At 72.8% G+C, this 55,225-nt stretch carries 57 protein-coding genes (2 of these 57 only partly in view); 27 read left to right on the forward strand and 30 right to left on the reverse strand.

Going from position 1 to position 55,225, the window contains the following annotated elements:
- The 5 genes from A4V12_RS16195 to A4V12_RS16215 all read right to left on the reverse strand — a co-directional run.
- On the reverse strand, positions 1–43 hold the beginning of the coding sequence (locus A4V12_RS16195; RefSeq protein ID WP_064070120.1) for a DUF4229 domain-containing protein. It extends 212 nt beyond the left edge of the window; 43 of the gene's 255 nt are visible here — the first part of the coding sequence; the start codon lies at positions 41–43; its stop codon lies beyond the left edge, outside the window.
- Positions 44–165: 122 nt separating this feature from the next.
- The gene (locus A4V12_RS16200; protein WP_064070040.1) at positions 166–693 is read right to left on the reverse strand and encodes a GNAT family N-acetyltransferase; all 528 of its coding nucleotides are present in this window, start codon (positions 691–693) and stop codon (positions 166–168) included.
- Positions 694–883: 190 nt separating this feature from the next.
- Positions 884–2,047 (reverse strand): aminofutalosine synthase MqnE, encoded by a 1,164-nt coding sequence (mqnE, locus tag A4V12_RS16205; protein WP_064070041.1) that lies wholly within the window; start codon positions 2,045–2,047, stop codon positions 884–886.
- A gap of 70 nt (positions 2,048–2,117) precedes the next feature.
- Positions 2,118–2,573, reverse strand: a complete 456-nt coding sequence (locus tag A4V12_RS16210) for an Lrp/AsnC family transcriptional regulator (protein WP_064070042.1) — start codon at positions 2,571–2,573, stop codon at positions 2,118–2,120.
- Between the two features lie 254 nt (positions 2,574–2,827).
- Complete coding sequence (locus A4V12_RS16215; RefSeq protein WP_064070043.1) at positions 2,828–3,505, reverse strand: UbiX family flavin prenyltransferase; 678 nt, start codon at positions 3,503–3,505, stop codon at positions 2,828–2,830.
- A gap of 123 nt (positions 3,506–3,628) precedes the next feature.
- On the opposite strand from A4V12_RS16215, the gene A4V12_RS16220 reads away from it, so the two are divergent.
- Positions 3,629–4,246 (forward strand): rhomboid family intramembrane serine protease, encoded by a 618-nt coding sequence (locus A4V12_RS16220; RefSeq protein ID WP_064070044.1) that lies wholly within the window; start codon positions 3,629–3,631, stop codon positions 4,244–4,246.
- Here the strand turns inward: A4V12_RS16220 and mqnP are convergent.
- The 3 genes from mqnP to A4V12_RS16235 are packed head-to-tail and all read right to left on the reverse strand — an operon-like array spanning position 4,236 to position 7,074.
- Positions 4,236–5,159, reverse strand: coding sequence for a menaquinone biosynthesis prenyltransferase MqnP (mqnP, locus tag A4V12_RS16225; protein ID WP_199831300.1), 924 nt, complete (start codon positions 5,157–5,159; stop codon positions 4,236–4,238). The genes A4V12_RS16220 and mqnP overlap by 11 nt on opposite strands.
- Positions 5,156–5,626 carry a hypothetical protein gene (locus tag A4V12_RS16230; protein ID WP_064070046.1) on the reverse strand — a complete coding sequence of 157 codons (471 nt, stop codon included), beginning with the start codon at positions 5,624–5,626 and terminating at the stop codon, positions 5,156–5,158. Before A4V12_RS16230 ends, mqnP begins: the two co-directional genes overlap by 4 nt.
- Complete coding sequence (locus A4V12_RS16235; protein ID WP_064070047.1) at positions 5,623–7,074, reverse strand: menaquinone biosynthesis decarboxylase; 1,452 nt, start codon at positions 7,072–7,074, stop codon at positions 5,623–5,625. The genes A4V12_RS16230 and A4V12_RS16235 overlap by 4 nt, the downstream gene beginning before the upstream one ends.
- Positions 7,075–7,245: 171 nt before the next feature.
- Here A4V12_RS16235 and A4V12_RS16240 point away from each other — a divergent pair, with 171 nt between their 5' ends.
- The 5 genes from A4V12_RS16240 to A4V12_RS16260 all read left to right on the forward strand — a co-directional run bounded on the left by A4V12_RS16240 (position 7,246) and on the right by A4V12_RS16260 (position 12,744).
- Positions 7,246–7,638, forward strand: coding sequence for a PLD nuclease N-terminal domain-containing protein (locus A4V12_RS16240; protein WP_064070048.1), 393 nt, complete (start codon positions 7,246–7,248; stop codon positions 7,636–7,638).
- Between the two features lie 49 nt (positions 7,639–7,687).
- Positions 7,688–8,143 (forward strand): nucleoside deaminase, encoded by a 456-nt coding sequence (locus tag A4V12_RS16245; protein ID WP_064070049.1) that lies wholly within the window; start codon positions 7,688–7,690, stop codon positions 8,141–8,143.
- The gene (locus tag A4V12_RS16250; RefSeq protein ID WP_064070050.1) at positions 8,136–9,065 is read left to right on the forward strand and encodes an isopenicillin N synthase family dioxygenase; all 930 of its coding nucleotides are present in this window, start codon (positions 8,136–8,138) and stop codon (positions 9,063–9,065) included. Before A4V12_RS16245 ends, A4V12_RS16250 begins: the two co-directional genes overlap by 8 nt.
- Positions 9,066–9,140: 75 nt before the next feature.
- Positions 9,141–11,207, forward strand: coding sequence for a hypothetical protein (locus tag A4V12_RS16255; protein WP_064070121.1), 2,067 nt, complete (start codon positions 9,141–9,143; stop codon positions 11,205–11,207).
- Position 11,208: 1 nt separating this feature from the next.
- A complete protein-coding gene (locus tag A4V12_RS16260) occupies positions 11,209–12,744 on the forward strand; it encodes a hypothetical protein (protein ID WP_064070051.1) in 1,536 nt (511 codons plus the stop codon).
- Positions 12,745–12,766: 22 nt separating this feature from the next.
- Here A4V12_RS16260 and A4V12_RS16265 read toward each other — a convergent pair whose 3' ends face one another.
- The 8 genes from A4V12_RS16265 to hemL form a co-directional block, all read right to left on the reverse strand.
- Positions 12,767–13,282, reverse strand: a complete 516-nt coding sequence (locus A4V12_RS16265) for an SRPBCC domain-containing protein (RefSeq protein WP_064070052.1) — start codon at positions 13,280–13,282, stop codon at positions 12,767–12,769.
- Between the two features lie 69 nt (positions 13,283–13,351).
- The gene (gene ccsB / locus A4V12_RS16270; RefSeq protein ID WP_064070053.1) at positions 13,352–14,425 is read right to left on the reverse strand and encodes a c-type cytochrome biogenesis protein CcsB; all 1,074 of its coding nucleotides are present in this window, start codon (positions 14,423–14,425) and stop codon (positions 13,352–13,354) included.
- Positions 14,422–16,101, reverse strand: a complete 1,680-nt coding sequence (resB, locus tag A4V12_RS16275; RefSeq protein WP_064070054.1) for a cytochrome c biogenesis protein ResB — start codon at positions 16,099–16,101, stop codon at positions 14,422–14,424. Before resB ends, ccsB begins: the two co-directional genes overlap by 4 nt.
- Positions 16,102–16,106: 5 nt before the next feature.
- A complete protein-coding gene (locus tag A4V12_RS16280; RefSeq protein ID WP_064070122.1) occupies positions 16,107–16,871 on the reverse strand; it encodes a cytochrome c biogenesis CcdA family protein in 765 nt (254 codons plus the stop codon).
- Positions 16,872–16,887: 16 nt separating this feature from the next.
- Positions 16,888–17,493 (reverse strand): TlpA family protein disulfide reductase, encoded by a 606-nt coding sequence (locus tag A4V12_RS16285; protein ID WP_064070055.1) that lies wholly within the window; start codon positions 17,491–17,493, stop codon positions 16,888–16,890.
- Between the two features lie 67 nt (positions 17,494–17,560).
- Positions 17,561–18,805 (reverse strand): hypothetical protein, encoded by a 1,245-nt coding sequence (locus A4V12_RS16290; protein ID WP_064070056.1) that lies wholly within the window; start codon positions 18,803–18,805, stop codon positions 17,561–17,563.
- 175 nt (positions 18,806–18,980) lie between these two features.
- The gene (locus tag A4V12_RS16295; RefSeq protein ID WP_064070057.1) at positions 18,981–19,676 is read right to left on the reverse strand and encodes a histidine phosphatase family protein; all 696 of its coding nucleotides are present in this window, start codon (positions 19,674–19,676) and stop codon (positions 18,981–18,983) included.
- Entirely contained in the window at positions 19,673–20,980 is a 1,308-nt protein-coding gene (hemL, locus tag A4V12_RS16300) for a glutamate-1-semialdehyde 2,1-aminomutase (protein ID WP_079137071.1), read from the reverse strand. The genes A4V12_RS16295 and hemL overlap by 4 nt, the downstream gene beginning before the upstream one ends.
- Positions 20,981–21,282: 302 nt before the next feature.
- On the opposite strand from hemL, the gene A4V12_RS16305 reads away from it, so the two are divergent.
- Positions 21,283–21,864, forward strand: a complete 582-nt coding sequence (locus A4V12_RS16305) for a hypothetical protein (protein ID WP_199831301.1) — start codon at positions 21,283–21,285, stop codon at positions 21,862–21,864.
- A gap of 284 nt (positions 21,865–22,148) precedes the next feature.
- On the opposite strand, the gene A4V12_RS16310 is transcribed toward A4V12_RS16305, so the two are convergent.
- From A4V12_RS16310 to A4V12_RS16325, 4 genes are all read right to left on the reverse strand, one after another.
- On the reverse strand, positions 22,149–22,688 hold the full coding sequence (locus tag A4V12_RS16310; RefSeq protein WP_064070060.1) for a hypothetical protein: 540 nt from the start codon (positions 22,686–22,688) through the stop codon (positions 22,149–22,151).
- A 91-nt stretch (positions 22,689–22,779) separates the two neighbouring features.
- Positions 22,780–24,765 (reverse strand): hypothetical protein, encoded by a 1,986-nt coding sequence (locus A4V12_RS16315; RefSeq protein ID WP_199831302.1) that lies wholly within the window; start codon positions 24,763–24,765, stop codon positions 22,780–22,782.
- On the reverse strand, positions 24,762–25,925 hold the full coding sequence (locus A4V12_RS16320; RefSeq protein WP_064070061.1) for a 5'-methylthioadenosine/S-adenosylhomocysteine nucleosidase: 1,164 nt from the start codon (positions 25,923–25,925) through the stop codon (positions 24,762–24,764). Before A4V12_RS16320 ends, A4V12_RS16315 begins: the two co-directional genes overlap by 4 nt.
- Complete coding sequence (locus A4V12_RS16325; protein WP_079137072.1) at positions 25,926–26,711, reverse strand: NUDIX hydrolase; 786 nt, start codon at positions 26,709–26,711, stop codon at positions 25,926–25,928.
- Between the two features lie 208 nt (positions 26,712–26,919).
- Between A4V12_RS16325 and A4V12_RS16330 the strand changes: the two genes are divergently transcribed.
- The 4 genes from A4V12_RS16330 to A4V12_RS16345 all read left to right on the forward strand — a co-directional run bounded on the left by A4V12_RS16330 (position 26,920) and on the right by A4V12_RS16345 (position 30,067).
- Positions 26,920–27,459 carry a GNAT family N-acetyltransferase gene (locus tag A4V12_RS16330; RefSeq protein WP_064070063.1) on the forward strand — a complete coding sequence of 180 codons (540 nt, stop codon included), beginning with the start codon at positions 26,920–26,922 and terminating at the stop codon, positions 27,457–27,459.
- Between the two features lie 61 nt (positions 27,460–27,520).
- Positions 27,521–28,270, forward strand: coding sequence for a phosphodiesterase (locus A4V12_RS16335; protein ID WP_064070064.1), 750 nt, complete (start codon positions 27,521–27,523; stop codon positions 28,268–28,270).
- Positions 28,271–28,423: 153 nt separating this feature from the next.
- On the forward strand, positions 28,424–29,275 hold the full coding sequence (locus tag A4V12_RS16340) for an NAD(P)H-binding protein (protein WP_064070065.1): 852 nt from the start codon (positions 28,424–28,426) through the stop codon (positions 29,273–29,275).
- 57 nt (positions 29,276–29,332) lie between these two features.
- Positions 29,333–30,067, forward strand: a complete 735-nt coding sequence (locus A4V12_RS16345) for a Mut7-C RNAse domain-containing protein (RefSeq protein ID WP_064070124.1) — start codon at positions 29,333–29,335, stop codon at positions 30,065–30,067.
- Here the strand turns inward: A4V12_RS16345 and A4V12_RS16350 are convergent.
- Complete coding sequence (locus A4V12_RS16350) at positions 30,064–30,600, reverse strand: MarR family winged helix-turn-helix transcriptional regulator (protein ID WP_079137073.1); 537 nt, start codon at positions 30,598–30,600, stop codon at positions 30,064–30,066. The two genes, A4V12_RS16345 and A4V12_RS16350, sit on opposite strands and share 4 nt — an antisense overlap.
- Positions 30,601–30,769: 169 nt before the next feature.
- Positions 30,770–31,330, reverse strand: coding sequence for a TetR family transcriptional regulator (locus A4V12_RS16355; RefSeq protein ID WP_064070066.1), 561 nt, complete (start codon positions 31,328–31,330; stop codon positions 30,770–30,772).
- A 193-nt stretch (positions 31,331–31,523) separates the two neighbouring features.
- Here A4V12_RS16355 and A4V12_RS16360 point away from each other — a divergent pair, with 193 nt between their 5' ends.
- Complete coding sequence (locus A4V12_RS16360; protein ID WP_064070067.1) at positions 31,524–32,942, forward strand: FAD-dependent oxidoreductase; 1,419 nt, start codon at positions 31,524–31,526, stop codon at positions 32,940–32,942.
- Between the two features lie 100 nt (positions 32,943–33,042).
- Here A4V12_RS16360 and A4V12_RS16365 read toward each other — a convergent pair whose 3' ends face one another.
- Complete coding sequence (locus A4V12_RS16365) at positions 33,043–33,750, reverse strand: AAA family ATPase (protein ID WP_064070068.1); 708 nt, start codon at positions 33,748–33,750, stop codon at positions 33,043–33,045.
- A 51-nt stretch (positions 33,751–33,801) separates the two neighbouring features.
- Positions 33,802–34,287, reverse strand: a complete 486-nt coding sequence (locus tag A4V12_RS16370) for a hypothetical protein (RefSeq protein ID WP_107415417.1) — start codon at positions 34,285–34,287, stop codon at positions 33,802–33,804.
- Between the two features lie 121 nt (positions 34,288–34,408).
- Between A4V12_RS16370 and A4V12_RS16375 the strand changes: the two genes are divergently transcribed.
- Positions 34,409–35,200: an SDR family NAD(P)-dependent oxidoreductase gene (locus A4V12_RS16375; RefSeq protein ID WP_064070069.1), complete on the forward strand. Its 792-nt coding sequence runs from the start codon at positions 34,409–34,411 to the stop codon at positions 35,198–35,200.
- A gap of 149 nt (positions 35,201–35,349) precedes the next feature.
- Here the strand turns inward: A4V12_RS16375 and A4V12_RS16380 are convergent, their stop codons facing one another.
- Positions 35,350–36,543, reverse strand: a complete 1,194-nt coding sequence (locus A4V12_RS16380; protein ID WP_064070070.1) for an RtcB family protein — start codon at positions 36,541–36,543, stop codon at positions 35,350–35,352.
- Between the two features lie 209 nt (positions 36,544–36,752).
- Here A4V12_RS16380 and A4V12_RS16385 point away from each other — a divergent pair, with 209 nt between their 5' ends.
- The 3 genes from A4V12_RS16385 (at position 36,753) to A4V12_RS16395 (ending at position 40,072) form a co-directional block, all read left to right on the forward strand.
- Positions 36,753–37,613 (forward strand): hypothetical protein, encoded by an 861-nt coding sequence (locus A4V12_RS16385; protein ID WP_064070071.1) that lies wholly within the window; start codon positions 36,753–36,755, stop codon positions 37,611–37,613.
- Between the two features lie 145 nt (positions 37,614–37,758).
- Complete coding sequence (locus A4V12_RS16390) at positions 37,759–38,493, forward strand: DUF3558 family protein (RefSeq protein WP_064070072.1); 735 nt, start codon at positions 37,759–37,761, stop codon at positions 38,491–38,493.
- A 106-nt stretch (positions 38,494–38,599) separates the two neighbouring features.
- Positions 38,600–40,072 carry a DUF2637 domain-containing protein gene (locus A4V12_RS16395; RefSeq protein WP_064070073.1) on the forward strand — a complete coding sequence of 491 codons (1,473 nt, stop codon included), beginning with the start codon at positions 38,600–38,602 and terminating at the stop codon, positions 40,070–40,072.
- 78 nt (positions 40,073–40,150) lie between these two features.
- Here the strand turns inward: A4V12_RS16395 and A4V12_RS16400 are convergent, their stop codons facing one another.
- Positions 40,151–40,354, reverse strand: coding sequence for a hypothetical protein (locus A4V12_RS16400; RefSeq protein WP_064070074.1), 204 nt, complete (start codon positions 40,352–40,354; stop codon positions 40,151–40,153).
- Positions 40,355–40,528: 174 nt separating this feature from the next.
- A complete protein-coding gene (gene lysS, locus A4V12_RS16405; RefSeq protein ID WP_064070075.1) occupies positions 40,529–42,271 on the reverse strand; it encodes a lysine--tRNA ligase in 1,743 nt (580 codons plus the stop codon).
- Positions 42,272–42,443: 172 nt separating this feature from the next.
- Here lysS and argS point away from each other — a divergent pair, with 172 nt between their 5' ends.
- The gene (argS, locus tag A4V12_RS16410; protein ID WP_064070076.1) at positions 42,444–44,201 is read left to right on the forward strand and encodes an arginine--tRNA ligase; all 1,758 of its coding nucleotides are present in this window, start codon (positions 42,444–42,446) and stop codon (positions 44,199–44,201) included.
- Positions 44,202–44,287: 86 nt separating this feature from the next.
- Here argS and A4V12_RS16415 read toward each other — a convergent pair whose 3' ends face one another.
- Positions 44,288–45,931, reverse strand: coding sequence for a helix-turn-helix domain-containing protein (locus A4V12_RS16415; protein ID WP_064070077.1), 1,644 nt, complete (start codon positions 45,929–45,931; stop codon positions 44,288–44,290).
- A gap of 297 nt (positions 45,932–46,228) precedes the next feature.
- On the opposite strand from A4V12_RS16415, the gene A4V12_RS16420 reads away from it, so the two are divergent.
- The 7 genes from A4V12_RS16420 (at position 46,229) to A4V12_RS16455 (ending at position 51,747) form a co-directional block, all read left to right on the forward strand.
- Entirely contained in the window at positions 46,229–46,978 is a 750-nt protein-coding gene (locus A4V12_RS16420) for a DUF4232 domain-containing protein (protein WP_064070078.1), read from the forward strand.
- A 169-nt stretch (positions 46,979–47,147) separates the two neighbouring features.
- Positions 47,148–48,089 (forward strand): NAD(P)-dependent oxidoreductase, encoded by a 942-nt coding sequence (locus tag A4V12_RS16430; RefSeq protein WP_079137075.1) that lies wholly within the window; start codon positions 47,148–47,150, stop codon positions 48,087–48,089.
- 105 nt (positions 48,090–48,194) lie between these two features.
- Positions 48,195–48,980: a hypothetical protein gene (locus A4V12_RS16435; protein WP_064070081.1), complete on the forward strand. Its 786-nt coding sequence runs from the start codon at positions 48,195–48,197 to the stop codon at positions 48,978–48,980.
- A 32-nt stretch (positions 48,981–49,012) separates the two neighbouring features.
- On the forward strand, positions 49,013–49,726 hold the full coding sequence (locus A4V12_RS16440; RefSeq protein WP_064070082.1) for a DUF4253 domain-containing protein: 714 nt from the start codon (positions 49,013–49,015) through the stop codon (positions 49,724–49,726).
- A 107-nt stretch (positions 49,727–49,833) separates the two neighbouring features.
- Positions 49,834–50,439, forward strand: a complete 606-nt coding sequence (locus A4V12_RS16445; RefSeq protein WP_064070083.1) for a hypothetical protein — start codon at positions 49,834–49,836, stop codon at positions 50,437–50,439.
- A gap of 82 nt (positions 50,440–50,521) precedes the next feature.
- Positions 50,522–51,091, forward strand: a complete 570-nt coding sequence (locus A4V12_RS16450; protein ID WP_064070084.1) for a SigE family RNA polymerase sigma factor — start codon at positions 50,522–50,524, stop codon at positions 51,089–51,091.
- Positions 51,088–51,747: a hypothetical protein gene (locus tag A4V12_RS16455; RefSeq protein WP_064070085.1), complete on the forward strand. Its 660-nt coding sequence runs from the start codon at positions 51,088–51,090 to the stop codon at positions 51,745–51,747. Before A4V12_RS16450 ends, A4V12_RS16455 begins: the two co-directional genes overlap by 4 nt.
- Positions 51,748–51,812: 65 nt before the next feature.
- On the opposite strand, the gene hemB is transcribed toward A4V12_RS16455, so the two are convergent.
- On the reverse strand, positions 51,813–52,814 hold the full coding sequence (gene hemB, locus A4V12_RS16460) for a porphobilinogen synthase (RefSeq protein ID WP_064070086.1): 1,002 nt from the start codon (positions 52,812–52,814) through the stop codon (positions 51,813–51,815).
- Positions 52,815–53,019: 205 nt separating this feature from the next.
- Here hemB and A4V12_RS16465 point away from each other — a divergent pair, with 205 nt between their 5' ends.
- Positions 53,020–53,556, forward strand: coding sequence for an SMI1/KNR4 family protein (locus A4V12_RS16465; RefSeq protein ID WP_234372196.1), 537 nt, complete (start codon positions 53,020–53,022; stop codon positions 53,554–53,556).
- Between the two features lie 112 nt (positions 53,557–53,668).
- On the opposite strand, the gene A4V12_RS16470 is transcribed toward A4V12_RS16465, so the two are convergent.
- Positions 53,669–54,112 carry an ATP-binding protein gene (locus A4V12_RS16470; protein WP_064070087.1) on the reverse strand — a complete coding sequence of 148 codons (444 nt, stop codon included), beginning with the start codon at positions 54,110–54,112 and terminating at the stop codon, positions 53,669–53,671.
- A gap of 161 nt (positions 54,113–54,273) precedes the next feature.
- On the opposite strand from A4V12_RS16470, the gene A4V12_RS16475 reads away from it, so the two are divergent.
- Both A4V12_RS16475 and A4V12_RS16480 read left to right on the forward strand, forming a co-directional pair.
- Positions 54,274–55,107, forward strand: coding sequence for a helix-turn-helix domain-containing protein (locus tag A4V12_RS16475; protein ID WP_064070088.1), 834 nt, complete (start codon positions 54,274–54,276; stop codon positions 55,105–55,107).
- Positions 55,104–55,225, forward strand: the 5' portion of a protein-coding gene (locus tag A4V12_RS16480) for a DUF397 domain-containing protein (protein WP_064070089.1). Its footprint extends 85 nt past the window's final position; 122 of the gene's 207 nt are visible here — the first part of the coding sequence; its start codon is at positions 55,104–55,106; the stop codon falls past the right edge of the window. The genes A4V12_RS16475 and A4V12_RS16480 overlap by 4 nt, the downstream gene beginning before the upstream one ends.

A 55,225-nucleotide genomic window follows, 5' to 3' on the forward strand; every position in this document is an offset into this window, starting at 1 on the left:
CCCACAGGACCAGGAAGCAGCCGGCGAAGACGCCGAGACGCATCAGGGTGTAGCGGATCGTGGCGCTCGTGCGGGCGGCAGCGGACACGGCGGGGCCTTCTTCCTTCGTATTCCTTCGTACGGCGTTCCTGCCCGTCTAGTGAAGCACGTGACGAATCGATCAATTCAGGGGGTGAGCGGCAGATACATGATGATGTCGTCCCGGTCGTCGCCGTCGGCGACGCGGATCGCGTCCGGGACCCGTCCGACCTCCTTGTACCCGCACGAGGCGTAGAACCGGTCGACGCCGGTGCCGCCGCGGCAGGTGAGCCGGATCGCGTCGATGCCGTCGAGGCCGCGCACCGCCGCCTCCGTGGCGGCCATGAGGTCGCGCCCGTACCCCTTGCCCTGGTGGCGGGGGTGCACCATCACGGTGTAGAGCCACACCCAGTGCCGCATGAGGCGGTGCGTGTTGTGGGTGATGAAGGCCGTGGCGGCGACGGCGCCGTCCTCGTCGCGGCCGACGAGGAGGCGGGTGCGGCCCTCGGCGACGGCGGTGAGGTGCTTGACCCACTCCGGGCGGATGTCGTCGGGGGTCACGGGCGGGACGAAGCCGACGGAGCCGCCCGCGTTGGAGACGTCCGTCCACAGGGTGAGGACGCCGTCACGGAGGGCGGGGTCGATCCGCGGATCCAGTTCGAAGGTCAACGGCATGCGTTCGACGATAAGGGGCTCGGCGCAGCGCCCGCGCGGCCATCCGCAGGTCGGACACCATGCCCCCGTAGACCGCGTCCCGGTCGCCGGCGCAGGGCTCGGCGGTGCAGGCGTCCTCGGGGGCGGCGGCCCCGTCACGGCCGGTCATGCGCCCCGGGTACCCGCCCGGGGCGCCGAACCCACCTCCGTGTCAGACGCGCATGGGCTGCGGCGACTCCCGGCGGTCGGCCTCGGGGCCCGGGTACTCGCGGATGATCTCGTAGCGGGTGTTGCGCTCCACGGGGCGGAAGCCCGCGTCCCGGATCAGCTCCAGCAGGTCCTCGCGGCCCAGCTTGTTGGGCGTGCCGTAGTTGTCCGCGTCGTGCGTGATCTTGTACTCGACGACCGAGCCGTCCATGTCGTCGGCGCCGTGCTGGAGGGCGAGCTGGGCGGTCTGCACACCGTGCATGACCCAGAACACCTTGACGTGCTGGATGTTGTCGAACAGCAGCCGCGAGACCGCGAAGGTCTTCAGCGCCTCGGCGCCCGTCGCCATCGTCGTCCGCGCCTGGAGCCGGTTGCGGACCTTGCCGTCCTGCATGTCCACGAAGTCGTGCTGGTAGCGGAGCGGGATGAAGACCTGGAAGCCGCCGGTCTCGTCCTGGAGCTCCCGCAGCCGCAGCACGTGGTCCACGCGGTGGCGCGGCTCCTCGATGTGGCCGTACAGCATCGTGCAGGGGGTCTTCAGACCCTTCTCGTGCGCGAGGCGGTGGATGCGGGACCAGTCCTCCCAGTGGGTCCGGTGGTCCACGATGTGCTGGCGGACCTCCCAGTCGAAGATCTCCGCGCCGCCGCCGGTCAGCGACTCCAGGCCCGCCTCGATCAGCTCGTCGAGGATCTCGGAGGCGGACAGCCCGGAGATCGTCTCGAAGTGGTGGATCTCGGTGGCGGTGAAGGCCTTGAGGGAGACGTTCGGCAGGGCCTTCTTCAGCTCGCTGAGCGACCGGGGGTAGTAGCGCCACGGCAGGTTGGGGTGGAGCCCGTTGACGATGTGCAGCTCGGTGAGGTTCTCGTTCTCCATCGCCTTGGCGAGGCGGACGGCCTCCTCGATGCGCATGGTGTACGCGTCCTTCTCGCCCGGCTTGCGCTGGAACGAGCAGTAGGCGCACGAGGCGGTGCACACGTTCGTCATGTTCAGGTGCCGGTTGACGTTGAAGTGGACGACGTCACCGTTCTTGCGCGTGCGCACCTCGTGGGCGAGGCCGCCGAGCCAGGCCAGGTCGTCCGACTCGTAGAGGGCGATGCCGTCCTCGCGGGTCAGCCGCTCCCCGGACCGGACCTTCTCTTCCAGCTCGCGCTTGAGCCCCGCGTCCATGGCAGGCCGCCTCCCATACGTGTGTCAATCGGGCTCCACCACCGTACTCCCCCGTTTTCGGGGGGCGGCGTCAGCCCTCCTCCGGCAGGTCGCCGACCCGGTTCTCCCACTTCGTCGACAGCACGATGGTCGTCCGCGTGCGGGAGACGCCCTTGGTGCCGGAGAGCCGGCGGATGGTCTTCTCCAGGCCGTCCACGTCGCTGGCCCGCACCTTGAGCATGAAGGAGTCGTCACCGGCGATGAACCAGCAGTCCTCGATCTCCGCGAGGTCCTTCAGCCGGCGGGCCACGTCCTCGTGGTCGGCGGCGTCGGAGAGGGAGATGCCGATCAGCGCGGTGACGCCGAGGCCGAGGGAGGCGGAGTCGACGGTGGCGCGGTAGCCGGTGATGACGCCCGCCGCCTCCAGTCGGTTGATCCGGTCGGTGACGGAGGGCCCGGAGAGCCCGACGAGGCGGCCGAGCTCTGCGTACGAGGCCCTGCCGTTCTCACGCAGGGCCTGGATGAGCTGCCTATCCACGGCGTCCATATACCTGAAGCCTTCCATTGTTCAGCAACACAACGCGTTAAATTGTAGAAACAAAGGCACACAGGGACGATGTCCTGTGAATCTTTCACGTGATCAAAAATGGTCCCTCAGGAGACGACCCTCATCGTGTACACGATGAGGACGGCCCGCGCCCACATGCGCGCTCTGCCGGAGCCGGCCGACCGCCCGCGTGCACGGCACCGGACGCCACCGCCGGGTCCGCCCGCCGGGCGGACCCGGTGTCCCGGGGACGCTCACCGGTCGCCACGCGAGCCCCCGCCCAGCTCCCCCTCCCAGCGGCGGTACAGCCGGTGCGGCACGCCCGCCGCGTCCAGCACCCGCCCGGCGACGAAGTCGACCAGGTCCTGGATGTGGGTCGCGCCCGCGTAGAAGGCCGGGGACGCGGGCAGCACCACCGCGCCCGCCTCGTCCAGCGCCACCAGCTGCCTGAGCGTCTGGCCGCCCAGCGGGGTCTCCCGGACCGCCACCACCAGGGGGCGCCGCTCCTTCAGCGTGACGCTCGCCGCCCGCTGGAGCAGGTCCTTCGACAGGCCGAGCGCCACCCCCGCCACGCACGCGGTGGACGCGGGCACGATCAGCATCCCCTTGACGGGGTACGACCCCGACGACGGACCGGCCGCGAGGTCGCCCGCCGCCCAGTGCCGCACGTCCGACAGGTCCACCCGGAACGTCCCGGGCTTCCCGTCCGCGCCCCGCGCCAGCCACTCGGCGAGGTCCTCGCGCCAGTGCGCGTCGCGGAACGCGATCCCGGTCTCGTCGAGCAGCGTCAGCCGCGACGCCCGGGACACCACCAGATCGACGCTCTCCCCGGCAGCGAGCAGCCCGCGCAGCACGGCGGCGGCGTACGGGGTCCCCGACGCCCCCGACACCCCGACGACCCACGGACGACGCTGCGTTTCTCCCGGCTCCACGCCGCTGAGCCTATCCGGCCGGACCCGTGGCGAACCGGCCGGTACGGAACCGAGCGGGGCGCCCCGGGCGTTTGCAGGGGGAAGAGGCGCGCGTCCGGGCGCGCGACACCACAGGGGGCCGCCATGGCGGGTACGACGAGCAGCGGGACCACCGGCCGCACCGGCGCCGGCCGGGTGAAGGCCGCCGCCGCGCTGATGGGCGCGTGGGTGGCCCTGCTGTGGCTGCTGGAGGGCGTCGACCTGCTGACCGGCCACGCCCTCGACGCGTACGGCGTCTCGCCGCGCGAGGTGGCCGAGCTGCGCGACCTCGTCCCGGCCGCGTTCCTGCACTTCGGCTTCGGCCACGTGGCGGCGAACACCGTGCCCCTGCTGGTGTTCGGCTTCCTCGCCGCGCTCGGCGGCGTCCGCCGCTTCCTGGCCGTGGCCGCGCTGATCGTGGTCGTCGACGGGCTGGGCGTCTGGCTGGTCTCCCCGGCGTACAGCGTCACCGCGGGCGCCTCCGGGCTGATCTTCGGCCTCTTCGGCTACCTGCTGGTGCGCGGCTTCGTGGACCGCAAGCCGGCCGACATCGTGGTCGGCCTGCTGATCGGCGCCGTCTGGGGCGGCACCATCCTGCTGGGCATAACGCCCACCCAGTCCGGCGTCAGCTGGCAGGGCCACCTGTTCGGCCTGCTCGCGGGCGTGGCGGCGGCCTTCGTCTTCCGCCGCCGGCCGCGCGGGGCCGCCGCCCTCACACCGTGAGGCCGCGCACCACCAGGTCGGTCAGCGCGCAGACGAACAGCGCGACGCCGATGAAGCCGTTCGTGGTGAAGAACGCCCGGTTCAGCCGCGACAGGTCGTGCGGGCGCACGATCGTGTGCTCGTAGACGAAGGCGGCGGCGACGACCACCAGACCGGCCCAGAAGAACCCGCCCGCGTCCGTGGCCACGGCGTACCAGACCAGCAGCGCGGTGGTGACGACGTGGCAGGCCCGGGCGCCGTGCAGCGCCGCGGGGACGCCGAAGCGGGCGGGGACGGACTTCACCCCGTGGGCGCGGTCCGCCCGGACGTCCTGGCAGGCGAAGATCAGGTCGAAGCCGCCGATCCACACGCCCACCGCGAGCCCCAGCACCACCGCGTCCCACGACCAGGACCCGGTGACCGCGATCCACGCGCCGACCGGGCCCATCGCCTGCGCCAGGCCCAGGATGGCGTGCGGGAAGTCCGTGAACCGCTTGCCGTACGGGTAGACCACCATCGGTACGACGGCGACCGGCGCGAGCACCAGGCACAGCGGGTTCAGCAGGGCGGCCGCGCCGAGGAACGCCACCAGCGCCACCAGCGCCCCGGTCCAGGCGGTGCGGACCGACACCGCGCCGGTGACCAGCTCGCGCCCGGCCGTGCGGGGGTTGCGCGCGTCGATCTCCCGGTCGATGATCCGGTTGCAGGCCATCGCGAAGGTGCGCAGGCCGACCATCGCGACGGTGACCAGCAGCAGCTCCAGCCAGTGGACGGTCCGGTCGTCCTGGTACATCGCGGTGAGCGAGGCGATGTACGCGAAGGGCAGCGCGAAGACGGAGTGCTCGATGAGCACCAGCCGCAGGAAGGCCTTCACCTTCCCGGCCGGTCGCGGGGCCGGGCCGGAGCCCACCACCCCGTCGGCGGTCGTCATCATGCGAGGCTCCCGAGGAACGCGTCGATGTCGGCCAGCACACCGGCGACGGGCAGCGGACCGGTCTCGACGGTCAGCGCGGACTCCGGGGCGTCGGGCGGCGTGACGTGCGCCGTGAAGGCGTAGGCGGCCGCGCCGGCCGGGCGGGCGTCCAGGCGCAGCACCGCGCCCCCGTCGACGGTGAACGGCCCGGAGGCGGCGGTGAGCCCGTCGCGCAGCCGCTCGGCGAAGCCGGCGGGCTCGCTGTCGCGCACGCCCGGCAGCTCGAACCCGTCCCCTTCGCCGCCGCTCTCGACCAGGACCGCCCACAGGTCGCCGGGGCCGGCGAACTCCTCGGGCGGGACGCCCGCCTCCCGGGCCGCGAGCCGGACGCCCTCGTCGGCGGGGTCGAGGGCGGGCCGCACCAGGGCCACGTAGTCGGTGTCGGTCCCGACGAAGAGGGCGGGGCCGCCCGGGGGAACGGTGCTCACAGGCCGTACTCCTTCCAGCGGCGGTCCACCAGGGCCGCCGTCGCGGGGTCGGACTCGACCATGTCGGGCCAGCCGCCGTCGCGGGTGTAGCCCTCCTCGGGCCACTTCCTGGTGGCGTCGATACCCGCCTTGCCGCCCCAGAACTGCTGGTAGGAGGCGTGGTCCAGGTGGTCGACCGGGCCCTCGACGACCGTGAGGTCGCGGGCGTAGTCGGTGTTGCCCAGCGCCCGCCAGGACACCTCGTGCATGTTGCGGACGTCGCAGTCGGCGTCGACGATCACGATCAGCTTGGTCAGCGACATCATGTGCGCGCCCCAGATGGCGTGCATGACCTTCTGCGCGTGCTTGGGGTACTTCTTGTCGATCGAGACGATCGCGCAGTTGTGGAAGCCGCCCGACTCCGGCAGGTGGTAGTCGACGATGTCCGGGACGATGATCTTGAGCAGGGGGAGGAAGAAGCGTTCCGTCGCACGGCCCAGCGGGCCGTCCTCCGTCGGCGGGCGGCCCACCACGATCGACTGGAGCAGCGGCCGCTTCCGCATCGTCACGCAGTCGATCGTCAGCGCGGGGAAGGGCTCCTGCGGGGTGTAGAAGCCGGTGTGGTCGCCGAACGGCCCCTCGGGCAGCATCTCGCCCGGCTCCAGCCACCCCTCCAGCACGACCTCTGCCTGGGCCGGGACCTGGAGCGGCACCGTCTTGCAGTCCACCATCTCGATCCGCTTGCCCTGGAGGAAGCCGGCGAACATGTACTCGTCGATGTCCTCCGGCAGCGGGGCCGTCGAGGCGTACGTCACGGCCGGCGGGGCGCCGAACGCGATCGCCACCGGCAGCCGCTCCCCGCGCCGGGCGGCGACCTGGTAGTGGTTGCGGCTGTCCTTGTGGATCTGCCAGTGCATGCCGATGGTGCGCCTGTCGTGGCGCTGGAGCCGGTACAGCCCGAGGTTGCGGATGCCGTTCTCGGGGTGCTTGGTGTGGGTGAGCCCCAGGTTGAAGAAGGACCCGCCGTCCTTGGGCCAGGTGAAGAGGGCCGGCAGCGCGTCCAGGTCGACGTCGTCGCCGGTCAGGACGACCTCCTGCACCGGCGCGTCCTTGACCTTCCTCGGCGGTACGTGGGTCATCGCGCCCAGCTTGCCGAACGCCTCCCGCACGCCCACGAAGCCGTGCGGCAGCTCCGGCTTCAGCAGCCCGCCGATCTTGGCGCTGATCTCGTCGTACGACTTCAGGCCGAGAGCCTTCAGCAGCCGGCGGTCCGTCCCGAAGACGTTCATGGCGAGCGGCATCGACGACCCGCGCACCTTCTCGAAGAGGAGCGCCGGACCGCCGGACTTCTGGACCCGGTCGACGATCTCCCCGACCTCCAGGTACGGGTCGACTTCGGCCTTGATGCGCTTGAGGTCGCCTTCGCGCTCCAGCGCCCTGAGCAGCGAGCGAAGATCGTCGTAAGCCATGTCGCCAAGTATGTCCGAACCGTACCCGTGGGCCCGCGCCGGGGGCGGGCGGGTCCCGCCGGGGGCCCGGGGGTCGCGCCCCGGAGCGGCCCGGCCGCCACCGGCTAGGCTGGGCTTGTCACAGGGGCGGGCGAAAACGCGCCCCGCCGAGGCTTCAGGGGGCTGTCCCACATGCTCAGGGCACTGCTGTACATCCTGCCGCTGGCGCTGACGATCTTCGCCTTCATCGACTGCCTGAACACCCCCGAGGACGAGGTCAAGCACCTCCCCAAGGTCGCCTGGATCTTCATCATCCTGCTGTTCTGGGTGGTCGGCCCGATCGTCTGGCTCGTCGGCGGCAAGCAGCGCCACGCCCGCGCCGGCGGCGGGCGGGCGGCCCGCACGGAGTGGGTCGCGCCCGACGACAACCCCGAGTTCCTCAAATCGCTCCGGGACGAGAAGGCCGCGGACGAGTCGCTCCTGAAGGACCGCGAGGCCGATGCGGGCCGCCGCGAGGAGGAGCAGGGGAAGAAGGACCGGGACGAGCAGCAGGACGGCGGCGAACCGGGCCCCGACAAGTCCTGATCCCGCCCCCGGGCGGGGCAACGGCCCTCCGGCGGGGAAGGTACCCGCCATGGACGATCAGCAGCGGGTACGGCGGTGGCTGGAGACGGCCGTCGCCGAGGCACGGGCCGGCCTCGCCGAGGGCGGCATCCCCGTCGGCGCCGCCCTGTACGCGGCCGACGGCACGCTCCTGGGGCGCGGGCGCAACCGGCGCGTACAGGACGGCGACCCCTCCACGCACGCGGAGACGGCCGCGTTCCGGGCGGCCGGACGGCAGCGCTCGTACCGCGGGACGACGATGGTGACCACACTGTCGCCCTGCTGGTACTGCAGCGGGCTCGTGCGCCAGTTCGGGATCTCCCGGGTCGTGATCGGCGAGGCGGAGACCTTCCACGGCGGCCACGACTGGCTCGCCGAGCACGGTGTGGAGGTCGTCCTCCTCGACGACCCCGCGTGCGTGGCGATGATGCGGGACTTCGTCGGGACGCACCCGGCGCTCTGGAACGAGGACATCGGCGATGAGTGAGCCCGTCGTCCCCGTGATCGACCTGGCGCCGTGGCTGTCCGGCGGCCCCGCCGCCCGCGCCGCGACCGCGCGCACCGTCGACCGGGCGCTGCGCACCGCCGGGTTCCTGCTGGTGACCGGGCACGGCGTCGCACCCGACCTGCGGGCCGCGATCCGCCGGGAGGCGCGCACGTTCTTCCGGCTGGACGCCCGGGTGAAGAAGCGGTACGCCGTGAGGGTCGGCGGGCGCGGCTGGCTCGGGCCGGGCGCGGAGGCCAACGCGTACGCCGAGGGCGGGCGGACCCCGCCGGACCTGAAGGAGTCGCTGTCGTTCGCCGCCGACGAGCCGACCGGCGACCCGGCGGTGGACGCGGAGTGGTTCCTGCCCAACACCTGGCCCGCCGAGGTCCCCGGACTGCGGCCCCTGGTGGTGGAGTACCTGGCGCGGATGCGGGAGCTGTCCGACCGGCTGCTGGAGCTGCTCGGCGAGGCGCTCGGCGGCGGCACGGACTTCTTCACCCGGCACGCCGCCCACCCCACCTGGGGCTTCAACGTCAACTGGTACCCGGGGCGGGACGTGCTCGGCGAGCCGGAGCCCGGCCAGTTTCGGATCGGGCCGCACACCGACTTCGGGACGGTGACCGTGCTCGACCGGCAGGCCGGCCGGGGCGGGCTCCAGGTGTACACCGACGAGCGCGGCTGGGAGGACGCCCCGTACGACCCGGCCGCCCTCACCGTCAACATCGGCGACCTGATGGCCCGCTGGACGGACGGGCGCTGGCGCTCGGGCCGCCACCGGGTGCTGCCGCCGCCCGCCGACGTGCCGTCCGAGGAGCTGATGTCCCTGGTGTACTTCCACGAGTGCGACCCCGGCACCGACGTCCGGGGCGTCGACTCGCACGCGTACCTGCGCGCGCAGCTCGACGCGATCACGACTGAATGACGGTTCGCCCGACCCCCCACGCGGCCAACGGTTCGAAAGTAACCTTGACTTGACGCTGAGTCACGGGGGGTGGCGGTGGACAGAGCGCTGTACGGCCGCGAGGCGGTCCTGGACGAGTCGGGTCTGGCCGCGCGGCTGACCGGACTCACCCCGTACAGCTTCGCCGCCGCCGGGTACGAGCACGGTGACGATCCACCCGTCACCGTCTTCACCGGCGGCCGGGGCATGGGAAAGACCGCACTGCTCAAGCAGGTGCGCAACGCCTACCGGGGCGGCACGCCGCTCGCGCTGCTGGACTGCGCGCACATCGAGCCGCCCCTCGACCACGGGCCCGGCTGGAACCCGCTGACCGGCGCGCTCGCGGAGCTCGCCGTGCAGCTGTCGCCCAGGGTGCTCTCGGCGAGGCCGGTGGAGTTCCCGCGCCTCGCCCTCGGCCTGGCGGCCATCGCCGTCACCGGCTGGTCGCAGGAGGACGACGACCGGGCGCGGCGGGACCTCCAGCGCCTCGGTCCGGTCCTCGCCACCGTCGACGAGGCCAAGGGCGCGGCCGGCACCTGGGTCTCCAAGGTGCTCGCCAAGCTGGCCGCCACGGCCGCCGAGGCGACCACGCCGCTCGCCGGCGTGCTGGCCGAGGCGACGGTCGAGACGGTGATGGAAGAGGTGTTCGGGCGCTACCAGCGCAGGTCCAAGGCCTTCTACGGCGCCTACCGCAACGCGGGCGGCCGGGGCGAGCTGGGCCTGCACCAGCTGGCCGTCGACTTCGAGCAGGGCGGGCGCCGCCGGGAGGAGGCCGAGGGCTTCCTGGTCGGCGCGCTCGTGGAGGACGTGCGCCGGGCGTACGTCGGCCTCACCCGGCGCGGCACCCGCCGCGGCCGCCCGGTCGTCCTCCTGGACAACGCCCACCTGCCGCTCGGCCGGCGCCTGGTCGAGCCGATCCTGCGGGACCGCAGCGCCGGGAGCCGCGACCAGCTGGTGATCGTCGCCGCGTCCCTGGAGCGCGACCACGAGGGCCTGCGGCGGGCGGCCAGGACCCGGCTGCCGGAGGTCGCCCACCGGGCGCCGTGCCCGCGCGGCCCCGACATCACGTCGGGCGTCCTCGCCGTGGAGCTGACCCCGCTGAGCGCGGCGCACGCGCAGGCCGTGTTCGACCGGTACGACCCGGCCGCCCGCGTCCCGGCCGGCCTGCCGCGGGCGGTCCACCGGCTGGCGGGCGGGCGGCCGATGGCCGTGGCGCTGCTCGGGCGGGCGGCCGGCGGGGTGCCGGCGGCGGACCGCGGGACGCTCACGCCGGGCGCCCTGGTGGACCTGACGGTGGAGCTGCGCGAGGACGCCGCCGCCGTCCCGGTCGCCGGCACGCTGCTGGGTGAGCTGCTGCCGCCGGGGCTGCGCCCGGACGCGGCCGCCGTGCTGGCCGCCGCCCACGACGAGGAGTCGGCCCGGGTGCTGGCCCGCACCCGGCTGCGCGGCGCGTCGGGGGAGGGCGACATGGCACTGCTCGTGCGGGACGCGCTGCGGGCGGACGGCTGGCCCGAGGGCGGCGGGCACTTCGTGGCCGACCCGCTGCTGCGGGCCCTGCTGCTGCACCGGCTGCGGTTCCACGACGGCGACGCGCCCGAGTACGCCGCGTGGCGCGCGGTCCACGAGACGCTGCACCGCCACTACGGGCCCGAACCGACGCCGTACCGGCTGCGGCAGGAACTGGCGCTCGGCCGGACCGAGGGGGCGGTGACCGAGCTGCGGCGGGAGTTCGCCGCGCCGGACGTCGTGGGCTGGCTGGGGCGGCTGCGGTTCGTCGCCTCCGCCCCGTACCCCCGCGAGCACCGGCGCACCGGCCCCGACCCGCGCCGCGCGGTGGCGCTGGGCGAGGACCCGGGCGGACCGCTGCCCGACGGGCTGGACGCGGACGCGACGGCGCTGCACCTGTGCCTGCGGCGGCTGCTGCACGCGGTGTGGCTGCTGACCGACCCGCTGGCCCTGCCGGACGACGACGTGGTGGACAAGCTGGTGCACGAGCTGCGCCAGCTGTCCGGCCGGCACCTGACCGGCACCAGCACCCTGTGGGACGCGGCCACCCACTGGCCGAGGGACATCCGTGCCTGGCGGGGCCTCACCGTCCCGCCGGGGCGGGAGGACGGAGTCTGACGTGCCCAATCCGCTGCGCTACCGGGTCTTCTACACCACCCGGCAGAAGATCGTCACCAGCACGCTGGTGCTGGCGCTGCTCGCCTGGGGCGCGGTCCACGCGATCGACCGGCTGACCACCCCCGAGGACCGCTCCTGCGCCCCGGGCGTCGCCCGCCCGGTGGGCGGCGACGAGTGCGTCGGGGTGTCCGGCGACGGCTACGCCTTCGAGGTCCCGGCCCTGAAGGACGTCGCCAAGGCCATCGCCGAGGAGAACGGGCGCCTGAAGGCGGGCGAGTACGCCACCGTGGCACTGCTCCTCCCGCTGACGTCCACCAGCCCGTCGATGCGGACCAAGATCCTGCACGAGGTGCAGGGCGCGTTCGCCCAGCAGTACGAGGCGAACAACAGGTCCAACAACCAGGTGCCCAAGATCCGGCTCGTCCTGGCGAACACCGGCAACGGCAACGCCCACTGGCGTCCGGCCGTGGACGCCCTGAAGGCGATGACCGGGGCGCCGCACCACCTGCGCGCGGTGTCCGGCATAGCGACCAGCAGCACGCCCGTCCGGCACGCGGTGACCGAGCTGACCCGGTCGGGCATCGCGGTCGTGGGCACCACCATCACCGCCGACGACCTCACCAACGGCCCCGGCCGCAAGCCGTTCCCGGGCCTCGCGCGGGTCTCTCCCACCAACAGCGACGAGGCCGACGCGCTGTCCCACTTCGGCAGGGTGAACGCGGCGAAGGCGATCCTCGTCCACGACGCCCGCGACGGCGACCACTACACGGACACCCTGAAGGGCGCCTTCTCGAAGCTGCTGGCGAAGTCCCCGTACCAGCCGCAGCTGTTCACCTCGCCGAAGGACCCGACCCTGGAGGGTCCGACCGCCAACACCTTCCGGCAGATCGCCCACCTGCTGTGCACCACCCGGGCGGACACCGTGTTCTTCGCCGGGCGGCACACCCAGCTGCGGCAGTTCATCAACGCGCTGGGCGCGCGCGGCTGCACGCACCGGCCGTTCACCGTGCTGACCGGCGACGAGGGCTCGTACCTGGGCGCGGACCCCCAGCTCGACCGGAACGCGCTCGGCAAGGGGCTGACCGTCCGCTACGCGGCGCTGGCCCACCCCGACGCGTGGCGGGCGGCCCCGGGCAGGACGCTGCCGAAGGCGGGCGGGTCGACGGCGGCGTACGAGCGCTTCCACTCGATGATGGACGCGGTGCGCGCCGAGGAGGTGGGGCCGGTCGAGCTGTCCGACGGGCAGGCGATCATCGCGTACGACGCGATGGCCACGGCCGTGCACGCGATCCGGCAGGCGACGGTCGAGGGCCGCCTGCCGGCCCTGGAGGACGTGGGGCTCCAGTGGCCGCAGGTCACCGGGGACCTGCGGGTGAGGGGCGCGAGCGGCTGGATCTGCCTGGACAACCACGGCAACCCGTACAACAAGGCGGTGCCGGTGGTGGAGCTGACGCGGGACAAGCCCCGGTTCGTGCAGATCGCCTGGCCGGAGGGGAAGCCGCCGACCGGCGAGTGCATGCCTCCGCGCACCCCGTAGCGTCCGGGGCGCGTCCGGGCCGCTACGTCGCGTCGAAGTCCCGGGCCTCGTACCGGTCGCGGAGGTCCTCGCGGCGCTCCGGCGACCAGGCCGGCCAGTCCGCCGGCCGGCCGTCGAGGGAGTCGGCGAGGAGCAGGAAGTGGTCGTGCCAGCCGGCGAGGCGGTCCAGCCGCAGGTCCTCCGTCCCGCGGAACTCGCCGGTGAACTCCAGCACGGTCTCCCCCGGCCCGCCCGGCTCCAGCCGGAACCGCATCCGGTCGTCCTCCGGGGCCGTGTACTCGACGACCCGCTCGACCTCCCAGTCGGTGACCGTCCCCGACGCGACGGCCGGCGGCCGGGTGGTGGGCCGGCGCAGCACGACCTCGCCGCCGAGCCGGCTCTGCAGGACCTCGGTCTCGGCGAGCCACCCCCGCAGACCGCCGGGGGTGGTCAGGGCGAGCCAGACGCGCTCCGCCGGGTGCGGCAGGGTGACCCGGAACCGCAGGGTGTGGGTGTCGCCGTGGCTGTCACTGGTACCGGGCGGGATCTGTACGGCCATGGGTCCAGCGTCGCGCGGACCCGCGCCGGGCGCTACCGCGCCGGGGCGCGGGCCCCGGCGCGGTACGCGTCAGACGCCCGCGTACGAGTGCAGGCTGTTCACGAAGATGTTGACCCCGTAGTAGTTGAAGAGCCAGCACGCGAAGGCGATCAGCGCCACGTACGCCGCCTTGCGGCCCTTCCAGCCGGCCGTCGCCCGCGCGTGCAGGTACGCGGCGTACGCGACCCACGTGATGAACGACCAGACCTCCTTGGCGTCCCAGCCCCAGTAGCGGCCCCACGCGTCGCCGGCCCAGATGGCGCCCGCGATGATCGTGAAGGTCCAGAGGGGGAAGACCGCCGCGTTGACGCGGTAGGCGAACTTGTCCAGCGTCGCGGCCGCGGGCAGCCGCTCCAGCACCGAGCGGGCGAAGCCGCCGGGCGTGCCGCCCTGTGCGAGCTTGTTCTCGTACGCGTCCCGGAAGAGGTACAGCAGCGTGGCGACCGCGCCCAGGTAGAAGACCGCGCCGCAGAAGATCGCGGTGGAGACGTGGATCCACAGCCAGTAGGAGTGCAGGGCCGGGACGAGCTGGTCGCTGTCGGTGTAGAGCCAGGTCGTGGCGATGCCGAGGTCCAGCAGCACGGTGGTGACCAGCAGCAGGCCCATCCACCGGACGTTCTTCCCGGCGAGCAGGAAGGCGAGGTACGCGCCGACCGCCACCGTGGAGAAGGTGAGGGAGAACTCGTACATGTTGCCCCACGGCGCCCGCTGCACGGACAGCGCGCGGGCGACCACGCCGGCGGCCTCGACCAGGAACGCGAGGGTGGTCAGCGAGACGGCGATACGCCCGTAGAGGTCGCCCTTCTCGTCACCGCCGGCCGCGCCCGGCCCGTCCGGCACGTCCCGGGCGCCGGCCGCCGAGCGGGTGACGACCTTCGGCTTGTCGAGGACCGCGGTGCCCCCGTCCCGCTGCCGCACCCGCACCGCGGGGGCCTGCGCCGGGGCGGTGAGGGCCGCCGCCGTGCGGCCGACCTTGCTGCGGCTGCCCAGGACCCATTCGGCGATGTGCGCGAGGAAGGCCAGGGTGTACACGGCCATGGAGGAGTAGACGAGCACATTGCTCATCTCCGCCAGGCTCTCGTTGGTCGCGGCGGCGAGATTCACTTCTCAGCCCTTTCATCGGCTTCGTCGGCCTCGGGCGCGGTCGGCGCCACGGAATGGAGCGCGGCCGCCAGGTCGGCCAGCTCCTCGGGGAGCTTCGCGGACTCGCTCCGCCCCAGTCCCGCCATCTCCACGACGGTCAGCCCCCCGGTGGAGGCGTCCCCGCGCACCGCCCGGACCCAGACGCGGCGGCGCTGGATGAACAGCGAGCCGGCCAGTCCGGCGATCGCGGCCACCGCCCCGGCGAGGGCGAGGCCGTTGCCGGGCTGCTGGGAGATCTGGAAGCTGGCCCACTCCTTGATCTCCTTCTCGAAGGTGATCGAGCCCGCCCCGCCCGGCAGCGTCATGGTCTCGCCCGGGATCAGCGTCTTCTTGAAGATCTGCCCGCCGGCGTCCTTGAACGGCTTCATCTTGCTGGTGTCCAGCTGGTACACGTTCTGCGGCAGCCCGCCGTCGACCCGCAGGTCGCCCTGGTAGGCGCTGAGGTTGAGCGCGGGGAAGACGAGCCCGGGGAACTGGCTGAACATCTGCCCCTGGCCCTTGCCGGCGTACGTCGGCACGAAGAAGGCCGGGAAGCCCAGCTGGACCTTCTTGCCGGTCTTGTCGCGGTAGCCGTCCATCACCTTGATCACGCCGGTGGAGGTGATGTTGTTGTCGATCGGCAGGAGCGGCACCGCCCCGTGGAAGACCTGCCGGCCCTTGCCGTCCTTGACGGTGACGACGGGCGCGTACCCGTGGGAGATCAGGTACACCTTCGAGCCGTCGATCTCCAGCGGCTCGTTGACCCGGATGACGCTCTTCTTCCGGACGCCGTCGCCCGTGGAGTACGTGACGTCCGCCTCGAACGTGCGGGGGGTGCCGCGCTGCGGGCCGCCGGTCTCGTACGTACCGGTGAACCGGTTGAGCTTGAAACTGAACGGCGCCAGCTCGTCGGTGGAGAACAGCGAACCGGACTTGAAGTCGTCGTACTGGGTGAGCGTGTTGGAGAAGCCGCCGCCCTCGACGATCAGCTTGCCGCCCTCGGACTTGAACAGCTGGCCCACGGCGAAGGCCACCAGCATCACGATCAGCGCGACGTGGAAGACCAGGTTGCCGACCTCGCGCAGGTACCCCTTCTCGGCGGCGACGGCGTCCCCGGTCGTGTGCGCCCGGAAGCGCCGCTTGCCGAGCAGGGCCAGCGCCGCCTTGCGCACCTCCTCGGGCGCGGCCTCGGTGCGCCAGGTGGTGTACGCGGGCAGCCGGGTGAGCCGCTTCGGCGCGGCCGGCGGCCGGCCCCGCAGCTGGCGCGTGAACTGCCAGGTGCGGGGGACGATGCAGCCGATGAGGGAGACGAACAGCAGGATGTAGATCGCGGAGAACCACACCGAGCTGTAGACGTCGAACAGCTGGAGCCGGTCGTAGATCGGCGCCAGGACGTCGTGCTGCTCCTTGAAGGAGCGGACCTTCAGGTCGTCGACGCTGTTCTGCGGGATGAGCGAGCCGGGGATGGCGCCGAGGGAGAGCAGGAAGAGCAGGATCAGCGCGACCCGCATGGAGGTCAGCTGGCGCCAGAACCAGCGGACCCAGCCGATGGCGCCGAGCGTCGGCCCGCCGCCCGCGCCGAGGTCTTCCACGGGTGCGGTGGACAGCTGCTCGCCGGCCTCCGCCATGTCCCGCTCGGTCGTGTCTGTCTTGCTCATCGGATCTAGATCCCCACCTGGAAGCCTGCGGACCACCCTTGCATCTCCTGCACCAGGGTGTCCCACGCACCTGTGAGCAGCAGCAGACCGGTCAGGATCATCATCCCGCCGCCGGTCCTCATCACCCACGCATAGTGCCGCTTCACCCACGAGAAGGCCCCGAGCGCCTTGCGGAACGCGACGGCGGCGAGCACGAACGGCACGCCGAGGCCGAGGCAGTACGCCACGGTCAGCAGCGCCCCGCGGCCCGCGCTGGCCTCGCTGGCGGCGAGGGCCTGGACGGACGCGAGCGTGGGTCCGATGCACGGCGTCCATCCGATGCCGAAGAGCGCGCCCAGCAGCGGCGCCCCGGCCAGCCCGGACACCGGCCGCTTGTGGAAGCGGAACTCGCGCTGGGTGAACCAGGGCATGAGGCCCAGGAAGAAGACACCCATCAGGACCATCAGGACGCCGAGGACGGTGGTGAGCGTCTCGCGGTGGGCCTGGAGGGTCCAGCCGAAGTAGCCGAACAGGGCGCCGCCGGAGACGAAGACGGCGGAGAAGCCGACGACGAACAGGGCGGCACCGGCGGCCATCCTGCCCCGCCGGGCCTCGGCCAGGTCGGTGCCGGTGACGCCGGTCACGTAACTGAGGTAGCCGGGCACCAGCGGCAGGACGCAGGGGCTGAAGAACGAGACCAGGCCGCCGAGCACGGCGACGGGCAGCGCCAGCAGCAGGGCCCCGCTGAAGACCGTCTCGTTGCGGCCCAGGGCCTCGGCGGCGAGGAGGATCACAGGATCACGCCCGTCACTTCTCGGCCAGCAGCGGGTCGATCATCTTGCGCAGCCGGGTGTCGTCCAGCGCGGTGAGCGAGCGTGCGGCGATCTTCCCCTCGCGGTCGAGGACGACGGTGGAGGGGATGCCCTGCGGGTTGAGGGTGCCCTTGGGGAAGCCGTAGAGGACGAGCTCGCCGTCCGGGTCGTACAGGCTCGGGTAGGGGACCTCGTAGTCCTTCTCGAAGGCGAGGGCGGGCTGCTTGTTGTGGTCGCGGGTGTTGATGCCGACGAACTCCACGCCCTTGGCCTTGAGCTCGCCCGCGACCTTGGCGAAGTGCTTGGCCTCCGCGCGGCACGGGCCGCACCAGGAGCCCCAGACGTTCAGCACGACGACCTTGCCCTTGAGGCCGGCGACGTCGAGCCGCTTGCCGTCGAGGGTCTCGCCCGCGAGCTTGCCGGGTGCCTTGCGCTCGCCCTTGGCGACGGTGTCGACACCGCCGGTGTTGGTGACGAAGTTGGTGTTGCCGCCACCGCCGGACTTCCCGTTGGAGTCGCCGGTGCACGCGGTCAGCGTGAGCGCGGCGGCCAGGGCGCCGACGGCCAGGAGGGTGCCTCGGGGGGCGCGGCTGAAGCTCATGTGAAAAGTTTCGCATGTGCGTTCCGGGGATCTTGCGCGCCCCCCTGGCTGTCCGTGAAGCCCGATGTCAGGCGGACTTAAGGAAGCTGTTCCAGCCGCCGGCGGGCGATTGGCCGACTTCGAGCGTGCGCAGCTTGTCGAGGATCTTCGGGTCCTGGACGTCGAGCCAGTCGCAGAACTGCTTGAACGACACCAGCCGTACGTCCTTCTTCCCGGCCATGCCCTTGAGCGCCTCTTCGACGGCGTCCATGTAGATGCCGCCGTTCCACTGCTCGAAGTGGTTGCCGATGTAGAAGGGCGCGCGATTCGACTCGTAGGCGCGCCGGAATCCGGCGAGGTAGGCCTCGGCGGCCTGCTTCTTCCATTCCGGATAGCGCGAGGGCATGCCCTTGGTGGTGTTCTGCGACTGGTTGGCGAGGATGTTGTAGTCCATGGAGAGGACTTCGAAGGACCGGCCCGGGAAGGGGATCTGCTGGAGCGGCAGGTCCCACAGCCCCTGGCGCTTGACGGGCCACTTCTGGTGGCCGCCGGGCGAGCTGGCGTCGTAGCGCCAGCCCAGCTTGCGGGCGGTCGGCAGCAGGTTGTCCTGGCCGAGGAGGCAGGGGGTGCGGGCGCCGACGAGTTCCTTGCGGTAGTCGAAGGGCAGCGGTTCGAGGTCGGTCCAGCCGCTGATGGTCTTCCATTCGGTGACGAATTTCACCGCCTGGTCGATTTCGCTCTGCCAGTCCGCGGGGGTCCACTTCTCGACCGAGCCGGAGCCGGCGCAGAAGTGGCCGTTGAAGTGGGTGCCTATCTCGTGTCCGTCGAGCCATGCCTGGCGGACGTACTTCAGCGTCTGCTTGATGTGGTCGTCGGTGAGGTAGCCGATGTCGGAGGCGCCGGTGCGGTTGTTCGGCGGGCGGTAGAGGGTCTGCTTCGATTCCGGCAGCAGGTAGAGCCCGGAGAGGAAGAAGGTCATGCCCGCGTCGTGGTTCTTGGCGAGTTCCAGAAAGCGCGGGAAGAGACCGTTGCCGACCTCGCCCGCACCGTCCCAGGAAAAGATCACGAACTGCGGCGGGGTCTGCCCGGGCTCCAGCGGGACGGGCTTGTCGGGCTGGTTCGGCTGCTTTCCGGTGTCCGAGGTGGAGCCGTCGCCGATGGGACGCCCCTCCACCTTGCCGGGGCCGGGATCGTCCGCGCCCTTCCGGCCACCGCCCTTGCCGGACCGGTCCGCGGGCTCGTCCGAGCCGACGAGACCGCATCCGCCGACTCCGATCGCGGCCGCCGCTCCGACACCGGCTCCCAGGAGGCCCCTTCGACTGATCCCGCGCATATCGTCCCCATCCGCGCTCGCTCGATGCCGGACATACCTTCCAAACCGGCATTGAGGGAGAGGGATACGGCGGGAGGACGGTTCCCGCGATTACCACATAATCTTCTGCGTAACGAGGCGATTACCCGCCGCTGCGCGCCCGCCGGGGCGCCCGTGCGCCCCGGCGGATCGCGTTTCAGGCGCCGAACGCCTTGGAGTTGCCCTTGCCCTTGGCCGGCTTGGCACCCGCCAGCAGGTGCGGCGGCACCAGGTCCCGCGCCGGCTCGCTGTAACCGACCGAGACGATCCGGTCACCCCGGTAGGTGAAGGTGGTCAGGGACGCGAGCGTGCACTGCCGGCGGCGCGGGTCGTGCCACAGCCGCCGCCGCTCCACGAAGCTCCGGACGATCCAGATCGGCAGCTGGTGGCTGACGCAGACCGCCTCGTGCCCGCGGGCCGCGTCGCGCGCCGCGTTCAGCGCGCCCATCATCCGTACGACCTGGTCGATGTACGGCTCGCCCCACGAAGGACGGAACGGGTTGGTCAGGTGCCGCCAGTTGGACGGCCGGCGCAGCGCGCCGTCGCCCACGCCGAACGTCTTGCCCTCGAAGACGTTGCCCGCCTCGATCAGCCGCGCGTCGGTGGCGAGGTCCAGCCCGTGCGACTTGGCGATCGGCTGGGCCGTCTCCTGCGCGCGCTCCAGCGGGGAGGCGACGACGTGCGTGACGTCCCGGTCAGCCAGGTGCTCGGCCACCCGGTCGGCCATCCGCCGGCCCAGCTCCGACAGGTGGTAGCCCGCCCGCCGGCCGTAGAGGACCCCGTCGGGGTTGTGCACCTCGCCGTGGCGCATGAGGTGGACGACGGTGATGTCGTCGTTGCCCGTGGTGCTCATGCCGTGGCCTCCGCGGCGGCACGCGCGGCGGCCGGCAGCGCGGCGGCGATCCGCTCCACCGCGCGCTCGTCGTGCGCCGTGGAGACGAACCACGACTCGAACGCGGACGGCGGCAGGTAGACGCCCTGCGCCAGCATCGAGTGGAAGAACGCGGTGAAGCGGAACGCCTCCTGCTTCTTCGCGTCGTCGTAGTTCACGACCTCGGCGCCGGTGAAGAAGACGGAGAACATGTTGCTCGCCGTCTGGAGGCGGTGGACCACGCCCTCCTTGGTCAGCGCCTCGGACACCAGGCCCTGGATCTCGCGCGAGACCGCGTTCACCTTCTCGTACGCGGCGTCGTCCAGCAGCCGCAGCTGCGCGAGGCCGGCCGCCGTGGCGACCGGGTTCCCGGACAGGGTGCCCGCCTGGTAGACCGGGCCGGCCGGGGCCAGGTGCGCCATCACGTCGGCGCGGCCGCCGAACGCGGCGGCCGGGAAGCCGCCGCCCATCACCTTGCCGAAGGTCATCAGGTCGGGCGTGACGCCGTCGACGCCGTACCAGCCGGCCTTCGACGTGCGGAAGCCGGTCATGACCTCGTCGGAGACGTACAGCGCCCCGTTCTCGGCGCACAGGTCCTTCAGACCCTGGTTGAAGCCGTCGCGGGGCGGGACCACACCCATGTTGCCGGGCGACGCCTCGGTGATCACACAGGCGATCTCGCCGGGGTGCGCGGCGAACGCCCGGCGCACGGCGTCCAGGTCGTTGTACGGCAGGACGATCGTGTCGCCCGCCTGCGCGCCGGTGACGCCGGGCGTGTCCGGCAGGCCGAAGGTGGCGACCCCGGAGCCGGCGGCGGCCAGCAGCGCGTCCACGTGCCCGTGGTAGCAGCCGGCGAACTTCACGACCTTGGCGCGGCCGGTGAAGCCGCGGGCCAGCCGGATCGCCGACATGGTGGCCTCGGTGCCCGACGACACCAGCCGCACCTGCTCGACCGGCGCCACGCGGGCGACGATCTCCTCGGCGAGCGCGACCTCGCCCTCACCGGGCGTACCGAAGGACGTGCCCCGGGAGACCGCCTCCTGCACGGCGGCGATCACCTCGGGGTGCGAGTGGCCGAGGATCATGGGCCCCCAGGAGCAGACGAGGTCGACGTACTCCCGCCCGTCCGCGTCCGTGAGGTACGGACCCGTACCGGACACCATGAACCGGGGCGTACCACCCACGGCCCGGAAGGCACGTACGGGAGAGTTCACGCCGCCGGGCGTCACGAGGGACGCGCGGTCGAAGAGCGTCTGTGAGACTGGGGCTTCGTATGAATACGGCACGTTGGTCCTGACCTGCGAGAACGAATTGACGGCAGCAATGCTCGGGCATGGCGGCCGGGGCGAGGGTGTGAGCCCTCCTTGAACGGCCCGCCTGTCCGCGACGTTGTTTACGACGAGGCGCCGGACCTCCGGGTCTGCGAAACTGGGGCGTCAAAGGGAATGCTCACGGAATCCATGGTGTCAGAGGCCCGGACGTTCTTGCGGACAGGTGTTTCACCACACGTCCGTGGGGGAGGTCACTGTCACGATGATCGGGTTGCGCGGCGGGGGCTGTGCTACCCAAACAGCAGTCGGGTGGAGATATGCATCGCGGTGGCGGACTGGGCGAGGGGACCGACGACCTGGGTCCTGAGCGTGCCCGTCGGGGGAAGCACCGGCGCGAGCAGGACAGAGCCGCCCTGGGCCCGGTCGGCCCGGTCGGGAGCGGAAGCGGGGGTGGCCGGGGCATGGGGGTGACCTACAAGTACTTCGGCGCGCCCAACGGCGCCACCGCCGCCCGCGTACCGATCTCGATGCGGCCCGAGGAGCTGGGCGGCGACGAACTGGGCATGGGCGGCATGTTCACCAAGATCAAGCCGGAGACCATAGCCGCGATGGTGCTCACCGGCATCCAGGGGATGCCGCTGCACAAGGTCCCCCCGCTGGAGCTGGTCGTGCTGCACCCCGACTACGCGGTGGTCAAGCTCCCCATGACCGTGGTCGACCCGCTGCGGGGCATCGGCGAGGAGTCGGTGGGCGCGGCGGCCTTCATATGGTCGACCGTCCCGGACCGCGGCGGGCCGCGGGACGCGTTCAACGTGTACCAGCTGCTCCACGAGTGGCAGGACTTCTCCGTCCGCCTCCACGAGGCGGGGCACCAGCCGTACTGCCTGGTCTGGCCCTGAGGGCCGGCGGGCCGAGCCGCTCCGGCCCTCCGCCGGCCGCCGGCCACCGGGCGGGCACGGTCTAGGGCGCTTCTTTTGGATCAGGCCGGCTCAGGGAGCGGGGTCTGGTGCGGGCGGATGCAAGGCGGAGGTGGGGGTCCCCCCGCCGAAGGCAGGGGGAGGAGCCACTGCGGTGGGGGCACCTCCCGTGTCCGAAGGGCTACGGGGGACATTGGCGACCGACGACAACGCCGCAGACGCGCGTGCCAGGGCACGCGAGCCCGGCAAGATCTGAAAGAAGCGCCCTAGTGCTCCGCGTAGCGCAGGAACTGCCAGCCCAGTACGGCCAGGGCGAGCGTCTGCGCGAGGGAGACGATCACCAGGAGGGGCCGGACGGCGGGCGAGCACCAGAACGCGGCCAGGCAGATCATCGGCAGGACCAGGTACGTGAAGAGGTCCACGGCGGTCTGCAGGCGCTTGCGCGTGGTGCGGCGCGCGTCGTCACGGTGGTAGACCTCCCAGCCGAACACCGCGCCGGGGGCGCCGCTGAGCTCCGCCAGCCGCGGTCCCAGCCGGTCCCGGATGTAGTGTCCGACCGCCGAGATCTTCTCGTCGTTGACCAGGTACGTCCAGCCCAGGACCAGGCAGATCACGGGAACCGCGAGCAGCAGGTGGGTCTGTCCGCTCTCGACGGTGAGCGCCAGGACCGCGGTGGACGCGGCGAGCGTGAAGTAGAGCAGGTTGTCGCGGAAGCCTATGCGGGTCTTCTGCTCCTCCTTGATCCGGTCGTACTCGGCCAGCAGCACTCTGCTCTCGGTGACGTCCTCCGCGGTGGCCGCGGCCACTGCCGGGACCGGGTCCCGGCCGGGGCGGCGAGCGGGCGGGGCGCAGGGCTCCGGCGCCCCGGCCCCGGCCCGTTCCGCGGGCACGGACGACTCAGTCGGCAGCATGGAAGGGCGGCAGGTTGTTGGGATTGTTCCGTTCGATCCAGCCCTTCCCGTCCGCCGCGATGCCTTCCAGGAGGCGGAAGGTGTGGATGAAACCCGCCGCGTTGAGGTTGATCTCGGCGATCTCCCGGGGGCTTTCGTCCGGTGCCAGTTGGTGGGTGTCGGCGTCCTTGACGCGAATGTTCCTGGCCGGTCCGTTGGTGAGGACGAGTTCCAGGTCGTAGCCGGTGTCGGCGCGTTCCGTGACCTGCACCGAGGACAGCGCGTCGAACCGGTAGTTGCTGCGCTGCTCGTTCCCCCGCCGCGCGTCGGTGAAGTCGATCTCGGTGCTGATCTCCCGCACCCCGTCCTGGGTGATCAGGAAGAGGCGGAAGCTGTAGCGGGAGTACCGCCAGGGGCCGCCTCTCACCCGCCCGCGCTTGTAGGGGCGTGCGGGTGTCACCAGGAGGGTGTGGGTGATCAGGTCGCGCCAGCCGAGCTGGTAGTGGCGGAGTGCCTCGTCGACGAACAGCGTCTTGTCGCAGGTGAGCCAGGTCTCCATCTCCTGCTCACTGGGGCGGGTGGTGTCGAGGTACGACTTCCAGGCCTGGTAGGCGTTCTGCCGCGCGGCCAGCCGCTCCTCGTACTCCCGGGTCTCCTCGGCCAGTCGGCGCTCCTCCCCCTGGGCCTCCAGCCACGAGGACGCGGCCTCGCGTCCGGACCAGACCGCGCCGACCACGGCCAGCAGGGCCAGCAGCATCCGCGACCCGTCCCCGCCCGAGGCCACCGTTCCGAGCAGGGACAGGGCGGTGAGGCCGAGGGCGGCGAGGGCGAGCACGCACAGCGCCTTCGCCGGCGCGGGCGTGCGGTGCCGGTGGGGGTGGTCGAACAGGGTGCCGCTGTTGTGGCGGTCCCGGGCGTCCTCGGCGAGATGGCGGATCAGCCAGTTCACCCGGTCCACGCCGATGCGGCTCTCGCGGTAGAGCAGCGCGATCTCGGTGACGAGGCCCTCGCGGATCGCGGCCGTGTGGGCGAGCCAGTCGTGCGGGGCGAGCCCGTGGGGCACGCGGTTGCCGAAGTAGTGGTCGAACGCGTGACGGACGCGGTTGGTGAACCCGTCCCCCATGGCGGCGGGATCACCCGCGTACGGGTTCGGGGGCTCCTGCTCGTCGGCCTTCCGCCGGTGCTCCCGGTACGACCAGAGGCGGCCGAAGTGGGCCGCTGTCAGGCCGGCCCCCAGCGCCACCAGCAGCTCGACGATCGCCGCGGCCGGGTCCGAGATCAGCGCCAGGATCCAGAGGAACGCGGTGACGGCGACGAACAGGCCGGCCCGGATCGGGAGGGCCGCCCGGGCGGCGGCCGCGGTGCTCGGACGGGGCGGCAGGGCCCGCGGCCCGATGGGGTCGGGTTCGAAGTAGGCCCAGACCCTCTTGGCCCGGTCGTTGCCGAAGCGGGCCGCCGTGGCCCGCTCCCGGTTCTCGGCCCACAGGCTGTCCTTCAGCCCTCCGGTGAGCACCAGGTCGAGGTGGTGGAGGAGCGCGTCACGCCGACCGGGCGACAGGGCCCGCAGCCGCTCCAGTACGCGTGCCGGTTCGCCGTCCGCGGTGCCGAGCATCGCCAGCAGGGCGAAGGCGACGCGCAGGGCGTCCTTCCACTCCCCCTCGGCGTAGGTCCGTACGAGCCCGGAGGCGTGGTGCAGCCGCTGCACTTCCTCGGTGCTGAGGTCGTGGTAGGCGCGCGCACTGAGCATGGCGAGGACCCAGTGGAAGCGGACCTCCGCGTTGTCGTGTCCGTGGGCGATCGCGTCGCTGATCATGTCCCGGGCCCGGCTGGGGATGCCGTCCTCCAGGAACCGCACACCGACCCTGTACTTCTCCTGGGGCGACGCGTCGGGGTGGACGAAGTAGACGTTGGAGTTGTGTACGGTCTCGGCCTGGATCCCGACCGTGGAGTCGTACGCGGCCGAATGGTGCGTGACGTGGATGCCGTCGTTCATGCCATGCCTCCCGCCGCACGGACCAGCGGTGCCAGCGTGGCCACCAGCTCGGGGCACTCCGCGACCAGGCCGCGTAACCTCTTGAGCGCCATCACCGCCCTCTTGGGCGATCCGGGGCCGCTCTCCCCCGCCGCCCGGCGGGCGAAGCCCAGCTCGGCCAGCGCCTCTCCGTAGGTGTCGTCGTCCAGGGCGCCCTCGGCGTGGTGACGCCTCAGGTGCTCACGGAACCCGTCCAGTTCCCCGAGCAGGCCGGCCGGAGCGGCCGCCTTCGGTACCGCGTTCATGTGGACCGTGCTCTCCTCGACCGTGCCGGCCATGATGCCGACGGTGCTGTGATGGGCGGTGTTGCTGACGTGCCCTCCGGGCCGGTCGGCCGTACGGGCCCCGTCCGCCTGGGACATGGCGGTCCCCTCCTGTTCTGCGACCAGTTCCACGGCGAGCCGGGTGGCGAACGCCGCCGCGTTCGCCGCGGCCCGTGGCTGCCGGTCGCGGTCCTTGGCGCTGTTCTTCGTGCCGTCCGCCCGGTCGCTGATGCCCCGGATGATGGCCACCGGCGCCCCGCTGAGATGACCGGCCTGCGCCACACCGGCGGCCTCCATCTCGATCGCGAGCGCGTCGTTGTAGTGCTGCCGGATCCACCGGGCCTCGGCCGAGATCCTCGAGTTCTGGACGATCTCGCCGGCGGCGATGGCGCCGAACCGCACCTGTGGCGCGCTCCTGCGGCCGGGTGTGTCGTCGGCCCAGTCGTCCATGCGGGCCACGTGCGAGCCGAGCTGGCTGATGCCGTGCGGCGCCTCCCACGCCCGGGGACGGGCCTTGAGGCCGTCGTCCTCGCTGGTCCCGCCGTGGTAGGCGTACACGTGGGTCGCCATCACGACGTCGCCCAGCCTCGCGCTGTCCCACAGGGCGCCGGCGACGCCGACGAAGAACACGGCCATCGGCGAGAACTCCTGGATGGCCCGCTCGGCGATCACCGCGGCGGAATGGTTCCCCTTGTTCGTGAGACCGAGCGCGACACGGCATGACGTGCCCTGCACGGTTCCCACCTCGAACCGCGTCCCGCGCGCGTGCCGGTGCACCTGCGGAGCGGCCAGTCTCCGGCGTACGGCCTGGTACTCGAGGTTGAGGGCGGTGAGGATCACCACCAGGTCTTTCGACATCTACTCCCCTTCCTGTTTCGCGTCCTGTTCCGGTGCGGACGGTGCGGGTTCCTCCGCGGACGGCACGGGTTCCTCCGCGGACGGCACGGGCCGGATCAGCGGCGGGTACAGCACCGTCCTCGGCCCGGCCCGGTACAGCCGCGCGGGCCGTCCTCCCGTGGTCCTGCGCGCCGGGCCGGCGGGGACGATGAATCCCTTGACGGCCTGGACCTTCCGGTAGAAATTGCGGGTGTCGAGCTCGGTTCCCCAGACCGCCTCGTACACCTGCTGCAACTCGGTGATGGTGAAGAGTTCCGCGCAGAACGCCGTGGCGAGCGCCGAGTGTTCGAGCTTGGTACGCGCCCGTTCGACCCCGTCCGTCACGATGCGGCGGTGGTCGAAGGCCAGTTCCACCGCACCGGACAGCACGGCCTCCACGGGGACCCAGGCGGCATCCGAGGCGTCCGTTCCCGCGACCGGTTCGGGGAGTCCCGGCGCGATCGCCAGATGCGCCACGGAGACGACCCGCCCGCGAGGATCACGGCCGGTCGCCCCGTAGACGGCCAGTTGCTCGAGGTGCACACACTCGGCGACGAGAGCGGTTTCCTCGCTCAGCTCACGATGGGCGGCGTCCAGGATCTCCTCACCGGCGTGCCCGAGGAATCCGCCGGGCAGAGCCGGCATGCCTTGGAAGGGATCCTCGCCCCGCTCCACGAGCAGGACGCACAACCGCCCCTCACGCAGCGTCAGGATCACCAGGTCCACCGTCAGCAGCACGGGTGTGGGTGACCACTCGTCAACTTGCATGGGCAACACCGCACTTCGGTTCCTGTCAGTTTAACAAGAAGGGTCGCACGAAGGCCTCCAGTGCGGTATGGCGGAGCGGGACGGAATGACCCGGGAGACGCGACGGCACCGGGGGCCGCGTCAGCGCGCCCGGCATTGCCCGGCGGCGGCCCGTCCGGCGGTCGCCGGCAGCCCCTCCGGTGTCGGAGGCCCGCCCTAGAGTGCCGCCATGGGAAGCGATGTGTCACCGGTACGTATCGAGGCGTGGTCGGAGCGGGACCTCGACCTCCTCCGGGCCGTCAACGCGCCGGAGCTGATGGAGCACCTGGGGGGTCCCGAGACCGAGGAGCAGCTGGTCAAACGGCACCAGCGGTACGTCGACCTGAGCGGGGACCGGACGGGCGCGGGGCGGATGTTCCGGATCGTCCTGCTGCCGGAGGAGGTGCCGGTGGGCGTGATCGGGTTCTGGGAGCAGACCTGGGACGGCATACGGGTCTACGAGACCGGCTGGACGGTCCTGGGCGGTTTCCAGGGGCGAGGGGTGGCGACCGCGGCCACGGCGGCCGTGGTGGACCGGGCCCGTGCGGCGCGCAAGCACCGCTACCTGCACGCCTTCCCCTCCGTGGACAACGGCGCGTCGAACGCGGTGTGCCGGAAGGCGGGCTTCGCGCTGCTGGGAGAGCGCGACTTCGAGTATCCGCCGGGTCACCTGCTGCGCACCAACGACTGGCGGCTGGATCTCAAGGCGGGCCCTCCACCGGCGAGTTAATGGCTTAGGGTCGACAAACCATTAGGTGCCGCCCGGCGCCGCCACCGGAGGGGGCTCTCCCATGCTGCTGGCCCACATCAGCGACCTGCATCTCGACGGCACGGAACGCGCGACGGAGCGGTCCGCCCGCGTCGTCGCGTACCTCCGGAGCATGACGCAACGGCCCGACGCGGTCCTGGTCACGGGCGACATCGCCGATCACGGCGCACCCGGCGAGTACGCCGAGGCGGCGCGCCTGCTGGGCACCCTGGACGTCCCCGTCCTCACCTGCCCGGGCAACCACGACGAGCGCGCCGCGTACCGCAAGGGGCTGCTGGGCGACACCGAGGGGGGCACCGGGCCGGTCAACCGGCTCCACCACGTGGCCGGGCACGCGCTGCTGCTGTGCGACTCGACCGTCCCGGGCGAGGACGCGGGCCTCCTCGGCGACGAGACGCTCGACTGGCTGGCCCGCACCCTGGACGGGCCGGCCCGAGGGGTCCCGGCGCTCGTGGCGTTCCACCACCCGCCGACCCTCCTGCACCACCCGTACATCGACTCCCTGAATCTCGCGGACGCGGACCGGTTCGCCACCGTGCTGGAGGGGCGGCCCCAGGTGCGGGCCGTACTGACCGGCCACGCCCACACGCCGGCGGCCACGACCTTCGCGGGCCGCCCGCTGCTGGTGGCGCCGGGCGTCGTCTCGACGCTGCGCCTGCCGTGGGAGAGCGGGGACGGCGTCACGCACAGGACGGCTCCGCCCGGAGTGGCGTTCCACGTGGTGGAGCCGGACGGCGGCCCGGTGACGACGCACTTCCGGGTCGTGGCGTAGGCGCAGGGGCACGACGACGGCAGGGCGGCGGGGGCGTAATCGGGTTGACCCGCCGCCCCGCAGCACGGATATTCATCTGCGTAGCGCAGCTAATGCGTGACGCAGATGACTTCGCGGCCGCCGGCCGCCGCACCCTCAAGGAGCACGCCCACCATGACCCTCCTCGTCACCGGGAGCCGGGGCCGCGTCGGCTCCGCCCTGATCGACCTCCTCCACGGCCACGGCGTCCGGGTGCGGGCCGGCTCGGCGGACCCCACCGGCCTCACCCCGCCCGCCGGTGTCGCGACCGTCCGGTGCGACCTGGGCGATCCCGGGACGTTCCCCGCCGCCCTCGACGGCGCCGACTCCGTGTTCCTGTACGCCGACCCGCGGCACGCCGACGCGTTCGCCGCCGAGGCCCGCGCCGCCGGGGTCCGGCACATCGTGCTGCTCTCCTCCAGTTCCGTCCTGTCGCCCGACGCCGAGGCCAACCCGATCGCCGCCTCCCATCTCGCCGTCGAGAGGGCGCTGGCCGCCGCGTCGGCCGACGGCTCGTTCGACGTCACATACCTCCAGCCGGGCGCGTTCGCGACCAACGCCCTGCAGTGGGCACCCGCGATACGGACGGCGGGCGTCGTGGACCTCCCGTACCCGGAGGCGGTCGGTGACCCGATCCACGAGGCGGACGTCGCGGCCGTGGCGTACACCGCGCTGACCGACGACCGGCTGCGCGGCTCCTCGTACGTCCTGACCGGCCCCGAGGCCCTCACCTTCGCCGAGCAGCTGACGATCATCGGGCGGGCCGCCGGGCGGCGGATCGGCATCGGCACCGTCACGCCGGAGGAGTGGAAGGCGTCGGTCGCGCCGTACGTGCCGGCGGAGTTCGCCGACGCGCTGCTCGACCACTGGAGCGCCTGCGCGGCGGGGCCGGTGCCGCTGACCCGGACCGTGGAGGAGCTGACCGGCCGCCCGGCCCGGACCTTCGCCCGGTGGGCGGCCGACCACGCCGGCGCCTTCCGCGGCTGAGCCGGGGGCGCGGAAACTCCTGGCTGGTCCGTCGCGCCCGGTGGCATGCTGAACCCCGTGAACGGACCGGAGATCCACATCAGTTTCGCGCCCCGCCTCGGGCTCTTCGTCGCCGCCCGGCACCGGGCCGGCCGCTCCGCCGTGGTCACCGACGGGGCGTCGACCCTCGGCCACGTCGTCGAGTCGCTCGGCGTCCCCCTCACCGAGGCGGGCCGGCTGCTGGTGGACGGTCGGCCGGTCACGCCCGCGCACGTCCCGGCGGCGGGCGAGCACGTCGAGGTGCTGGGCGTCGAGCGGCCCCAGCCGGTGCCCGGGGCGCCGCTCCGGTTCCTGCTCGACGTCCACCTCGGCACCCTGGCCCGCCGGCTGCGGCTGCTCGGCGTGGACGCGGCGTACGAGAGCGAGGACATCGGCGACCCGGCGCTGGCCGCCTGGTCGGCGCGGGAGCGGCGGGTGCTCCTCTCGCGCGACCGGGGACTGCTGCGGCGGCGCGAACTGTGGGCGGGCGCGTACATCTACAGCGACCAGCCGGACGAGCAGTTGCGGGACGTGCTGGAGCGGTTCGCCCCGCAGCTCGCCCCCTGGAAGCGCTGCACCGCCTGCAACGGCCCGCTCACCGACGCCGACAAGGACGCGGTGCGCGAGCGGTTGGAGCAGGGGACGCGACGTACGTACGACGTCTTCGCGCAGTGCACGGAGTGCGACCGGGTGTACTGGCGCGGCGCGCACCACGCCCGGCTGGAGGCGATCGTGGAGAACGCGCTGCGCGAGTTCGGCGGCGCGGCGGCCTAGGTCGTGTCCGGGGCGCCGCGGGCCGGGCGGGACTTCGCGGACTCGGACGCGGACGCGGCCCGGCCGGCGGGCGGCTCCGCGCGGAGCCGCTCGATCTGCGCGGCGCCTAGCTCGACGGTGCGCCGCATGTGGGTGGTGAGGAAGGCCAGCTGCTCATCGGTGTAGGCGTCGAACATCGCCTCCCAGGGGGCGTTCAGCCGCTCCCACAGCGCGCCGAGCTCGGCCATCCGCTCGGGCACGGTGGCCACCAGCACCCGTCGCCGGTCCCGGGCGTCGCGCTCGCGCGTGACATACCCGGCCCGCTCCAGCCGGTCGACGAGCCGGGTCGCGGAGCCGGTGGTGAGCCCGGTCAGCCCGGCGATCCGGCCGGTGGTGACGGGTTCCCGCTCCAGGGCGAGCAGGTTGAGGCACTGCACGTCGGTGGGGTGCAGCCCCACGTGATCGGCGACGGCCTGGTTGAACAGGGCGTAAGCGGCCATGTGACGGCGGGCCGCACCGGACAGCTCGGCCATCAGCCGCTTCCTTGGCACCATGCCGGGAGTCTACGGAAACCGCCGCCAGGGGAGTGCCCGCACAGGCGTCCGCCCTGGGGGCGGTCCGGGCGTGACCGTGCGGACACGGACAAGGGCTCCACGATCCAGGGCTGTACGAATCAGGGCTGTACGAATCAGAGCTCCCGCGCGGTCAGGGCTCCCGCACGAATCAGGGCTCCCGCGCGGTCAGGTACCGCTGCACGGTCGGCGCCAGCCAGGCGACCACCTCCTCGCGCGTCATCCCGACGGCCGGCGGCAGCCGCAGCACGTACCTGGCCATGGCCATGCCGAGGATCTGGGAGGCGACGAGCGCCGCGCGGCGCGGGGCGTCGGCCGGGTCGGGGCACACCCCGGCCGCGATGGGGCCGAGCTGCGCCCGGAAGACGTCGCGCATCCGCTCGGCGCCCGCCTCGTTGGTGACGCCGACCCGCAGCACACCCGTCATCACGTCGTCCTCCTCCCAGCGTTCGAGGAAGTGCGAGACGAGGACCGCGCCGATGTGCGTGGCGGGCAGGGCCCCGACCTCGGGCAGGCGGAGGTCTATCTCGGAGGCGGCGGCGAACAGCCCCTCCTTGTTGCCGTAGTACCGCATCACCATCGAGGGGTCGATCCCCGCGTCGCGGGCAATGGAGCGGATGGTGGCGCGCTCGTACCCGTCGGCGGCGAAGCGCTCCCGGGCGGCTTCGAGGATGGCGGCGCGGGTGGTGTCCGAGCGGCGCGGCGATGTCATGCCAACAACTGTAGGCCCACAAGCGTTGACACGCCAGCACGGTCGGGCCTACCGTTGCCAACAAGCGTTGACCAACAAGCGTTGGCAAACGGTGACCGACCACGGTCACCGGGGGGCACCCCCGCGGCTCCGCGACACCGCGGCACCGCGTCGCACCTCGTCCCCGCACCGCCCGGACCACCGAGGAGCAGCCATGAACGGCACGGCCGGCACGGACACCGACGTCATCGTCGTGGGCGCGGGCCCGACGGGACTACTGCTCGCGGGAGACCTCGCCTCCGCGGGCCTGAGCGTCACGGTCGTCGAACGGCGACCGCACGGGATCAGCAACCTGACCCGCGCGTTCGGCGTGCACGCCCGCACGCTCGAACTGCTCGACGCCAGGGATCTGGCCGACGAGCTGGTGAAGACCGGCACCCGGCTCACGCGGCTGCGGCTCTTCCGCAGGCTCACGCTCGACCTGTCGCGGCTGCGTTCGCGGTTCCCCTTCCTGCTCATCACCCCGCAGTACGAGGTCGAGCGCCTGCTGGAGCGCCGCGCCGTCGCCGCCGGCGTGGACTTCCGGTACGGCGCCGAGCTGCGCGCCCTGGACCAGGACGCGGACACGGTGACCGCCGAGGTCGGGGCCGCGGACGGGACGGGGACCACGCTGCGGGCCCGCTACCTCGTCGGCGCCGACGGCCACCGCAGCGCCGTGCGCCGGGCACTGGGCCTGCCGTTCCCCGGCCGCTCGGTGATCCGCTCGATCGTGCTCGCCGACGTCCGCCTGGCCGAGGCGCCGGACGAGCTGATCGCCGCCGCCGGCTCCGGCGACACCTTCGCCTTCGTCGCCCCCTTCGGCGACGGCTGGTACCGCGTCATGGGCTGGGACCGCCACCGCCAGGTCGGCGACGGCGAGCCGGTCGACCTCGACGAGGTGCGCGAGATCGCCCGCCGCACCCTGGGCTCGGACCTCGGGATGCACGACGCCCGGTGGCTCTCCCGCTTCCACAGCGAGGAGCGCCAGGTCCCCGCGTACCGGACCGGCCGCGTGTTCCTCGCCGGGGACGCGGCGCACGTCCACTCCCCGGCCGGCGGACAGGGCCTGAACACCGGCCTCCAGGACGCGGCCAACCTCTCCTGGAAGCTCACCTCCGTCCTGCGCGGGGAGGCTTCCGACCCCGAGGACCTGCTCGACAGCTACCACCGCGAGCGGCACCCCGTGGGCGCGACGGTGCTGCGCAGCAGCGGCACCCTGGTGCGGCTCGCCATGGCCCGCGGCCCCCTGCAGCGCACGGTCCGCGCCCTGGGCGCCGGATTCATCAACGCCGTCCGCCCCGCCGCCGCCAGGGCCATGGGCCAGATCACCGGCATCGGCATCGCGTACGGCGCCGGGCGCGGCGCCCACCGCCTGACCGGCCGCCGCGCCCCGGACATCGAGCTCACCGAAGGCCGGCTGTACGAACTGCTCCGGCGGGGCGAGTTCGTCCTCGTCGCCCCGCAGGGCGCCGCACCCCAGGGACCCCACACCCCCGTGCCGGGACGGGTCCTCCGGGCGAGCTGGGCGAACCGCGACCGGCAGGACACCCTGCTCGTCCGCCCCGACGGCTACATCGCCTGGGCCACGGACTGACCCTCACCGCAGCGGGACGGACACCGGCCGGAGGTGCCGTCCCGTACGGACACCGGCCGGAGGGAACGCCCCGCACACCGCTCGCGGGCCCGCCGGCCGGTCATTCGAGCACGTGCCGCAGGTACGCGCGGGGGTCGGCGAGGTACCGGCGCCAGTGGTCGACGAGCGCCAGCTCCCGCCATTCCACCCGTCGCAGCCCGTGCTCCCCCACCTCGACGATGTCCGCGCCGGGCAGTGCGGTCAGCAGCGGGGAATGGGTGGCGCAGACGACCTGACCGCCCCGTTTCACCAGTTGGTCCAGGTGCCCGAGCAGTTCGAGGCAGGAGGTGAAGGAGAGTGCCGCCTCCGGCTCGTCCATCACGTACAGCCCGGGTTCGAGGAACTTCCCACGGAACGCCGCGAGGAAGCCCTCGCCGTGGCTCATCCCGTCCGGCGCGAAGCCCTCACGGTCCAGCGCGTCCAGCGCCGTCTCGGCCCGCAGGAAGAACCCCTTGCGGGCGGCCCTGCTGCCGAGCATGCGGCGCCCCCGGGGAGCCGCGTCGAACCGGATCCGCTCCCCCAGCACCGACTTGCCCCGGTCGGTGGCGTACCGCCAGTCGTGCGAACCGCCCCAGGAGTCCAGCCCGAAGCCCTCGGCCAGCGCCTCCACCAGTGTCGACTTGCCCGAGCCGTTCTCCCCGACCAGGAAGGTCACCGGCGCCGTGAAGCGCAGCCCCTCCTCCAGCAGCAGCCGCACGCACGGCACCGACCAGGGCCACGCGTCCTCGTCGTGGGCGGCCACGTGGGCGTACGCACGTTCGATGATCACGTACCGAGTCTGCCCGTCCGCCGGCGCCCCGGGCAAACGGCGGAACGCCCGTCAGAAGACGTACGGATCGCCGGTGGCGAGGACCAGCACCCGGTGGTCGTTGTCGGCGGGGTTCCGGTCGGTCGCCCCGCCGTTCCACGCCGTGGACACCCGCAGGGTCAGCTCCTGCACCGGCGCCGGCACCGCGCCCGCGACGGGCAGGCCCAGCACCGTCTCGCGCCGGGTGCCGTCCACCCGCAGCGGCCCGGTGGAGCACAGCACCTCCCGCTCACCGGCCCGTACGCACCCGCCCGGCAGTACGTGCCCGGCGGCCGGCGCGACCGAGAAGGCCAGCCGGACCGTCGTGTCCTCGACCGCCGACGGCCCCCGGTTCTCGCTCAGCAGCACGATGTCGAGCCGCCCGTCCGCATAGGTGACGTGCCCGTGGTGCGACACGTCCGCCTCCGGCGCCACCCTTCCCGCCGCACCGCCGCCCGCGCCCAGTACCGCCGCCACGGCGACGGACATCACCAGCAGGCCCCTGCACATCGCAAACATGACCAGAACATACCTATATGACCGGAAAGGAGCCGTCTCCCCCGCCGCTCCGACGGGATCTTCGCGGCCCATATGCTGGCCGCTCACCGGCCGTTCGCTCACACGCGCGAGGAGTACCGCCATGACCGCCGCCACCCCCGCCGGCCCGCCCGACCTGACCGGCCCGCCCGTCGCCGTCGTGACCGGCGCGAGCAGCGGCATCGGCGCCGCCACGGCGCGGCAGCTCGCCGCGGCCGGTCACCACGTCGTCCTCACCGCCCGCCGCAAGGACCGCGTCGAGGCCCTCGCCGCCGAGCTCACCGCCGCCGGCCACCGGGCCACGGCGTACGCCCTCGACGTCACCGACCGCGCGGCCGTCGACGCCTTCGCGGCGTCCCTGGAGCGCTGCGACGTCCTCGTCAACAACGCGGGCGGCGCCCTCGGAGCCGACCCCGTCGCCACCGGCGACCCCGCCGACTGGCGCTGGATGTACGAGGTCAACGTCATCGGCACGCTCCACATGACCCAGGCGCTGCTCCCCGCCCTGACCGCGAGCGGCGCGGGCACCGTGGTGGTCGTCTCCTCGACCGCCGGCCACGCCACCTACGAGGGCGGCGCGGGTTACGTCGCCGCCAAGAACGGCGCCCGCGTCCTCGCCGAGACCCTTCGCCTCGAGATCGTCGGCACCCCGGTCCGCGTCATCGAGGTCGCGCCCGGCATGGTCAGGACCGACGAGTTCGCCACCACCCGCTTCCGCGGCGACACCGAGAAGGCCGCCAAGGTCTACGCGGGCGTCCCCGACCCCCTCAGCGCCGACGACGTCGCCGACACCATCACCTGGGCGGTCACCCGCCCCGCCCACGTCAACATCGACCTCCTGGTCGTCCGCCCCCGCGCCCAGGCCTCCAACACCAAGGTCCACCGCGAGCTGTGACCGCCGCACGCCCGCCGCACGGCCGCCACAGGGCCCCGCGGCACGGTGAAGGGCCCCGGCGGTGACATCCGCCGGGGCCCTCCCCGCCCGGGCCCCGGACGTCCGGTGCCCTGCACGTCGTCCGGGGGGTCACCCCCTCGCGCGTACCCTCAGCCCTTCACGCACACGACCTGCTTGAGCTTGGCCACCACCTGCACCAGGTCGCGCTGCTGGTCGATGACCTTCTCGATCGGCTTGTACGCACCGGGGATCTCGTCCACGACACCGGAGTCCTTGCGGCACTCCACGCCCCGCGTCTGGTCCTCCAGGTCCCGCGTCGTGAACCGCCGCTTGGCGGCGCTGCGGCTCATCTTCCGGCCCGCGCCGTGCGAGGCCGAGTTGAAGGACGCGTCGTTGCCGAGACCCTTGACGATGTACGAACCGGTGCCCATCGAGCCCGGGATGATCCCGAAGTCGCCGGAGCCCGCACGGATCGCGCCCTTCCGCGTGACCAGCAGGTCCATCCCGTCGTACCGCTCCTCCGCCACGTAGTTGTGGTGGCAGGAGATGACCTGGTCGAAGGTGACCCGGGCCTTCTTGAACTCCTTGCGGACGACGTCCTGGAAGAGCGCCATCATGATCGCGCGGTTGTACTTGGCGTACTCCTGCGCCCAGAACAGGTCGTTGCGGTACGCCGCCATCTGCGGGGTGTCCGCGACGAAGACGGCGAGGTCGCGGTCGACCAGCCCCTGGTTGTGCGGCAGCTTCTGCGCCTCGCCGATGTGGTACTCGGCCAGCTCCTTGCCGATGTTCCGGGAACCGGAGTGGAGCATCAGCCAGACCGCACCCGTCTCGTCGAGGCAGAACTCGATGAAGTGGTTGCCCGATCCCAGCGACCCCATCTGCTTGGCCGCCCGGTCCCGGCGGAACCTCACAGCGTCCGCCACCCCGTCGAACCGCGACCAGAAGTCGTCCCAGCCCGCCGTCGGGAAGCCGTGCAGCCGGCCGGGGTCGACCATGGTGTCGTGCATGCCGCGCCCCACCGGAATGGCCTGCTCGATCTTCGAGCGCAGCCGGGAGAGGTCGCCGGGCAGGTCGTTGGCCGTGAGGGACGTCTTCACCGCCGACATGCCGCAGCCGATGTCGACACCGACCGCCGCCGGGCACACCGCCCCGTGCATCGCGATCACCGAGCCGACCGTGGCGCCCTTGCCGTAGTGCACGTCCGGCATCACGGCCAGGCCCTTGATCCACGGCAGGGTGGCGACGTTCTGCAGCTGCCGCATCGCCCCGTCCTCCACGGTCGAGGGATCGGTCCACATGCGGATCGGGACCTTCGCCCCGGGCACCTCTACGTACGACATGGTTCCTCAATTCCCCCGACAAGTATGAAAGCGCAAAAACCGGCACCAAGGCCCGCGAAAGAGACAGCGGACCGGCATCGACGGCGGCGCGTGCGATACACATTGTGTCCATCGGCCGACGACGGGCGGCAACCCGTTTTCCCCGGGGAACAGCCGGCGGCCGGCACCGGCCGGCCCGGCCGGCACCAGAGCGAAAGGAGCCCGGGACCGTGCAGCGAAGGGCGTACGTACCCGGCGTGGCCGCACTCCTCGCGGCACTCACCGCCGCCGTCACCGGCCTCACCGGCTGCAGCGCCGGTTCCGGCCAGGACGGAGCCGCGGCCGACTCCAAGCCGGGCGACCCCTCAGGGCCCGTCGCCCGGCCGGGCAAGTACCGCACGCTCCTGGAGCCCTGCCGCTCAGTCCAGCGCGCCACGCTCAAGGACCTCCTGCCCGGCGCCGCCCTGCTGCCCGAGCAGCAGCGCGAACGCGTCTACCGCGGCACCGCCACCGTGACGTACGACACCGACCGCCGCGCCGGTTGCAGCTGGAAGACCGACGGCCCCGACGCCTCCCACCAGCTCACCATCGACTTCGAGCGCGTCGTCTCCTACGACCCCGCCGTCAGCGACGACGACCGCGCCCAGCAGGTGTACGCGGACAAGGAGGCCGCCGCCGACCTCCCCGCCACCGCCCCGCCGGCCCCGACCGCCACGCCCTCCCCCGCCGCCAAGGCGTCCCCGTCCGGGGCCGCGACCGGTGCGGCCACCGGGCCCGCGACCAAGCCCGCCACGGCCGGGGCGTCCGGCGCCCCCGCCACCGGCGCCACCGGCAGCCCCGCGCCCGAGGGCCTGGAACCGCGCGTACTGGCCGACCTCGCCGACGCGGCGTTCCTCGACGACGTCCTCGCCCGCGCCGGTTCGACCGCGCAGCACCGCACCGTGAGCGTGGTGTTCCGCACATCGAACGTCATCGTGACCATCCGGTACGGCGAGCAGCCCGCCCGGGTCACCGAGGTGCCGGACAGCAAGGAACTGCAGGAAAAGGCCCAGGGTCTGGCCCGGAACCTCGCAGAGAGCTTCGAGGAGTAGCCGCCCCCGGGCGGGCCGCCCCGCCCGGCGGCGGTGGCCCGCCCACCGCCGGGGGGCCTCCCCGCGGACGCGGCGACTCGGGCTACGGTGTCGGAACCGTAGACCGCAGGACCGCCGGACCGTACGACAAGCGACTGAAGGAACCATGCACCGATCAGCCCCGCGACTCACCCGCATACTCGCCTGCGCAGCCGTCCCGGTGATGCTCGTCGCCGCCGGCTGCTCGTCGGACTCCGACGGCAAGAGCGGCAAGAGCGGCACGACCGCGCAGTCACCGTCCGCCGCCTCCTCGCCGCAGCCCGCCGTGAAGCCCACGCCGACCGTCGCGCCGGCGAAGTACACCAAGCTCCCCGACGCCTGCAAGGCCATCACCGGGGACACCGTCGAGGACCTGGTGCCGGAGGTGAAGAACGAGAAGGGCACGCCCGGCAAGTCCACCGACACCGACAGCCGCGGCAGCTGCGCGTGGAACGGCCTGGACGACAAGGGCGTCAAGGGCTCGCAGTACCGCTGGCTCGACATCTCCCTCCTGCGCTACGAGTCGGACCCCTCGCTCGGCAGCGGTGAGCAGCGCGCCCAGGCGAACTACACCAAGGAGGTCGCCAAGGTGAAGGCGACCGAGGGTGCCACCGGCCTCAAGACCTCGCCCGCGGCGGGTGTCGGCAACGAGTCGACGGCCCTCAGCTACGGCCTGAAGAAGACGGAAGAGGACTTCAAGTACGCGGCGATCGTGACCCGTACGGAGAACGTGCTGATCACCGTCTCCTACAACGGCGCGGGTTACGCGGGCGCCACCACCCCGACCCCGTCCGACCTGATGGAGGACGCGGTCAAGGCCTCCAAGGAGGCGGTGGCCGCGGTCGCGGCGGCCAACAAGTAGCCGTATCCGGACCGTTTGCGGAGCCCGGACCTCCCCCGAGGTCCGGGCTCCGAACGCGTGTGCCAGGCTTTGCCCGCTCGGGTACGTCAAAGGGAGGGGATCGCGGGTGGCCGCGATGCAGCTGACACGCACGCACCGCATACTCATCGGCGTCGTCATCACCGGTGCGGTGATCATCGCCGGCATCGGTTTCGCCGGTTCGTACGCGGCCGTGCGCGAGCTGGCCGAGAAAAAAGGATTCGGCGACTTCTCGCTCGTCTTCCCCATCGGCATCGACGCCGGCATCTGCGTCCTGCTCGCCCTCGACCTGCTCCTGACCTGGCTGCGCATCCCCTTCCCCCTGCTGCGGCAGACGGCGTGGCTGCTGACGGCTGCGACGATCGCCTTCAACGGCGCGGCCTCCTGGCCGGACCCGCTCGGTGTGGGCATGCACGCCGTGATCCCGGTCCTGTTCGTGGTCGCGGTGGAGGCCGCACGGCACGCGATCGGCCGGATCGCCGACATCACGGCCGACAAGCACATGGAGGGGGTACGCCTCACCCGGTGGCTGCTCTCCCCGGTGCCCACGTTCCGGCTCTGGCGCCGGATGAAGCTGTGGGAACTGCGCTCCTACGAGCAGGTCATCAAGCTGGAGCAGGACCGGCTGATCTACCAGGCCCGCCTTCAGGCCCGTTTCGGCCGTGCCTGGCGCCGCCGGGCGCCGGTGGAGGCGCTGATGCCGCTGCGGCTGGCCAAGTACGGCGTGCCGCTCGCCGAGACCGCTCCGGCGGGCCTGGCCGCGGCGGGCATCGATCCGGTCCTGCTGCCGCCGAACCCCCTCCAGCAGACGGGCGCGGTGCCCGAACTGGAACTCCCGCAGCACCGGGCCGCGCAGGAGCACGACCAGCCGGCCCAGGCCCACCCCGACACCGCCGGGGCCCGGCCGGAGCCGCAGCCGCAGCCGGAATCCCTGCCCCGGCAGGACCCGGCCCCCGCGCCCGCCCAGGCCGCCCAGGCGCCCGGACCGGTAGCGGGCCCGGTCGCGGGCCCCGTCCCGGACCCCGGGTTCCCGCAGGCGGCGGGGCCCGAGCCCGAGGCGCCGTTCCAGCCCGAGGCCCCGCTCCAGCCCGAGGTCCCGCTCCAGCCCGAGCAGCCCGAAGTCCCGGTGCCCGCCAACCACGTGAGCCCCTGGTTCGCCGCCGCGCAGCTGCCGCAGGAGTCCCCCGAGCGCGGTTACGCCCCGCCCTACGCGGAAGCCGGACCCACCGAGCCCGCCGGACCCACCGGTCCCGGGCCCGCCGGTCCCGCCGATCAGCCGGCCGCCCCCGACGCCGAGCCGGCCCCCGGTGCCGAGCCGGTGCCCGAGGGGGCGGCGGAGATCGCCGGCCCGGACGCCGAGGAGTTCAGGCGCCTGGTGTACCCGGTGTTCAAGCAGTTCGTCGACGAGAACAGCGACTGGCCCAGCGTCGAGGCCCTGACCTTCCACCTCGCCGACCGCCACGGCATCCGCCACCCGCTCGGCGCCGTCCTGCTGCGCCGCCTGCTGCCCGAGTTCAAGAAGCGCTACCAGGCGCAGCTGGCCGCCGACCACATCGCGTAACCGCCGGGCCCACCGAGCGGCCCCAGGCCGGGCGGCACACCGGCGGGCGGGCACACCAGCCGCACTCCGGCCGTCGGCTCAGCGCCGCGCGCCCGACTTCCCCGTCTCCCCGTACACGGCGAGGACCGCGCCGAGGACGGCCAGGGCGGCGTACCCGGCGGTCGGAATCTCCCACCACTGGTGCAGCAGGCCCCAGGGCTGGTCCCCGAAGGTCCGCCCGAAGAAGCCGAGCACGCCCTGGACGCCGGTGACCCAGCCGATGATCGCCACTGTCTGTCTCATGGGATCCACGGTCCCGCGGCCGGCGCCGGGAGTCGTCCTGCGCCGGGGTGAGACGCGGGTCGTCCGAAGGATGCAGTGAACGGCCGGAGGGCCCCCACCTCCAGGTGGGAGCCCTCCGTCCGTCGCACCGCACGCCTCACGCGCGGCGCCCCGCGTGGCGATGCGGGCCGCGCGTCACGCGCCGAGCAGCTTGCGCACCCGGTCGGCGCCCACCGCCAGCAGCAGCGTGGGCAGTCGCGGGCCGGTGTCCCGGCCGACCAGCAGCTGGTAGAGCAGGGCGAAGAAGGTGCGCTGGGCGACCTTCAGTTCCGGCGTCGGCTTCGCCTCCGGGTCGAGACCCGCCATCACCTTCGGCACTCCGTAGACGAGCGTGGTCAGCCCGTCCAGCGACCAGTGGCTGTCCAGGCCCTCCAGCAGCAGGCGCAGGGACTCGCGCCCCTCGTCGTCCAGCGAGCCGAGCAGCTCGCCGTCGGGCTCGGAGCGGACGATGGTGCGCTGGTCGGCCGGGACCTGGGTGGAGATCCAGTTCTCGGCGCGGTCCAGCCGCGGCCGGGCCTCGTCGAGCGAGGACAGCGGGTTCGCCGGGTCCAGCTCGCTCAGGATGCGCAGCGTCTGCTCGTCGTGCCCCGCCGTGATGTCGACGACCGAGGCGAGCGTCCGGTACGGCAGCGGGCGCGGCGTGCGCGGCAGCTCGCCGGCGGCCGTGCGGACCGCGCGGGAGTGGGCGGCGGCGTCGGCGGGCAGCACGCTGCCGTCGGCGACCTTCGCCTCCAGCTTGTCCCACTCGTCGTAGAGCCGCTGGATCTCCTGGTCGAAGGCGATCTTGAAGGCCTGGTTCGGCTTGCGGCGCGCGTACAGCCAGCGCAGCAGCGGGGCCTCCATGATCCGGAGCGCGTCGGCCGGGGTGGGCACGCCGCCCTTGGAGGAGGACATCTTCGCCATGCCCGAGATGCCGACGAACGCGTACATGGGACCGATCGGCTGGACGCCGTCGAACACCTCGCGCACGATCTGCCCGCCCACGACGAAGGACGACCCGGGCGAGGAGTGGTCGACGCCGCTGGGCTCGAAGATCACGCCCTCGTACGCCCAGCGCATCGGCCAGTCGACCTTCCAGACCAGCTTGCCGCGATTGAACTCGCTGAGCTTCACCGTCTCGGAGAAGCCGCAGGCGCAGGTGTACGCCATCTCCGTCGACCCGTCGTCGTACGAGGTGACGGTCGTCAGGTCCTTGCCGCACTGTCCGCAGTACGGCTTGTACGGGAAGTAGCCCCCGGCGCCGCCGGAGCCGTCGTCCTCGCCCGCCGCGCCGGACCCCTCCGCGGCCTCCAGCTCGGCCTCGTCGACCGGCTTCTGCTGCTGCTTCTTCGGCTTGCCGGTCGCCTTGTCCTTCGTCCGGTACCGGTCGAGGATCGCGTCGATCGCGCCCCGGTGCCGCATGGCGTGCAGGATCTGCTCGCGGTAGGCGCCGGAGGTGTACTGCTCGGTCTGGCTGATCCCGTCGTACTCGACGCCCAGCTCGGCCAGCGACTCGATCATCCCGGCCTTGAAGTGCTCCGCCCAGTTCGGGAACGGGGAGCCGGACGGGGCCGGGACGGACGTCAGCGGCTTGCCGATGTGCTCGGCCCACGACTCGTCCACGCCCGCGATGCCGGCCGGCACCTTGCGGTACCGGTCGTAGTCGTCCCAGGAGATCAGGTGGCGGACCTCGTGGCCCCGGCGCCGGATCTCGTCGGCGACCAGGTGCGGGGTCATGACCTCGCGGAGGTTGCCCAGGTGGATGGGGCCCGAGGGCGACAGGCCGGAGGCGACCACGACCGGTTTCCCAGGCGCACGTCGCTCCGATTCGGCGATGACCTCGTCCGCGAAACGGGAGACCCAGTCGGTCTCGGTGCTGCTCTGAGCCACGATCGGCACGTCCTTGATTCCTTGGGATTCTCGAAGCCTGGCGTAAGACATTCTCCCAGACGGAACAACGTCCCCCGAGGTTGTCCACAGCCCGGGCAAAGGCACGACAAAGAGCTTGCGGACCCGTGGGACACTTGACAACCGGAATAAGCATTCACCACCACGACAGGAACGGAAGCTCATGGCCTCGGTCCCTTCCCTCGCTTCGACCGTGCAGCAGCGCCTCGCGGACGCCCTCACGGCAGCCCTGCCGGAGGCCGGCTCCGCCGACCCCCTGCTGCGACGGAGCGACCGGGCCGACTTCCAGGCCAACGGCATCCTGGCGCTGGCCAAGAAGCTCAAGGGCAACCCGCGCGAGCTGGCGGCCAAGGTCGTCGAGGCGATCGGCGCCGACGACGTCTGCAAGGACATCGAGGTGTCGGGCCCCGGCTTCCTCAACATCACCGTCGCCGACAAGGCGATCACCGAGACCCTCGCCGCCCGTGCCGCCGACGACCGCCTCGGCGTGCCGTACGCGGAGAAGACCGGCACGACCGTCATCGACTACGCCCAGCCGAACGTGGCGAAGGAGATGCACGTCGGGCACCTGCGCTCCGCCGTGATCGGCGACGCCATGGTCAAGATCATGGAGTTCGCGGGCGAGAAGGTGATCCGCCGCCACCACATCGGCGACTGGGGCACCCAGTTCGGCATGCTCATCCAGTACCTGATGGAGCACCCGCACGAGCTGGACCACAAGGACGCGGACGTCTCCGGCGAGGAGGCGATGAGCAACCTCAACCGCCTCTACAAGGCGGCCCGTGCGCTGTTCGACTCCGACGAGGAGTTCAAGGCCCGCTCCCGGGACCGTGTGGTGGCGCTCCAGTCGGGCGACGAGGAGACCCTCGCGCTCTGGCAGCGGTTCGTCGACGAGTCGAAGATCTACTTCTACTCGGTCTTCAACAAGCTGGACATGGAGATCGCCGACCCGGACGTGGTCGGCGAGTCCGGGTACAACGACATGCTCGACGAGACGTGCCGCCTGCTGGAGGAGTCCGGCGTCGCCGTCCGCTCCGAGGGCGCCCTGTGCGTGTTCTTCGACGACGTGAAGGGCCCGGACGGCAACCCGGTCCCCCTGATCGTCAAGAAGTCCAACGGCGGCTACGGCTACGCGGCCACCGACCTGTCGGCGATCCGCGACCGGGTCCAGAACCTGGGCGCGGACACCCTGGTGTACGTCGTGGACGCCCGCCAGTCGCTCCACTTCAAGATGGTCTTCGAGACCGCCCGCCGCGCGGGCTGGCTGGGCGACCAGGTGCACGCCGTGCAGCTCGCCTTCGGCACGGTCCTCGGCAAGGACGGCAAGCCGTTCAAGACCCGTGAGGGCGAGACGGTGCGGCTGGTCGACCTGCTGGACGAGGCGATCGACCGGGCGGCGGCCGTGGTCCGCGAGAAGGCCCAGGACCTCACCGAGGACGAGATCGCCGAGCGTGCCGCCCAGGTCGGCATCGGCGCGATCAAATACGCGGACCTTTCCACCTCCGCGTCCCGGGACTACAAGTTCGACCTGGACCAGATGGTGTCGCTCAACGGCGACACGTCCGTCTACCTCCAGTACGCGTACGCCCGGATCAAGTCGATCATCCGCAAGGCCGGCGACGCCGAGCCCGCCGCCCACCCGGACATCGCCCTGGCCCCGGCCGAGCGCGCCCTCGGCCTGCACCTGGACCGGTTCGCGGAGACCCTGACCGAGGTCGCGTCCTCGTACGAGCCGCACAAGCTGGCCGCGTACCTGTACCAGCTGGCGTCCCACTACACGACGTTCTACTCGGAGTGCCCGGTCCTCAAGGCGGACACCCCCGAGCAGGTCGAGAACCGCCTGTTCCTGTGCGAGCTGACGGCCCGCACCCTCCACCAGGGCATGGCGCTGCTCGGCATCCGCACCCCCGAGCGCCTCTGACCCAGCCGTGACCGGTCGCCGCACCTCAGGGGCGCGGCGACCGGAACGGCCCGCTCAGGGCTGCGGCGACCGGAACGGCCCGGGCCTCAGCCCTCGTTCGGGACGTGCGGGATCCACCCGCTGCCGCCGAGGGGGTAGTCGAAGGCCGGACGGCCGCCGATGGCGCTCGTGGTGAACGGCCGCCCGTGGTCGTCGACCCTCAGCGTCCCGCGCCGGTCCCCGCTGCTCCACTCCAGCTCCAGGTACCAGCGCACGGCGTGCCCGGCCGTGTGCGCGGTGACCCGCAGCATCTGCGGATCGTTCGCGGACACCTTGTACGGGAAGTCGACCGCGGGGATCTCCCGGTCGCCCTGCCGTCCCGCGACGGACACGGCCCGCGGGCGCGCCACGTCCAGGTTGACGTCGAAACTCCGTGGCGTCATCTCGCCACCGCACCCGACGCCCATCGTGTACGCGTTCCACGGCAGCGGCGCGTCCTTCCCCACCACCCGTACGTGCAGGGCGTGGAGCACCACCGTCTCGTCGCCGGTGCTCTGCACGGCCAGGTCCATCATCATGTCGCCGCCGGGCGCCCCGCCCAGGGCGGTCACCCAGCCCCGCGCGTCCTGCTCCGACGGCGGCGGCGGGACCTGCGCGGGCGGCCGGTCCACCACGTACACCTGGCTGCACGGGTCGCGCCAGACGTACGGCTGTACGTCCACGGCCAGCGGTACGCCCCGGTCGCGCGGCCGGTCCGGTACCGCCGCCCCGGGGGCCGGGGCCCCGGACGGCGCGGCGGACGGCGGGGTGCCGGCGGCGGTCGGGGTGGGCGCGCCGGACGGGACGGAGGCGGACGGCGAGGACGGCGCCGGCGTGCTCGGGCGCGGGCCCGGCCGCGGGGAGCCGGACGGGCCGGCGGCACCGGAGGCCGCGGCGCGCCCGGCGGGGCCCGCCGCGGTGCCGGGGCCCTGCGGGTGCCCGGAGTTCAGGGTCACCGCGAGCGCGGTGGTGGCGGTCAGCACGACGACGGCCGCCGCGGCGGCCACGAGCCTGCCCCGCCGCCGGGAGCGGGGCGGGCCGGACGTCGCAGAGGACGCCGGCGCCAGCACGGCCACGGGGTCGTCACCCGGATCACCGGAAGAACCGTCCCCGCCCGCCGGGCCGCGCCCGTCGTCCCCCGGAGAGCGGTCCGCACCCCCCGAGCCTTCTTCCTCGCCTGGAGAACCGCCCGAGCCCGCCGAGCCGCGCCCCTCCTCCCCCGGAGCACCGCCCCCGTCCCCCGGACCGCGCCGCCCGTCGTCCTCCGAAGCGCCGGCAGCCGCCGCCACAGGCTCGTCCACGCTCTCCCGCCCGGCATCCCCCGGGGGCTCCTCCGCTCGGAGCTCGGCGCCGTCCCGCCGCTCGGCGGACGGCGCCTCCACGGCCGCCCCCTGTACCGCGGCCACCTCCTGCGCCACGGCCGCCTCCCGTGCCACGGCCGCCCCCTGCGCCGCGGCGCGCCCGCGACGCCGGGCGTCGTCCGCGACGATCCACCGCCGGTGCAGGGCCACCATCTCGTCGCGGGACGCCCCGCAGAGCCGCGCGAGCCGCTCCACCGGGGCGAACTCCGTCGGGACGGCGTCCCCGTTGCAGTACCGGTGCAGTGTCGAGGTGCTCATGTGCGCCCGCTTGGCGAGCGAGCCGTAACTCAGCCCGGAGCGCTCCTTCAGCCCGCGCAACGCCTCCGCGAAGCCTTCCGTCTCGGTCCCCACCCCAACCAACCCTCCACCGCACCATCCCGGAACAGCGTTCCAGGCACTCAACGAACCTGCAGGTCAAAGCCGTTCCGGCGTTCCAGCGTTCCCCATTGTCCCGTGCCGATTGCCCGTGGATCACGCCGCCGGGCACGGTGTGTCCGGCACCACCGAGAGGGGGATCCCGATGCGGCCGCACCGCCGCCTCCACCTCGTCGACGCCTGCGCCGTCGCCGTACTGATCGCCTGCACGGCGGTCGTCGTCGCGCTGATCAACCGTCACTGACCGCACACCCACGGGGAGAACGAACCACCATGCGCACCTTCCGCACCCGCACCACCGCCGCCGCCGTCACCGCCGTCCTGGCCGCGCTGTCGCTGACCGCCTGCCAGAACGACGACGCCTCCGGCGCGGCCGGCCCCTCCGCCCCCGCCTCCGCCGCACCGGCGACCACCGCCCCGGCCCCGGGCGGGTCCGCCGCGGGCGGGGCGAGCCGGACCCCGGCGACCGGCGGCGCGACCGGCGCGACCGGCACGAGCGGCGGCACGACCGCCCGGCCGTCGGCCGACGGTCCGGGCGCCGGGAAGGGCTCCACCACCGGCGGCGCGGCCACGAAGGCCCCGTCCGAGGGCGCACCCGTCACCGAGCCCTGCGGAGCCGACGTCAAGGTCACCTACACCCCCGTGAGCCGCCCCCTGAACCACGGTCTCCTCACCCTGACCAACACCGGCTCGCAGCCCTGCGCCGCCTACCACGCGCCGCTGCTCCGCTTCGACGACGGCCAGGCCGCCACCCCCGTCAACGACTCCAGCAGGCCCCAGGCGGTCGTTACCCTCTCCCCCGGCGCGGCGGCATACGCGTCCATCACGCTGGCCGCGGCCGACGGGAGCGGCAGCGACGGCGGCACGGTCCGCAAGCTCGCGGTGCACTTCGCCCCGCGCAGCGGCGAAGGGTCGACGGACGCCGACCCGGCGGTGATCGCGCTGCCCTCGGGGACGTACACCGACACGTCGGCGACCGTCACCCACTGGCAGAGCTCCATGGACGACGCCCTGATGTACTGACCCGCCCCGCACGTCCGGGGCCACGTGAGCCGGCGCCGCGCCAGGACGGCGCGGCGCCCCTCACGCACCAGAAGGTAAGTACCTGACCAGATAGTGGGTACTTGTCGGAAGTTCAGCGGCGGACGAGGATCGGGACATCCCACCGGACAGCCCTTCGAGGAGCACACCCATGTCCCCGTCCACACCTTCCTCCCCTTCCCCCTCGCCCGCGATCTCCCCGTCCTCCCCCTCCGCCACGGCCCCGCCGTCCGCCGCTCCCGTCTCCGTGCTGGGCCTCGGCATGATGGGCACCGCCCTCGCCACCGCCCTCGTCCGCGCCGGACACCCGGTCACGGTCTGGAACCGCACCCCCGCCAGGACCGGACCGCTCGTCGCCCAGGGCGCCACGTCGGCCGGCACGCCCGCCGATGCGGTCGCCGCGAGCCCCCTCGTCGTCCTGTGCCTCCTCGACAACGCCAACGTCCACGAGGTCCTCGACACCCTCGGCGACAGCGTCTCGGGCCGGACCCTGGTCAACCTCACCAACGGCACCCCGACCCAGGCCCGCGAACTGGCCGCCCGGGCCGCCGAGCGCGGCGCCCGCTACATCGACGGCGGCATCATGGCCGTACCGCAGATGATCGCCGGCCCGCACGCCTACGTCCTCTACAGCGGCGACGAGGAGGCGTACCGGGCGCACCGGGCGACCCTCGCCGCGTTCGGCGGCACCACCTGGACCGGCACGGACCCCGGCCTGGCGGCGCTCCACGACCTCGGCCTGCTCACCGGCATGTACGGCATGGTCATCGGCGTCCTCCAGGCCTTCGCCCTCGTCCGTACGGAGAACATCCGGGCCGCCGACTTCGCCGAGCCGCTCGTCACCTGGATCGGGGCCATGCTCGCCGGCGCCCCCGAGTGGGCCAGGGCCATCGACGCGGGCGAGCACCTCACCGACGTCTCCAGCATCGCCGTCAACCAGGCGGCCTTCCCCAACTTCCTTGCGGCGTACCGCGACCAGGGCATCAGCGGCGAACTGTTCGCGCCGTTCCAGAAGCTCCTCGACCGGGCCATGGCCGAGGGGCACGCGGAGGACGGCCTGTCCCGCCTCACGGACCTGCTCCGCAACGAATGAGCCACCTGTGACCCGCCTGCCCCCATGCGCCCCCGTTGCGCCCACCGGCGGGGGCGCCGGACGGGACAGGATGCCTGCGGCGAACCCGGCCGGCAGGAGGACCGCATGCAGGGCATGACCAGCTTCGACGACATCTACGACCGCCCCGACCCGCGCGCCTACTTCACCCGCCTGGCGCCACTGTCGTACGAGATCCCCCACCACGCCCAGGCCGTCTTCCGGCGCACCGCCGCCGAGCGCCGGCTCGCGGACTCCGGCTCCGCCGTGCTCGACCTGTGCTGCTCGTACGGCATCAACGCCGCCCTGCTCAACCACGACCTGACCCTCGCCGACCTCTACGCCCACTACACCGGCCCCGAGGCGCGCGAGCTGACGACCGCCGAACTCATCGACCGGGACAAGGCGTTCTACGCCTCCAGGCGCCGCCCCGACGCCGTGCCCGTCATCGGCCTGGACATCGCGCGCAACGCCCTCGACTACGCCCAGGCGGTCGGCCTCCTCGACGCCGTCCACCCCGACAACCTCGAAGAGCACGCGCCCTCCCCGGCACTGGGCGCGGCGATGGCCGACGCCGGCCTCATCACCTGCACCGGCGGCGGCACGTTCCTCAGCCGCCGCACCTTCGCCGCGCTCCTCGAATGCGCCCGCCGCCCGGTCTGGGTCAGCGCGTTCGTCCTGCGCACCGTCCCGTACGCGCCCGTCGCCTCCTGCCTCGCGGGCTTCGGCCTCACCACCCGCTCCGAGCCGGAACGCACGTACCCCCAGCGGGCCTTCACCGGCCCGCAGGAGCGGCGCGCCGCCGTCTCCGCCGCACGCCTCGCCGGGCTGGACCCCACGGGCCGCGAGGCGGACGGCCACCACCACGCCGTCCTGTACGAATCGCGGCCCTGAGCGTTGTCAGTGGCGGCCCCTAAGGTCGTTCCATGGTCATCAACCCGAACGCGCTGGGCCTGGACCTGCCGCCCGGCACCCTGCGCGTCCAGCCGTCGCTCTGGTACGCGGACGAGCCCGCCACGCCCGGCACCTGGGCACGTCTCCTCCCCGCCCGGGACGCCACCGGGATGCAGCCGGTGCTGCTCACCGAGACCCAGTTCCTCCACCCGAGCCAGGTGGCCGACCCCGACGACCACGACCCGGCCACGACGCTGGCCGACCTGTGGCAGCTGGCCCAGGAGGAGGACGACGACGCCTCGCCCGAGCCCTGGCCGGGCCTCGCCCCGCCCATGCCGGGCGGCACCGACCCGGAGGACGCCGCCGCCCGCACGGCGGCCGAACTGGCGGGCGACGAGGACTGGTTGAAGGGCACCCGCGGCGCCCTGGTCCCGGCCCGCCGCAGCGCCGACATCCTCGCCGTCCTCGGCTGGGGCGGCGCGGCCGCCCACGCCGACGCCGTCCGGCTCTCCGCCGTCCTGCGCTCCTGGGAGGACCGGTTCGGCATACGGCTCGTGGGCCTCGGCCCCGACCTCCTCACCGTCTCCGTCGCCGCCCCGCCCCGCACCATGGCCGACGCCCTCGCCGTGGCGGCCGAGCACCTCGCCTTCTGCCCCGACGGCGTCCGGGACGACTACGCGTCGCTCCACGCCTACGCCGCCGAGGAGGTGCTCGACCGACAGGACTGGACGTTCTGGTGGGACTGATCCGTCCCCGGTGTCATCCGGGCGCGGCACAAAGGGAGTTCAGACGGATGGAGAGGCGCCGCTCCGTCATGTCCGACCGCACGCGACACCCGAGGAGTCCCGTAACCATGACCCGGATGAAGACGTACGCCACAGGCCTGTGCGTGGTGGCCGCGCTGGCGGCGTCGCCGACCGTGGCGTCCGCCATCACCGCGCCGGCCCCCGCACCCGCGGCCCCCGCTGCCCGCACCGTCACGGCCGCCCCCGCGCCCACCGCCCCCGCACCCGCCGCGCCCGCCCTGCCCGCGGCGAAGGGGCCGTCGGCCCAGGTCCGCACCGTGGCACCCGGCGAGCGGGTCCACGCCGGGCACGGGGTGAGGCTGTGGCTCACCGAGGAGGGCAAGCACTGGTCCACCCCCGGCGGCGGGGAGAACTTCCGCAGCGTCACCGACGGCAACCTCGACCTGACCACCCCGGGCGTCACCCACCAGGCGGAGGGCGGCACCAAGCGCGTGTTCCACTCCGGCGTCCATTACGGCACCGAGGACGCGGCCCGCGTCACGCTCACCGACGAGACCGGCAGGACCACCGACGCCGCCCTCGTCGAGCTGGCCGGCGAGCCCGGCTGGGGCGCCTGGTACGTCACCACGCCGGCCGGCGCCGCGACCCACACCGTCACGCTGCTCGACAGCGCCGGACGGGTCCTCGCGCAGCTGCCCGGCCGCGCCTCCTGATCCTCCCGAGCCGACGGCAGGGCCCGACACGGGGCGGGCCCTGCCGCCACCACCCCCACCGCCGAGGGCGAGGACCGTCACCGTGCCGCAGGACAACACCGCCGACACCGCCGGCACCGCCGACTTCGCCGACTTCGCCACGGCGGCCTGGCCCCGCCTGGTGCGCACGGCCCGGCTCCTCACCGGTGACTTCCACGAGGCGGAGGACCTGGTGCAGACGACGCTCGCGAAGGTCTACGCGCGCTGGCGGCGGATACCGCGCGACGAGGTCGACCTGTACGTGCGCCGCGCCCTGATCAACAACAACCTCAGCCGTCTGCGCAAGAAACGCGTCGTGCACCTGCTGACACCGTTCCTGCCCGAGAGGGCCCACCGCTCGCACGCCGAGTCGGTCGAGCAGCACACGGTCCTGTGGCAGGCGCTGCGGGACCTGTCCCCCCGCCAGCGGGCCGTGATGGTCCTGCGGTACTGGGAGGACCTCAACGAACAGGACATCGCCGAGGTGCTCGACTGCTCGGTCGGCACCGTCAAGACCCACGCCAGGCGGGGCCTGGAGGCACTGCGCGCCCACACCGCCCTCACCGGGCACGAGCCCCCGGCACCCGCGGCACCCGCCACCCCCGCCCCCGCGTCTCCCGGAGCGAACCGATGAACCCGACCGAGGAAGCCCGGCTGCGCGAGGCGTTCGCCGACGCGGCCGACGGCGTCACGCCCGGCCCCGTCCCGCTCGCGGCGGTCGTACGGTCGGGGCGCGCCCGCCACCGGCGCCGCACGGCGGGGCTCGCGGCCTGCTGCGGCCTGTTGGTGGCCGCACTGGCCGTCACCGCGCACCGGTTCGTCCTCCCCGTGCAGGACCCGCCCGCCGCGGCGCCGGCCGCACCTACGGCGAGCCCGCCGCCGGCCCCGCCCGAAGCCGCCCGGCCCCGGATCGTCCGACCGGGCGAGCGCGTCCGGGCCGCTCCCGACGTGCTCCTGTGGCTGACCGCGCAGGGCAAGCACTGGTCCGCGCCCGACGGCGGGGAGAACTTCCGCAGCGTCACCGACGGCAACCTGGACCTGGCCTCGCCCGGCATCACCCACCAGGCCGAGGGCCGCGCCCGCGGCGTGTTCCACTCGGGCATCTACTACGGCACCAAGGCCCCCGCCCGCGTCGAGATCGGGAACACCGCCGCCGCCCTCCTCGAACTGCCCGGCTCACCGGGCTGGGGCGTCTGGTACGCCACGACGCCGTCCGCCGACCCGGGCGTCACCCTCTACGACGGTGCCGGCCGGGTCCTCGCGCAGCTGCCCGGCCGCGCGACGCCGTAGGTCGTGTCCGCGAAGTCTCGCCCGGCCCGCCCTCCGGGCGGACACCGATACCGTGCGGAAACTCCCTAGCCCTGGCGGCCGAGCCGCTGGGCGACCTCCGTCGCCCAGTAGGTGAGGATCATCTGCGCGCCCGCCCGCCTGATGCCGGTCAGGGACTCCAGGATCGCCTTGTCCCGCTCGATCCAGCCCTTCTCCGCGGCGGCCTCGATCATCGCGTACTCACCGCTGATCTGGTACGCCGCGACGGGCACGTCCACCGCGTCCGCGACCTTCGCCAGCACGTCGAGGTAGGGCCCGGCCGGCTTGACCATCACCATGTCGGCGCCCTCCTCCAGGTCCAGCGCCAGCTCCCGCATCGACTCGCGCAGGTTGGCCGCATCCTGCTGGTAGGTCTTCCGGTCGCCCTTCAGCGACGAGCCGACCGCCTCGCGGAACGGGCCGTAGAACGCGGAGGCGTACTTCGCCGTGTAGGCGAGGATCGCCACGTCCTCCTTGCCGATGGTGTCCAGGGCGTCCCGGACCACCCCGACCTGTCCGTCCATCATCCCGCTGGGCCCCACCACGTGGACGCCCGCGTCCGCCTGGACCTGCGCCATCTCGGCGTACCGCTCCAGCGTCGCGTCGTTGTCGACCCGCCCCTCGGCGTCCAGCACACCGCAGTGCCCGTGGTCCGTGTACTCGTCCAGGCACAGGTCCGACATGATCACCAGATCGTCCCCGACCTCGGCCCGCACGTCGCGGATGGCGGCCTGGAGGATCCCGTCCGGATCGGTCCCCGCCGTCCCGAGCGCGTCCTTCTTCGCGTCCTCCGGCACACCGAAGAGCATGATCCCGGACACCCCTGCCTCGACCGCCTCCGCGGCGGCCTTCCGCAACGTGTCCCGGGTGTGCTGCACGACCCCCGGCATCGCCGAGATCGGCACCGGCTCGCTCACGCCCTCCCGCACGAACGCGGGCAGGATCAGATCGGCCGGGTGGAGCCGCGTCTCCGCGACCATCCGCCGCATCACGGGAGTCGTCCGCAGCCGCCGCGGCCGCGCACCGGGGAAGGATCCGTACGAAGTCATACGCCCACGCTACGCCCGCGCCACCCGTGCCTTTGCCGACGCCGAGTCGGCCGCGCCACCGCGCGGGCCGCCACCGGCCGGGGCCACCGCCGGACACCGTGTCCCGGCCGCGACCACACCGCCGTCGGAGGGACACAGACCGTGCGCAGGCGGAGGCGCTGCCCGCGTGGGGCCAATTGTCGGTGCGGGTGGTTAGCCTGCGCGGGTGACGCAGACGCCCGGTGACGACCGCCGCCTTCCGCCCGCCCTCGCCGACATGGCCCGCGTGGGCTTCGACTACGACGGGGGCGAGGGCATCGACTTCGAGCCGTACGACGCCTTCGACTCCGCCGAGGAGACCACTGACTGGTTCCGCCACTGGACGGGCAACCACGACCTGGACGGCGACGCCTACCGCGTCTTCGGCCAGGACGGCTCCGGCGGTCTCGCGGCCGTCTGGTGCGCCCGGCCGGGGCGGCCCCTCACCGAGCAGCCGGTGGTGTTCCTGGGCTCGGAGGGCGAGAGCTGCGTGGTCGCGGGGAACCTGTCCGACTTCCTGTGGGTGCTGGCCGAGGGCGTCGGACCGCTGGAGTCCGTGCTGTACGGGATCCCCGAGCCCCGTCCGAGCGCGCCCCGCGCCGCGCTGACCGAGGTCGCCGAGCGGCACGCGACCACCCCGTGCCGCCCGGCCCGCGACATCATCGCCGCGGCCCGCGCGGAGTTCCCCACCTTCGCCGACGACCTCGACGCCCTGTGCCGCTGACGTCCCACTGACGAGTTCGGTCCCTGAGGCCGTGCGAGCGCCGTCGGGCACGGGTGGTGGCAGTAGCTTCCGTGGCCGGTACTCCATCAGCGGGGCCGCGCAGCGCAGCGGCTCACTCAGCCGGCCGGACGTTCAGCTCGGCCCACACGGTCTTGCACGGCACTGGGCCGTGCCGCACACCCCAGCGGTCCGCCAGCTCCTCGACCAGCACCAGCCCGTACCCGGACTCCCCCAGTACCTCGTCGGCGAGCCGCCCCCGTACCGGCGTCCGGTCGCCCCGCGTGTCGGTGACCTCGACGCACAGCGTGCCCGAGCCGGTGAGGGCCAGGGTGAGGCGGAAGCTCCGCCCCGGCACCCGGCCGTGCAGCACCGCGTTGGCGGCGAGCTCGGCGACGACCAGCAGGGCGGCATCCGACTCGGCGCCCCACTCCCGCAACCGCTCGGCCGCGAGCAGCCGGGCGAGCCGGGCACCGCGCCGGGTGGCGGAGAGCGGTACGGAGAACCGGTGCAAGGGGTCGGCGCACAGCGGGCCGACGGCAGCGCTTTCACGAGTCACGTCCTCCAGCGTGTCCGCGCCCGTCCCGCCCGGTGAAGGACGGCCGCCCGTGCGGCTCCCCGTTGTCCGCGCCTGGCCCGGCCTTGTCCGGGCCGTCCGGCGTGACCGGGCCCGGCAACCCGGGTTGTACGGAGAAGGCCGAAGCGGAGGGAGGGGCAGACGTGATCGACGGGGACTCGTGTCTGGACGACGAGGAGGCGGGCGCTGTGATGCGCGCGGTCGCCCGCCAGCTGAAGCTGTGGCGCGAGGCGGCCGGCCTCACCCAGGCCGGGTTCGGCCGCGCCATCGGCTACGGCGAGGAACTGGTCTCCTCGGTGGAGCGGGGGCGGCGCATCCCGCGCCCCGAGTACCTGGACGCGGCGGACGAGGCCCTGGGCGCAGGGGGCAAGGTCGCGGCGCTGAAGGAGGAACTGGCGGAGGCCAGGTACCCGAAGAAGGTCCGGGACGTGAAGCGCCTGGAGGCGGAAGCGGTCGAGATCTGCTCCTACAACAACTCGGTCGTCGACGGACTGTTGCAGACGGAGGAGTACGCGCGGGCGGTGTTCGCTTCCCGCAGGCCGCCTTACACCGAAGGCCAACTGGAACAGCAGGTAGCCGCTCGAATGGCTCGCCAGACGATCGTGGGTAACACAACAGCCAGGCCACTCTTCAGCTTTGTACTGTGCGAGGCGACTCTGCGCCGACTGATCGGAGGCAGGATGGTGATGCGCGAGCAACTCGAACGGTTGTCGGAAGTAGCTCGGCTCCGAAACGTCGACCTGCAAGTCCTGCCTCTCACCCGAGAGGAGAACTCAGGACTCGACGGCTCGTTCCGACTGCTCAAACTCAGGGACGGAGGAGCCGTGGGACTCAGCGAAGCACCGCTCACGAGCCGTGTCTTCTCGGTCCCCAAAGAAACCACGGCTCTCGACATGCGCTATGGGATCATCCGGGCGCAAGCTCTCACACCACGAGAGTCGCTCGACCTCATCGAGAAACTGCGGGGAGAGACATGAGCCTCAGGTCATCCGACGGAGCTGGTCCCGAGCTGGAGTGGATAAAGAGCAGCTACAGCACAGCGGACGGCCCGTCCTGCGTCGAGGTGGCGACCACCCCCGACCACATCCTCGTCCG

The sequence above is a fragment of the Streptomyces noursei genome (assembly GCF_001646665.1).
Lineage (GTDB): Bacteria > Actinomycetota > Actinomycetes > Streptomycetales > Streptomycetaceae > Streptomyces > Streptomyces lavendulocolor.

What these genes read in the sequence shown, in the direction of transcription:
- A4V12_RS16440 (WP_064070082.1), top strand. Translation starts at nt 49,013, where the DNA reads ATGGTCATCAACCCGAACGCGCTGGGCCTGGACCTGCCGCCCGGCACC.
- A4V12_RS16430 (WP_079137075.1), top strand. Translation starts at nt 47,148, where the DNA reads ATGTCCCCGTCCACACCTTCCTCCCCTTCCCCCTCGCCCGCGATCTCC.
- A4V12_RS16315 (WP_199831302.1), bottom strand. Translation starts at nt 24,765, where the DNA reads ATGAACGACGGCATCCACGTCACGCACCATTCGGCCGCGTACGACTCC.
- A4V12_RS16320 (WP_064070061.1), bottom strand. Translation starts at nt 25,925, where the DNA reads ATGTCGAAAGACCTGGTGGTGATCCTCACCGCCCTCAACCTCGAGTAC.
- A4V12_RS16445 (WP_064070083.1), top strand. Translation starts at nt 49,834, where the DNA reads ATGACCCGGATGAAGACGTACGCCACAGGCCTGTGCGTGGTGGCCGCG.
- A4V12_RS16285 (WP_064070055.1), bottom strand. Translation starts at nt 17,493, where the DNA reads ATGAGCTTCAGCCGCGCCCCCCGAGGCACCCTCCTGGCCGTCGGCGCC.
- A4V12_RS16295 (WP_064070057.1), bottom strand. Translation starts at nt 19,676, where the DNA reads ATGAGCACCACGGGCAACGACGACATCACCGTCGTCCACCTCATGCGC.
- A4V12_RS16360 (WP_064070067.1), top strand. Translation starts at nt 31,524, where the DNA reads ATGAACGGCACGGCCGGCACGGACACCGACGTCATCGTCGTGGGCGCG.
- hemB (WP_064070086.1), bottom strand. Translation starts at nt 52,814, where the DNA reads ATGACTTCGTACGGATCCTTCCCCGGTGCGCGGCCGCGGCGGCTGCGG.
- A4V12_RS16305 (WP_199831301.1), top strand. Translation starts at nt 21,283, where the DNA reads ATGCATCGCGGTGGCGGACTGGGCGAGGGGACCGACGACCTGGGTCCT.
- A4V12_RS16200 (WP_064070040.1), bottom strand. Translation starts at nt 693, where the DNA reads ATGCCGTTGACCTTCGAACTGGATCCGCGGATCGACCCCGCCCTCCGT.
- argS (WP_064070076.1), top strand. Translation starts at nt 42,444, where the DNA reads ATGGCCTCGGTCCCTTCCCTCGCTTCGACCGTGCAGCAGCGCCTCGCG.
- mqnE (WP_064070041.1), bottom strand. Translation starts at nt 2,047, where the DNA reads ATGGACGCGGGGCTCAAGCGCGAGCTGGAAGAGAAGGTCCGGTCCGGG.
- resB (WP_064070054.1), bottom strand. Translation starts at nt 16,101, where the DNA reads ATGAGCAAGACAGACACGACCGAGCGGGACATGGCGGAGGCCGGCGAG.
- mqnP (WP_199831300.1), bottom strand. Translation starts at nt 5,159, where the DNA reads ATGATGACGACCGCCGACGGGGTGGTGGGCTCCGGCCCGGCCCCGCGA.
- A4V12_RS16330 (WP_064070063.1), top strand. Translation starts at nt 26,920, where the DNA reads ATGGGAAGCGATGTGTCACCGGTACGTATCGAGGCGTGGTCGGAGCGG.
- A4V12_RS16235 (WP_064070047.1), bottom strand. Translation starts at nt 7,074, where the DNA reads ATGGCTTACGACGATCTTCGCTCGCTGCTCAGGGCGCTGGAGCGCGAA.
- A4V12_RS16210 (WP_064070042.1), bottom strand. Translation starts at nt 2,573, where the DNA reads ATGGACGCCGTGGATAGGCAGCTCATCCAGGCCCTGCGTGAGAACGGC.
- A4V12_RS16240 (WP_064070048.1), top strand. Translation starts at nt 7,246, where the DNA reads ATGCTCAGGGCACTGCTGTACATCCTGCCGCTGGCGCTGACGATCTTC.
- A4V12_RS16250 (WP_064070050.1), top strand. Translation starts at nt 8,136, where the DNA reads ATGAGTGAGCCCGTCGTCCCCGTGATCGACCTGGCGCCGTGGCTGTCC.
- A4V12_RS16355 (WP_064070066.1), bottom strand. Translation starts at nt 31,330, where the DNA reads ATGACATCGCCGCGCCGCTCGGACACCACCCGCGCCGCCATCCTCGAA.
- A4V12_RS16435 (WP_064070081.1), top strand. Translation starts at nt 48,195, where the DNA reads ATGCAGGGCATGACCAGCTTCGACGACATCTACGACCGCCCCGACCCG.
- A4V12_RS16265 (WP_064070052.1), bottom strand. Translation starts at nt 13,282, where the DNA reads ATGGCCGTACAGATCCCGCCCGGTACCAGTGACAGCCACGGCGACACC.
- A4V12_RS16370 (WP_107415417.1), bottom strand. Translation starts at nt 34,287, where the DNA reads ATGTTTGCGATGTGCAGGGGCCTGCTGGTGATGTCCGTCGCCGTGGCG.
- A4V12_RS16335 (WP_064070064.1), top strand. Translation starts at nt 27,521, where the DNA reads ATGCTGCTGGCCCACATCAGCGACCTGCATCTCGACGGCACGGAACGC.
- A4V12_RS16380 (WP_064070070.1), bottom strand. Translation starts at nt 36,543, where the DNA reads ATGTCGTACGTAGAGGTGCCCGGGGCGAAGGTCCCGATCCGCATGTGG.
- A4V12_RS16290 (WP_064070056.1), bottom strand. Translation starts at nt 18,805, where the DNA reads ATGCGCGGGATCAGTCGAAGGGGCCTCCTGGGAGCCGGTGTCGGAGCG.
- A4V12_RS16390 (WP_064070072.1), top strand. Translation starts at nt 37,759, where the DNA reads ATGCACCGATCAGCCCCGCGACTCACCCGCATACTCGCCTGCGCAGCC.
- A4V12_RS16220 (WP_064070044.1), top strand. Translation starts at nt 3,629, where the DNA reads ATGGCGGGTACGACGAGCAGCGGGACCACCGGCCGCACCGGCGCCGGC.
- A4V12_RS16350 (WP_079137073.1), bottom strand. Translation starts at nt 30,600, where the DNA reads ATGGTGCCAAGGAAGCGGCTGATGGCCGAGCTGTCCGGTGCGGCCCGC.
- A4V12_RS16420 (WP_064070078.1), top strand. Translation starts at nt 46,229, where the DNA reads ATGCGCACCTTCCGCACCCGCACCACCGCCGCCGCCGTCACCGCCGTC.
- A4V12_RS16325 (WP_079137072.1), bottom strand. Translation starts at nt 26,711, where the DNA reads ATGCAAGTTGACGAGTGGTCACCCACACCCGTGCTGCTGACGGTGGAC.
- A4V12_RS16400 (WP_064070074.1), bottom strand. Translation starts at nt 40,354, where the DNA reads ATGAGACAGACAGTGGCGATCATCGGCTGGGTCACCGGCGTCCAGGGC.
- A4V12_RS16340 (WP_064070065.1), top strand. Translation starts at nt 28,424, where the DNA reads ATGACCCTCCTCGTCACCGGGAGCCGGGGCCGCGTCGGCTCCGCCCTG.
- A4V12_RS16245 (WP_064070049.1), top strand. Translation starts at nt 7,688, where the DNA reads ATGGACGATCAGCAGCGGGTACGGCGGTGGCTGGAGACGGCCGTCGCC.
- A4V12_RS16375 (WP_064070069.1), top strand. Translation starts at nt 34,409, where the DNA reads ATGACCGCCGCCACCCCCGCCGGCCCGCCCGACCTGACCGGCCCGCCC.
- A4V12_RS16455 (WP_064070085.1), top strand. Translation starts at nt 51,088, where the DNA reads ATGAACCCGACCGAGGAAGCCCGGCTGCGCGAGGCGTTCGCCGACGCG.